67 protein-coding genes and 2 pseudogenes (1 of these 69 only partly in view) are annotated in these 56040 nt (G+C 45.2%); 6 read left to right on the forward strand and 63 right to left on the reverse strand.

Going from position 1 to position 56040, the window contains the following annotated elements; translation table 11 throughout:
- From PGQ33_RS14360 to pcrA, 50 genes and pseudogenes are all read right to left on the reverse strand, one after another.
- On the reverse strand, positions 1-209 hold a 209-nt coding region (locus PGQ33_RS14360), incomplete at its 3' end, for a hypothetical protein (protein ID WP_270205955.1).
- 100 nt (positions 210-309) lie between these two features.
- Positions 310-1794 carry a hypothetical protein gene (locus PGQ33_RS14365; protein WP_270205956.1) on the reverse strand — a complete coding sequence of 495 codons (1485 nt, stop codon included), beginning with the start codon at positions 1792-1794 and terminating at the stop codon, positions 310-312.
- A 29-nt stretch (positions 1795-1823) separates the two neighbouring features.
- Positions 1824-2393 carry a hypothetical protein gene (locus PGQ33_RS14370; protein WP_015521355.1) on the reverse strand — a complete coding sequence of 190 codons (570 nt, stop codon included), beginning with the start codon at positions 2391-2393 and terminating at the stop codon, positions 1824-1826.
- On the reverse strand, positions 2359-3426 hold the full coding sequence (locus tag PGQ33_RS14375) for a hypothetical protein (RefSeq protein WP_015521354.1): 1068 nt from the start codon (positions 3424-3426) through the stop codon (positions 2359-2361). Before PGQ33_RS14375 ends, PGQ33_RS14370 begins: the two co-directional genes overlap by 35 nt.
- 91 nt (positions 3427-3517) lie before the next feature.
- Positions 3518-3922, reverse strand: coding sequence for a ribbon-helix-helix domain-containing protein (locus tag PGQ33_RS14380; RefSeq protein WP_208913670.1), 405 nt, complete (start codon positions 3920-3922; stop codon positions 3518-3520).
- Between the two features lie 18 nt (positions 3923-3940).
- The gene (locus tag PGQ33_RS14385) at positions 3941-4576 is read right to left on the reverse strand and encodes a DNA cytosine methyltransferase (protein WP_015521353.1); all 636 of its coding nucleotides are present in this window, start codon (positions 4574-4576) and stop codon (positions 3941-3943) included.
- A 484-nt stretch (positions 4577-5060) separates the two neighbouring features.
- A complete protein-coding gene (locus PGQ33_RS14390; RefSeq protein ID WP_330424074.1) occupies positions 5061-5432 on the reverse strand; it encodes a DUF3846 domain-containing protein in 372 nt (123 codons plus the stop codon).
- 14 nt (positions 5433-5446) lie between these two features.
- Positions 5447-5701 (reverse strand): DUF6103 family protein, encoded by a 255-nt coding sequence (locus tag PGQ33_RS14395; protein ID WP_015519964.1) that lies wholly within the window; start codon positions 5699-5701, stop codon positions 5447-5449.
- A 56-nt stretch (positions 5702-5757) separates the two neighbouring features.
- Positions 5758-6132, reverse strand: coding sequence for a DUF6329 domain-containing protein (locus tag PGQ33_RS14400; protein ID WP_270205957.1), 375 nt, complete (start codon positions 6130-6132; stop codon positions 5758-5760).
- A 51-nt stretch (positions 6133-6183) separates the two neighbouring features.
- Positions 6184-6855: a DUF5688 family protein gene (locus PGQ33_RS14405; RefSeq protein ID WP_118590709.1), complete on the reverse strand. Its 672-nt coding sequence runs from the start codon at positions 6853-6855 to the stop codon at positions 6184-6186.
- Positions 6856-6864: 9 nt separating this feature from the next.
- Positions 6865-7218, reverse strand: coding sequence for a DUF6103 family protein (locus PGQ33_RS14410; RefSeq protein WP_055216309.1), 354 nt, complete (start codon positions 7216-7218; stop codon positions 6865-6867).
- A 61-nt stretch (positions 7219-7279) separates the two neighbouring features.
- Positions 7280-8365 (reverse strand): C40 family peptidase, encoded by a 1086-nt coding sequence (locus PGQ33_RS14415; protein WP_118597729.1) that lies wholly within the window; start codon positions 8363-8365, stop codon positions 7280-7282.
- Positions 8341-8850, reverse strand: a complete 510-nt coding sequence (locus PGQ33_RS14420; RefSeq protein ID WP_118590705.1) for a gamma-glutamylcyclotransferase family protein — start codon at positions 8848-8850, stop codon at positions 8341-8343. The genes PGQ33_RS14415 and PGQ33_RS14420 overlap by 25 nt, the downstream gene beginning before the upstream one ends.
- A gap of 30 nt (positions 8851-8880) precedes the next feature.
- A complete protein-coding gene (locus PGQ33_RS14425) occupies positions 8881-9900 on the reverse strand; it encodes an amidoligase family protein (RefSeq protein ID WP_270205958.1) in 1020 nt (339 codons plus the stop codon).
- Positions 9901-9932: 32 nt separating this feature from the next.
- Positions 9933-11768, reverse strand: a complete 1836-nt coding sequence (locus tag PGQ33_RS14430; protein ID WP_006857292.1) for a VirB4 family type IV secretion system protein — start codon at positions 11766-11768, stop codon at positions 9933-9935.
- Positions 11761-12333 (reverse strand): hypothetical protein, encoded by a 573-nt coding sequence (locus tag PGQ33_RS14435; RefSeq protein ID WP_015519970.1) that lies wholly within the window; start codon positions 12331-12333, stop codon positions 11761-11763. Before PGQ33_RS14435 ends, PGQ33_RS14430 begins: the two co-directional genes overlap by 8 nt.
- Positions 12317-12595: a hypothetical protein gene (locus PGQ33_RS14440; protein WP_015519971.1), complete on the reverse strand. Its 279-nt coding sequence runs from the start codon at positions 12593-12595 to the stop codon at positions 12317-12319. The genes PGQ33_RS14435 and PGQ33_RS14440 overlap by 17 nt, the downstream gene beginning before the upstream one ends.
- Positions 12576-13997 (reverse strand): DNA cytosine methyltransferase, encoded by a 1422-nt coding sequence (locus tag PGQ33_RS14445; RefSeq protein WP_118597725.1) that lies wholly within the window; start codon positions 13995-13997, stop codon positions 12576-12578. The genes PGQ33_RS14440 and PGQ33_RS14445 overlap by 20 nt, the downstream gene beginning before the upstream one ends.
- A gap of 12 nt (positions 13998-14009) precedes the next feature.
- Complete coding sequence (locus PGQ33_RS14450) at positions 14010-14870, reverse strand: conjugal transfer protein TrbL family protein (RefSeq protein ID WP_118597723.1); 861 nt, start codon at positions 14868-14870, stop codon at positions 14010-14012.
- A gap of 25 nt (positions 14871-14895) precedes the next feature.
- A complete protein-coding gene (locus PGQ33_RS14455) occupies positions 14896-15234 on the reverse strand; it encodes a DUF3852 domain-containing protein (protein WP_006857287.1) in 339 nt (112 codons plus the stop codon).
- Positions 15235-15263: 29 nt separating this feature from the next.
- The gene (locus tag PGQ33_RS14460; protein WP_007884370.1) at positions 15264-15731 is read right to left on the reverse strand and encodes a hypothetical protein; all 468 of its coding nucleotides are present in this window, start codon (positions 15729-15731) and stop codon (positions 15264-15266) included.
- 3 nt (positions 15732-15734) lie between these two features.
- Positions 15735-17504, reverse strand: coding sequence for a hypothetical protein (locus PGQ33_RS14465; RefSeq protein WP_270205959.1), 1770 nt, complete (start codon positions 17502-17504; stop codon positions 15735-15737).
- A gap of 138 nt (positions 17505-17642) precedes the next feature.
- Complete coding sequence (ltrA, locus tag PGQ33_RS14470; RefSeq protein WP_157351184.1) at positions 17643-18926, reverse strand: group II intron reverse transcriptase/maturase; 1284 nt, start codon at positions 18924-18926, stop codon at positions 17643-17645.
- A gap of 532 nt (positions 18927-19458) precedes the next feature.
- Positions 19459-20007 carry a DUF6550 family protein gene (locus PGQ33_RS14475; protein ID WP_270205960.1) on the reverse strand — a complete coding sequence of 183 codons (549 nt, stop codon included), beginning with the start codon at positions 20005-20007 and terminating at the stop codon, positions 19459-19461.
- A gap of 112 nt (positions 20008-20119) precedes the next feature.
- Entirely contained in the window at positions 20120-20668 is a 549-nt protein-coding gene (locus tag PGQ33_RS14480) for a hypothetical protein (RefSeq protein ID WP_055216312.1), read from the reverse strand.
- Complete coding sequence (locus tag PGQ33_RS14485) at positions 20665-21069, reverse strand: DUF4320 family protein (protein WP_172676015.1); 405 nt, start codon at positions 21067-21069, stop codon at positions 20665-20667. Before PGQ33_RS14485 ends, PGQ33_RS14480 begins: the two co-directional genes overlap by 4 nt.
- Before the next feature lie 23 nt (positions 21070-21092).
- Positions 21093-21959: a hypothetical protein gene (locus PGQ33_RS14490; RefSeq protein WP_055216463.1), complete on the reverse strand. Its 867-nt coding sequence runs from the start codon at positions 21957-21959 to the stop codon at positions 21093-21095.
- Positions 21960-21979: 20 nt separating this feature from the next.
- Complete coding sequence (locus PGQ33_RS14495) at positions 21980-22909, reverse strand: type II secretion system F family protein (RefSeq protein WP_006857281.1); 930 nt, start codon at positions 22907-22909, stop codon at positions 21980-21982.
- Positions 22903-24258, reverse strand: a complete 1356-nt coding sequence (locus PGQ33_RS14500) for an ATPase, T2SS/T4P/T4SS family (protein WP_007884393.1) — start codon at positions 24256-24258, stop codon at positions 22903-22905. The genes PGQ33_RS14495 and PGQ33_RS14500 overlap by 7 nt, the downstream gene beginning before the upstream one ends.
- Entirely contained in the window at positions 24255-25055 is an 801-nt protein-coding gene (locus PGQ33_RS14505) for a ParA family protein (protein ID WP_118177376.1), read from the reverse strand. The genes PGQ33_RS14500 and PGQ33_RS14505 overlap by 4 nt, the downstream gene beginning before the upstream one ends.
- A gap of 12 nt (positions 25056-25067) precedes the next feature.
- A complete protein-coding gene (gene cpaB, locus PGQ33_RS14510) occupies positions 25068-25916 on the reverse strand; it encodes a Flp pilus assembly protein CpaB (protein ID WP_270205961.1) in 849 nt (282 codons plus the stop codon).
- Positions 25917-26031: 115 nt separating this feature from the next.
- On the reverse strand, positions 26032-26451 hold the full coding sequence (locus PGQ33_RS14515; RefSeq protein ID WP_270205962.1) for a prepilin peptidase: 420 nt from the start codon (positions 26449-26451) through the stop codon (positions 26032-26034).
- A 1-nt stretch (position 26452) separates the two neighbouring features.
- Positions 26453-26857 (reverse strand): septation protein SpoVG family protein, encoded by a 405-nt coding sequence (locus PGQ33_RS14520; RefSeq protein WP_270205963.1) that lies wholly within the window; start codon positions 26855-26857, stop codon positions 26453-26455.
- Between the two features lie 59 nt (positions 26858-26916).
- Positions 26917-27147, reverse strand: coding sequence for a DUF6133 family protein (locus PGQ33_RS14525; RefSeq protein WP_007886404.1), 231 nt, complete (start codon positions 27145-27147; stop codon positions 26917-26919).
- A gap of 80 nt (positions 27148-27227) precedes the next feature.
- Entirely contained in the window at positions 27228-27641 is a 414-nt protein-coding gene (locus PGQ33_RS14530; protein ID WP_270205964.1) for a SpoVG family protein, read from the reverse strand.
- A gap of 14 nt (positions 27642-27655) precedes the next feature.
- The gene (locus PGQ33_RS14535) at positions 27656-28183 is read right to left on the reverse strand and encodes a YodL domain-containing protein (RefSeq protein WP_055216469.1); all 528 of its coding nucleotides are present in this window, start codon (positions 28181-28183) and stop codon (positions 27656-27658) included.
- A 5-nt stretch (positions 28184-28188) separates the two neighbouring features.
- The gene (locus tag PGQ33_RS14540) at positions 28189-28434 is read right to left on the reverse strand and encodes a hypothetical protein (protein WP_055216315.1); all 246 of its coding nucleotides are present in this window, start codon (positions 28432-28434) and stop codon (positions 28189-28191) included.
- Positions 28428-28715 (reverse strand): AbrB/MazE/SpoVT family DNA-binding domain-containing protein, encoded by a 288-nt coding sequence (locus tag PGQ33_RS14545; RefSeq protein WP_006857272.1) that lies wholly within the window; start codon positions 28713-28715, stop codon positions 28428-28430. The genes PGQ33_RS14540 and PGQ33_RS14545 overlap by 7 nt, the downstream gene beginning before the upstream one ends.
- Positions 28696-29145, reverse strand: a complete 450-nt coding sequence (locus PGQ33_RS14550) for a hypothetical protein (protein WP_006857271.1) — start codon at positions 29143-29145, stop codon at positions 28696-28698. The genes PGQ33_RS14545 and PGQ33_RS14550 overlap by 20 nt, the downstream gene beginning before the upstream one ends.
- A 22-nt stretch (positions 29146-29167) precedes the next feature.
- Positions 29168-30142: a DNA adenine methylase gene (locus PGQ33_RS14555; protein ID WP_270205965.1), complete on the reverse strand. Its 975-nt coding sequence runs from the start codon at positions 30140-30142 to the stop codon at positions 29168-29170.
- Positions 30143-30313: 171 nt separating this feature from the next.
- Positions 30314-30406: pseudogene (locus tag PGQ33_RS17195) on the reverse strand (DUF4314 domain-containing protein); the annotation flags it as partial.
- A 297-nt stretch (positions 30407-30703) separates the two neighbouring features.
- Positions 30704-30901 (reverse strand): annotated as a pseudogene (locus PGQ33_RS17200) (DUF4314 domain-containing protein); the annotation flags it as partial.
- Positions 30895-31197: a Fe-S metabolism protein, SufE family gene (locus tag PGQ33_RS14565; RefSeq protein WP_270205967.1), complete on the reverse strand. Its 303-nt coding sequence runs from the start codon at positions 31195-31197 to the stop codon at positions 30895-30897. The pseudogene PGQ33_RS17200 and the gene PGQ33_RS14565, both read right to left, overlap by 7 nt.
- Positions 31198-31272: 75 nt before the next feature.
- Complete coding sequence (locus tag PGQ33_RS14570) at positions 31273-32925, reverse strand: hypothetical protein (RefSeq protein WP_270205968.1); 1653 nt, start codon at positions 32923-32925, stop codon at positions 31273-31275.
- Positions 32915-33523 (reverse strand): hypothetical protein, encoded by a 609-nt coding sequence (locus tag PGQ33_RS14575; RefSeq protein WP_044999054.1) that lies wholly within the window; start codon positions 33521-33523, stop codon positions 32915-32917. The genes PGQ33_RS14570 and PGQ33_RS14575 overlap by 11 nt, the downstream gene beginning before the upstream one ends.
- A 125-nt stretch (positions 33524-33648) precedes the next feature.
- Positions 33649-34143: a hypothetical protein gene (locus PGQ33_RS14580; RefSeq protein WP_270205969.1), complete on the reverse strand. Its 495-nt coding sequence runs from the start codon at positions 34141-34143 to the stop codon at positions 33649-33651.
- 65 nt (positions 34144-34208) lie between these two features.
- Positions 34209-34943: a hypothetical protein gene (locus PGQ33_RS14585; protein WP_227970554.1), complete on the reverse strand. Its 735-nt coding sequence runs from the start codon at positions 34941-34943 to the stop codon at positions 34209-34211.
- A gap of 171 nt (positions 34944-35114) precedes the next feature.
- Positions 35115-36482, reverse strand: coding sequence for a 23S rRNA (uracil(1939)-C(5))-methyltransferase RlmD (gene rlmD / locus PGQ33_RS14590; RefSeq protein WP_270205970.1), 1368 nt, complete (start codon positions 36480-36482; stop codon positions 35115-35117).
- A gap of 70 nt (positions 36483-36552) precedes the next feature.
- Entirely contained in the window at positions 36553-36795 is a 243-nt protein-coding gene (locus PGQ33_RS14595) for a hypothetical protein (RefSeq protein WP_044998722.1), read from the reverse strand.
- A 145-nt stretch (positions 36796-36940) separates the two neighbouring features.
- Positions 36941-39178, reverse strand: a complete 2238-nt coding sequence (gene pcrA / locus PGQ33_RS14600; RefSeq protein ID WP_270205971.1) for a DNA helicase PcrA — start codon at positions 39176-39178, stop codon at positions 36941-36943.
- 257 nt (positions 39179-39435) lie between these two features.
- On the opposite strand from pcrA, the gene PGQ33_RS14605 reads away from it, so the two are divergent.
- Complete coding sequence (locus tag PGQ33_RS14605) at positions 39436-39744, forward strand: YerC/YecD family TrpR-related protein (protein ID WP_022220320.1); 309 nt, start codon at positions 39436-39438, stop codon at positions 39742-39744.
- A gap of 124 nt (positions 39745-39868) precedes the next feature.
- Here PGQ33_RS14605 and PGQ33_RS14610 read toward each other — a convergent pair whose 3' ends face one another.
- Positions 39869-40471 carry a DUF1836 domain-containing protein gene (locus PGQ33_RS14610; RefSeq protein ID WP_055157639.1) on the reverse strand — a complete coding sequence of 201 codons (603 nt, stop codon included), beginning with the start codon at positions 40469-40471 and terminating at the stop codon, positions 39869-39871.
- 98 nt (positions 40472-40569) lie between these two features.
- Entirely contained in the window at positions 40570-41319 is a 750-nt protein-coding gene (locus PGQ33_RS14615; protein WP_270205972.1) for a phosphatase, read from the reverse strand.
- 201 nt (positions 41320-41520) lie between these two features.
- Between PGQ33_RS14615 and PGQ33_RS14620 the strand changes: the two genes are divergently transcribed.
- Entirely contained in the window at positions 41521-43311 is a 1791-nt protein-coding gene (locus PGQ33_RS14620; protein WP_270205973.1) for a glycoside hydrolase family 2 protein, read from the forward strand.
- Between the two features lie 606 nt (positions 43312-43917).
- Here the strand turns inward: PGQ33_RS14620 and glgB are convergent.
- The 6 genes from glgB to PGQ33_RS14650 all read right to left on the reverse strand — a co-directional run bounded on the left by glgB (position 43918) and on the right by PGQ33_RS14650 (position 50027).
- Positions 43918-45702: a 1,4-alpha-glucan branching protein GlgB gene (gene glgB / locus PGQ33_RS14625; RefSeq protein ID WP_270205974.1), complete on the reverse strand. Its 1785-nt coding sequence runs from the start codon at positions 45700-45702 to the stop codon at positions 43918-43920.
- Between the two features lie 19 nt (positions 45703-45721).
- Entirely contained in the window at positions 45722-47317 is a 1596-nt protein-coding gene (locus PGQ33_RS14630; protein WP_022220317.1) for an ABC1 kinase family protein, read from the reverse strand.
- Positions 47310-47753, reverse strand: coding sequence for a phasin family protein (locus PGQ33_RS14635; RefSeq protein WP_117835828.1), 444 nt, complete (start codon positions 47751-47753; stop codon positions 47310-47312). Before PGQ33_RS14635 ends, PGQ33_RS14630 begins: the two co-directional genes overlap by 8 nt.
- A 33-nt stretch (positions 47754-47786) precedes the next feature.
- Positions 47787-48164 carry a diacylglycerol kinase family protein gene (locus tag PGQ33_RS14640; protein ID WP_055262271.1) on the reverse strand — a complete coding sequence of 126 codons (378 nt, stop codon included), beginning with the start codon at positions 48162-48164 and terminating at the stop codon, positions 47787-47789.
- Between the two features lie 167 nt (positions 48165-48331).
- On the reverse strand, positions 48332-48589 hold the full coding sequence (locus PGQ33_RS14645; RefSeq protein ID WP_270205975.1) for a hypothetical protein: 258 nt from the start codon (positions 48587-48589) through the stop codon (positions 48332-48334).
- Positions 48590-48686: 97 nt separating this feature from the next.
- Positions 48687-50027 (reverse strand): MATE family efflux transporter, encoded by a 1341-nt coding sequence (locus PGQ33_RS14650; RefSeq protein WP_270205976.1) that lies wholly within the window; start codon positions 50025-50027, stop codon positions 48687-48689.
- Between the two features lie 302 nt (positions 50028-50329).
- On the opposite strand from PGQ33_RS14650, the gene PGQ33_RS14655 reads away from it, so the two are divergent.
- Positions 50330-50539 carry a hypothetical protein gene (locus PGQ33_RS14655; RefSeq protein WP_270205977.1) on the forward strand — a complete coding sequence of 70 codons (210 nt, stop codon included), beginning with the start codon at positions 50330-50332 and terminating at the stop codon, positions 50537-50539.
- 369 nt (positions 50540-50908) lie between these two features.
- On the opposite strand, the gene PGQ33_RS14660 is transcribed toward PGQ33_RS14655, so the two are convergent.
- The 5 genes from PGQ33_RS14660 to PGQ33_RS14680 form a co-directional block, all read right to left on the reverse strand.
- Positions 50909-51169 (reverse strand): hypothetical protein, encoded by a 261-nt coding sequence (locus tag PGQ33_RS14660; RefSeq protein ID WP_008369481.1) that lies wholly within the window; start codon positions 51167-51169, stop codon positions 50909-50911.
- Between the two features lie 128 nt (positions 51170-51297).
- Positions 51298-52254, reverse strand: a complete 957-nt coding sequence (locus PGQ33_RS14665; RefSeq protein ID WP_270205978.1) for a ketopantoate reductase family protein — start codon at positions 52252-52254, stop codon at positions 51298-51300.
- A 175-nt stretch (positions 52255-52429) separates the two neighbouring features.
- Positions 52430-52798 carry a VOC family protein gene (locus PGQ33_RS14670; protein ID WP_270205979.1) on the reverse strand — a complete coding sequence of 123 codons (369 nt, stop codon included), beginning with the start codon at positions 52796-52798 and terminating at the stop codon, positions 52430-52432.
- Positions 52799-53001: 203 nt separating this feature from the next.
- On the reverse strand, positions 53002-53550 hold the full coding sequence (locus PGQ33_RS14675; RefSeq protein ID WP_270205980.1) for an alpha/beta family hydrolase: 549 nt from the start codon (positions 53548-53550) through the stop codon (positions 53002-53004).
- A gap of 14 nt (positions 53551-53564) precedes the next feature.
- Positions 53565-53942: an SdpI family protein gene (locus PGQ33_RS14680; RefSeq protein WP_117558887.1), complete on the reverse strand. Its 378-nt coding sequence runs from the start codon at positions 53940-53942 to the stop codon at positions 53565-53567.
- A 141-nt stretch (positions 53943-54083) separates the two neighbouring features.
- Here PGQ33_RS14680 and PGQ33_RS14685 point away from each other — a divergent pair, with 141 nt between their 5' ends.
- From PGQ33_RS14685 to PGQ33_RS14695, 3 genes are all read left to right on the forward strand, one after another.
- Complete coding sequence (locus PGQ33_RS14685) at positions 54084-55385, forward strand: transposase (RefSeq protein ID WP_270205981.1); 1302 nt, start codon at positions 54084-54086, stop codon at positions 55383-55385.
- 251 nt (positions 55386-55636) lie between these two features.
- On the forward strand, positions 55637-56011 hold the full coding sequence (locus PGQ33_RS14690; RefSeq protein ID WP_270205982.1) for a hypothetical protein: 375 nt from the start codon (positions 55637-55639) through the stop codon (positions 56009-56011).
- A 26-nt stretch (positions 56012-56037) separates the two neighbouring features.
- Positions 56038-56040, forward strand: the beginning of a protein-coding gene (locus PGQ33_RS14695) for an ABC transporter substrate-binding protein (protein WP_270205983.1). The gene runs 1059 nt beyond the window's last position; only the first 3 of its 1062 coding nucleotides appear in the window; its start codon is at positions 56038-56040; the stop codon falls past the right edge of the window.

Here is a 56040-nt window from a genome sequence, read left to right on the forward strand (position 1 = left end):
ATTATCAACACAACAATAACAGAACTAATCAATACTAAACAGGTTACCAAAACCACTACAAATGTATTCTTAACTACTTTAGATATCGCACTTTCTACAAATGTTGTAATCATACCAGAAGGAATTAATAGAAAAAAAATAAATTTTAAAATATCATAGATGCTATTTCCAATAAAATTATCAATGTATTCCATTACTTTCTTTTTCATTAGTCACTCCTCCATTCTGCACGATTTATAGCTCAAATAAGCATGTACATTAATGTCATCACAATTCTTTTACCTCTTATGCTTGACATAATAAACTCCCTTATATATCTAACTCACATTCCATCTTTTTTGCTATTTTCATAAAATAGTCTCTGTCTCCAATAAAGTGCATGTCTCCAACAGCATCACAATCATTCAGGACATGTAAAACACTTGTAACCTGAGTATTGCTGTTCTGATTAGCTACTAATGTTTTTACTACCCTTACAAATTTTTCTTTATCATTTTTATATGTAGCCAGCATCATCTCCAAGTCTTCTATGGTCATGATATAACATCTGCTGTCATCAACAAATATCTCTGGTATCGAAGACATTACAATTTGCGTATTCGTCATACTCTCATACAGCAAAAAAATTTTAATAACCGGCTTTTGTCCATGGTATTCCTTTTCAGACATTTTAAGTTGTTCATGTGCTTCTAAAATATTTCTTTTGTAAAATGTATCAATCTGTTGAACATCTGGTGCCTGCTGCTTTGCCTTTATTCCAAGCAGTCCTGATTTTAGTTCAAACAAGAATACCGCATCCTCAAATTCTACAAAGAAATCCGCACTCTTTTTATCTTGTTCTGGAATTTTGTGCCACATACCCTCTGACAGATAAATCTCAGCCAGTTCCATAAAATATTCTTCGAACATTGTTCCAAAAGCAATAATGAACCCAGTTCCCTTACCATTCTTATAATAGTAATCCCGAATTAACCAATATAAACCATCTGCAAAGAGCATCTGTACCAAATACATACTGACCATAATTGGCTCTTTGTTCTTTTGAGTAATCACAAAAGGTTTGCTATAAAACAATTGTTTCTGTATTGGAGACTTCCTTACATCATCATATGTAACAGAATAATAATTAATAATTTTCTCCAAATTCTCTTTGGTGAGTATGCTGTATGCCCCATGCTTATATAAATCATCTTCTGCCCCTAACGGATCGGGACGTTCACTGGATAACCACAACAAATAAAGTACATTGGTCAGAAACTCGTCTGCACTCAGACCAAACAATTCTTCTGTAATTTCATTTATATCTACAATCTCATCCCTGCTAATTTTACTTGAGCCAAGCAAAATATGATAATTTCGGCTAAAGCTCTGGTATGTCCATGCTAAATTCTGATACTTAAACTGTTCATATGTCATGCCCATCATAAACTTAAATATATCCGGCAATTTTGCATCTTTGATATATTCGCTATTGGAATGTTCATTCTCATATCCTCTATACAAATTTACCACTGTACCAGCTTTTTCTCTTGTCATGATTTCTTTTCTGTAATCATTTGCATTAACAATTGAAACATACGCCATGTCTTGAATATCCCATGCCGACAACATCACCTGCACCTGCCGATGTATAAATCCATGCAAGATAGCATTCAATGGAAATGTGATACTACACCTTAATTCATCTTCTGACTTATTTTGCTGTTTCTTATATAGTTCGATTGATATTTCTGAGAAAAAATAGATAAAATCTCTTGTCGAATAATTCTTAATAAAACTCACGAAATCTTTCAACCAGCATCCACCTTTCCTTTGCTCATAAGCTATTGAATCTTTCCCCAAACTCTCTCATTAAGATATATTTTTTCTTCTTCCATACAGATGACATTCCACTTTAACAAGTTTCCAATATTTTTCTCTAATCTCTCCATGACAAATTCTTCTAATTGATCATCGTCCTTCATTTTATTAATTTCTGCTTTCACTTGTTCAACAGTAAATCCTATCTCATAAGCATTTCGTCTATGAAGCACCGATACTATTACTGCACAATTAAAATCTAATTCCTTTTTTGTAATAGCTCCTACGCAAAAAATAGATATGATTACTAATTGTACATATTGAAAAAAGGTTTCCGGTTTATTCAAAGATGCCACAAAATCTGCAAGTGCAATTAATACGCTTCTTAAATCCAACCTAATATTTCCCATTTTGTATGAAGATGACTCTTTTCCAAGAAAAATCATCTCTCTCTTTGAATCATCTGGAATAATTTCTAAGTAATTATCCATTATCAATTCTCCAAATTTAGGATTTAAACCTTGCTCTATTGAAAAGTTCTCTAAACATTCTCTTATTTCACAATCCAATTGTCTGGCTTCCGTTCTGTTCATCTCTTCTCTGCCTCCGTTCTCTTTCTTCTGTTCGAATAATCTTAGCCAATTTCCCTCTCTCTTTTTTCAGAATTAACTGTGTACGATATTCGTCATATGCATCCAAAAATCCACTGTACAAATGATTTCCATCCACTGTGTCAAAATCATACTTATCATCATTGGCAATAGCAAACAAATGACTTATCCTATCTTTGGGAAGAGGATGTGTATCCGTTGTTATCCTTTTATTATACAGCACCCTGTCTGTGTAATAAAACAAATCAAAAAACTGCATGTACATAACTGGTGCAAGATAAGTATAGTCTTCTATAATTCTTTTCTGCTCTTCCAACTTACTTTGGTCAATAATAATCTTTAAAACGATATCATATGCTACTGCATCTGCTTCAAATTCTTCCTTCCGTCTGTTTGAGAATTTTCTTCCTATACTAGCAAAATATGAATGTGCAACTTCATGTGCCAAACTAAATATGACCACTGTCCAATAACATGATGATGCCAGATTCATAATCTGTGCATCCCCCTGCATAATCTGTAACAATGCTTCATTTGATTTCTCATTCGGAATATCACCCAATATACTCACATCATTCATTATAAATAAAAGATACAAAAAACAATTTCCATATATCTCTAGGTCATCAAATTCTTTCGACCATTTTAAAACCACTAAGAAAAAGGACATCACGGATGATTCAAATAATTCATCAATATGTACAAACTGTTCTCTTCCCTCATCGAAGAAAATATAGCTGTTCACAGAGTGCTGATAGCGGTTGCTTAGTTCTATTCCCTTACCATGATAACCATATTCCTTTTCAAAATAATCTTTTACAATCTGAAACATCTGATTAAGGTTATACTTCTGACTATTCTCTCGCAATTGCTCTTCTGTTAATCCGAATTCCTGATAATATCTCATCATCCTCTCAATTCCTTTTTCTTCATCCTTAACAGACTCGCCCCCAAAGCGTAGAATTTCATAATCATCTGGCGGTAAAAAGTATTTTGCTCTAATATCTTCTGACATATGCCTTACCCTCCGTTATAAATATCGGCCTCTTTCAAGTATATATTTATCATAGCACAGCCCTTTTATTTCGCCAATTATCTAGCATAATTTATTCATTCTGAAAACGGTATGCATCCTCAAAAGTTACAGCACCATTAATTCTTTTCACTTCATCCGTACACTTTGCTTGTAGCTTCTTTAATGCCTCTTCATCCACTCCATGACTATACGCAATCACATGAGACAGCTTAGAGGTTTCCACCGCCAGCTTATACATCACACGAGCCATTCGGTTCTCGCTATCCTTCACTGTGGAATGCATCACTGAGGAGATAGTGGAAAGCATATAGTTTTCGATTTTCTCTGATGTCAGATAGCCGATATAAAATTTCAATGCCTGATTCAAAAATTCATTCCTTGATTTCACATCTGCCTGCTCCAATAATCCGTCTATCTGCTCCAGCAAGTCTTCCTCAATATAAAATCCCTTCCTTACTTTTCCTTCGCCTGCCACTCTCTTCCTCCTTCTCTACTACTCCTCGCAGATGTCTACGATATGGTCACATAATTTCTGCGGTATCACACTTCTTTCTCTGGCTCCTTTTAATCCCTGCGTCCCAGTCTTGCTTCCTCTTGGAGCTGCCACGTGACACGAATCTCCGTTATGACACATCGGCAAGAACTTCGGATCGGGATGATTCGTCCAAATGTCAGTCGGCTTCATCCGGTTGTCACCGTACTGACAATATGTCACGGTGTATCTTGACAGACCTTTCATCCATTCCATCTTCCGCATACCACCTCTGGGATTTTCAATAAAATAATACTTTGGCTGTAACTCTTCAATAAGTTTCAGCACATGCTGATCTACCATGTCACAAAATTTTGCATATGCACTGACCGGTTCCAGACTTCCGGTTTCAGGATTTTTTCTTCTGTGATGACTGATTGCAGCAATACTGAATGTGGAACAGTCCGGACTCGCCCAGATGACATCCGGCTTTCCAAAAAGCCTTAAGATATCTTCTGCGGTTACCTTACTGATGTCTTCATACAAATCAATGTTCTCAAAGTCCTTAGACCACTCCACACTGAATACTTCATGCCCTCTACTTTCAAAGGCTTTCCCGATACTCCGTGTTCCTGCAAATAATTCTAAAACTTTCATAGTCCCATACCGGTAGTGGTGCGCACCTTACCCCACGGGACTACTCATTTCCTTTCCATTTTTCTTCTGCCTGCAAGCATTATTGCGAAAGGCATAAACTTAAGTTCCCTCAATGCCTTTCAATCCTTAAAAACAATAAAAACAGGCATAACTTCTTCCAAATCTTCAAAAAAGTTATGCCATACCACAAATCCCCCAACGGCTCTGCCGGTGGGTGTTTCACGGGTTAGGCCGCCCAAAAGCGGCATAACCCCTTTAACCTGCACTATTTTCGACCCTGTTTTACAGCCCCCATTTCATCCCCATTTTCGGAGTCTTATATGCCTCCGCACTCCGGGTTTTCTGTTAATTTCTCCAAATCGGCTCACACAGGGCAGAATACTGCCTAGTCGGTCACTTTATCCAGTTTTGCAGAATAACGGCACACGTTGCCACACGCAGGCTCACACGGCGGTGTCTGTGCCGTTTCCTTTCCATTGTCCTGTCACTTTCTTAAAAAGCGAGGATGGTCATATGTGGCTCCAGTTCCGGTATCCTGCCCTGTAAACTGCTCAATCTCTCCAAATCGTCTGGTATATTCCTCGATCTGCTGCTCTGTCAGGGAAATGAAATCACCGTCCGGGGTATCCCCACAGATAAAAAATGGACCGCAGATGATGTCATCACCATTCCTGCGGTTCGGCTGCATTCCATTTATTTTTCCTTCAGCGTTGATTATTGCCACACATCCATCTCCAAAACCAACGCACTCAATGTCTCCCTCCACCTCTGCCTGACTTGCCTTAAAGTCATTCGCAATCTCCTTCACACAGGGAGGTTTCCCTGGCTCTACTTTCAGAATCTTTATCTCGTCCATGCTTCCTCCGTTCCCTATTCATTCTCCGCAGCACTGCCGGATGCCGCACTGTTTTTGCCCTGCTGGCGGTTTGCCTTTTTGATTGCAGGCGGCACATCCCCTCTGCTTTCAATGTACTCACGGACTGCCTGCGGCACATATTTCTCATACATTTTTCCAAGGACTTCCTTCAGCTCCGCATCAAAATCCGCATCCTTTTTTCCCATGTACTGTTTCACAGCATTTAACTTTTCCTCATCATATTTGATCGTAACGACTGCCTGTTTCATCTCTTTACCTCCAAATTTAAACTCTCAGTTGAAATCATTTTCAGAAAAACACACCCTTAAGAAAGCACCATTCCTGTCTGCTCTTCCTGTCCGCTTTCCTTTATCATGGACAGCGTCTGTGTTTCCTTCACTGCCTGCTCCTGTTCCAAAATGCCGCTTACCGATGGCACAAAGGCAAAGTATCTGGCGTAAGATGCCCCTTCGCTCTCCACCAGCACACCTTCCTCCATGCCCTCTCCGGTTACTAAAAGGCAGTGCCGCACCCCATCTTTTTCATACATGAAATCCACATTTTCCCTGATAAAATCATGCTTGTGCATCAGATGATTGGTGAAAGATTCATACTCCCCAGCCGGAAGCGTGATGACCTTTTCCACACAGAACTCTTTCGTCTCTATCTTCGGCTCTTTTCTGGAAAATACTGCTCTCATAGCTCCTCCTTCCTATAAACTCTCAGTTGAAATCATTTTCAGAAAAACACACTATTGATACAGCACCATTCCTGCCTGCTCTTCCTGCACGCTCCCCGGTATGACAGACAGCCTGTGCGTATCCCTGTCATATCGGTAAATCTCATCGGACAGATAGTCTGCATCCGGGAACGCCCTGTTTGCTCCATATACCCCATTCCTCAGCCGTTCCATGTCCAGGCCTTCCCGCTCCACCATGAGATACACATCGTGGATGGATGCCGGAAGGACGATCAGATTTCCATCCAGCTTTTCTGCTGATTTTTGCAGCGTTGCCTCGTCCATCATGTACACCGCCCCATGATCCATGTTGTTGGTAAGGACATAAAAGTCGGCATCCGTCCTCCAGATTCTCTCCGGTTTTTTCTCCATCGAAAGGATATTCTGGTCATAGTGATGCCCGTAGGCATCCTCAAAATCCATAAGGAGCGGCGGACGTTTTGCAAACATATTTGCCCATGCATCCTGAAAAAGCACCTCTTCTTCTATCCCCCAATGCTCCATCTGCTCTCTGGTGACAAGTCCGCAGTCCCTCTGAAACTTTTCGTCATACCCGCTGAGACGGCATACCAGCATGAGGTTTTCCTTCTGCTGATGCGCCAGTCCGTCCCATTCCTCTCTGCCTGCCGCATTGCACACTTCCAGAAACAGACGGTCTTTTATTTTCTCTTCATATCCGTTCACTGATCCGCCTCACATTCCCATGCTCATCGTATTTTCTGCTGTCTCTTCCACAGTTTCCGGCACCGGCTCTCTCGGCTGCTCTTCCTGATTCTGTGTCTCCCTGCTCCGTCTGCCGGATGCTCTCTGCTGTCTTGTGCCTCCCGTTCTCTGGGATTCCTCCTCCTGATTTGCTGTCTCCTGTGGAGTTTCCATTCTGCTCTCCACAAATTTTCTGACCTGTGCAGGAACATTTTTCTCATAAGATTTATCGAGATGGCTCTTCAACAGCTCCTCCACGGTTTTTCCTCCCTGCTCTGCCAGAAAGAAACTTAATGCCTCCAGTTTCTCCCCGGCAAATGTGATTTTTATTTCTTTTTCTGCCATATCGCTCCTCCTTCATTTCCATTTTTCTGGCGGAAAACAGATGCCTGCGGCATCAGAAAAATTACTGCGGCCTGCCATACAGTACCTGCTTATCGTTATCAAACAGGGGACGGTACACCACCTTCCCTTTGGAATAGGATGCATCCACGACCATGCCGTCTCCGGCATAGATTCCCACATGCGTGATGTTCATGTATCTTCCGTTTGGTTTGTGGCTCCAGAACACAAGGTCCCCCGGCTGCAGTGACTCTCTTGCAACCGTCAGGTTATGCTCCACCATATATCTTCCCTGCTCTGCCGCCGTTCCCGGCAGGGAGATTCCTATCTGCCTGTAACACCACAGCGTCAGGTAACTGCAGTCCACATAGTTCCCGGTTCCGCGGAGTGCCTGCGAGTACGGATGCCCCAGTCTCGATAATGCAAGCTGTACGACATCACTTCCATTCCCGTTGGCTGGCAGATCATACACAGGGATATCCCCTGCCCCGTTCCAGCCGCTCCAGTCGGAAAATTCATCCCCCTCTGTCGGGGCCGCCGTGTCATACTTTGCCACATACCAGACATTGACTGCATTGGACTGTTGTTCATAAGTTGCGGTGACTCCATAGTCGGATGCAAGTTTTTGGAAGATTTTTGTCTTGTCCCCAATGGCAACTGCCACGGTATACTTCTCCAGTGTGACTGTCCCGTCCTCCCGCTCTGCGTTTTGTGTTCGCTCCTCATAATCCACAAAACAGTCTGCAAATTTTTTATAATCATCCGTCTCAAGCCGTACCCGGTCTGCGCCGAAATACAGAGAATAAAAAACGGATTTAACCAGATACCTGTCGCACAGTTCCCCTTCTGTCATGCCATCGATGTCATCTAATACGGCATCCAGCTCCGCAAAACTTTCCTGCATCTGGCGGACATAAGCCTGATAATCTGCAGGCATCCCGCCCGGCGCTTCCCCTCCATCAAATGCCAGATGCACTGCCGCCCGGTTATGTTCTGTTCCGCCGGAGGCAATGCTGATGTAGCACATGACGGCAAGGATGACCGGAAGGCACAGGGCTGCCAGTACGGAGGCAATCCCTGTCCACACTTTTTTATTGGTTCCGGCTGCTATGGCTGCCCTTGCGATCAGAGTGGCAGTTGCTGGCTCCATGGTGCTTCCTCCATTCTCTCTGCTTCCATCTCCTGTTTCATGCGCTCCCTGCTCTTTTCCACACCTGCCATCAGAACATCCTCATCAAATCCTGCCTCCTGATATCCGGTGCGGATGGTCGCAAGGTAATGTTCCGAAGGGACTCCCATGGCATGCCCCTCCGTCATGGTATATGCCATCATTTTCTCTCGTTTTCCATCCATCTCTACTTCCAGCATTTCTTTTCCATACAGTCTCGGATATCCCTCATAACGGTCCAGGTTAAACTCATCTCTCGGACTGATCTCCCAGATCAACACCGGCACACTTTCTCCTTTTTTCGGCTCCACCGTAGCTACCGCCCCGTTCCTGTTTCCACGGAACAACAGCTCATAGTCCTTGATTTCCCCGGTTCCTACCACCTTTGCATCGGGGCAGCGCAGTGCCATCTGCGCCCGGTTTAAGTTCGAGCCGTATGCAATATATCTTCTTCCTGTCATGTTCATATTCTTTTTTCCTTTCTCTGCGTTTTGTTTTTACATGGTCATGTTCATTCCCTGTGCATCCTCCGGCACCTCTTCTTCCATGCTGTCTGCCTGCTGTGCATGTCCGGTTTCCATTTCTTTCTTTTCTTTCATCGCCCGCAGTCTTTCCTTCTGCCGCACAGCCTGTTCCGGGTCCTTCCATGCAATGCCGCCCTCCAGATTTTCCAGAAGGAACTTCCGCGCCGTCTTAAATTCATCCCCGATCATTCCCAGCCTTAACAGCCAGGTACGGAATGTATATTTTTCGTTGGTGCTGGCAGTCTTGATCCGGCTGGCACATTTCTGGTTCAATGCCTGCGCAGAAATGGCAAGGCAGAGCTGGATATATGCCTTTATTTTTCCTGCATGGGTGGTGGAGTTAAACAGCCGGAACTCAATCGTTCCATTCTGGAACACGCTGTGCAGATTCAGACAGTGGTAACGGCTTTCATGGTAATGCCTGTGCCTTCCATCACCCCCCTTGTACCAGATCCTGCTCACTTCCTCCAGACTCTTTGGTTTCTTCCGGTTCAGTTCCTGCAAAAAGTCCTCTTCCACCTTCTGGCAGTAGCGGTGCTCCCTCTCTACATCTACCTGAAGTGCCTTATAGATCAAATCTTCCTTGCTGTACATGATGTTGGTGATGTTCCGCAGTGTCCTTGCATCATGGGGTGCCGCATTGATATGCACATGGATGCCTGTATTCTTTCCTGCCACTGCACCTGCATGCCGGAGCTGCCGGATGAGTTCCTGTATGACAGGGATATCCGCATATTCACAGATAGGGGAAACAAATTCTACCTTGTACTCACTCCCCGCATAACCGCCGCCCTTTTTCTGCGCCTCAATGCTGGAGTCATACATGACTTTCCATCTGCGGCCTGCCGCATCCCTGACACTGTACACTTCATAGCTTCCGCCGTCATAGCTGGCCACAGAGGAAAAATAGGCTGCCATGACCTCCGCAGCACGCTGTCTGGTAATGCCTGTCATCTCGATCTCAATGCCGAATTTCTGCTCCCTCATATCCATAGTCTGGCATCCCTCCTTCCTTTTTCCCTGCCTTATCGTCCTCCGGCACTTCCGAACAGTTTCTCCTTGTACTCCGGTGCATGTACCATGAGGTTGTAACGTTCATTGCCGCATTTATAGAGGCACACGCCTCTCTGCGGATAACGGATCAGGTTGTATTCGCTCTGCTCAAGCTGCAGGGTATCGATATAAAATCTGGAATCGATGTTTCCCGCATTGAACAGAAATACATGGGTTGGGATGGAAAACAGCGGTTTTGTGTACTCCCGGATTCCATCAATATTGAAGTCCTCCAGATTCTGGCTGGCAAGGATGACGGCACTGTCCTTTTTACGCACACGTTTCATAAAGTTGCGGATATATTCCACGGCGGTCAGGTTGGTAAGGAACAGATAAAACTCATCGATGCAGGCTGCCGTATGCCCGTTGGTCAGAAGTTCATTTGACATGTAGGAAAGCACATTAAACAGCATGGCATCCTTCACATTTTTGCTCGCCTGAAGCAGTCCCTTGACACCGAACGTCAGGAAGCTGCTGTCCGTGATGTTTGTATGTCCGTTAAAAAATTTGGACTCCGCTCCCTTGCACATGGAGTGAAGTCCAAGACAGATTTCCTGCAGAAGCTCTGCGGTATACAGTTGTTTCTTCTTCGCATCGTAATGCTTATATTCCTCCTCCATCAGATCGTAAAGGTCAGACAGGATCGGGTAATCCTTTGGCGTAAGCCTGCCAAAGTCCGTATCATCCCCTATGTTCCACTTCTCATAAAGTTTCGCTAACATGATCTCTATCGTATCAAGCTGGCTGTCCGTAAAATTCTTATAGCTTCGGAAAAAGTCTTTTAAGAAAGAGATATGCTGGCTTAATTTTGAGGAACAGCGGAACGCATAGGGTGCCTCCGTATCCTCCGGGCTGCCGTTTTCATCCCATGTTTTGGGTTCTAACACATTGATGATATACTCCCCGCTCATCAGATCCACAAAACAGCCTCCCAGATTTCCGGTCAGGTCAACATATTCATGCTCCGGGTCCAGGCAGATAACTTTCATCCCGGACTCCCGCAGGATGGTCTGTATCAGTTTTAACAGGTAGGATTTTCCCTGCCCGGAGTTTCCAAGGATGAGGATATTGGCATTGGTCTTGTCATCCGCTCTCTGGTTGAAATCTACAATGACATTGCTTCCAAACTTATCCCTCCCGATATAAAATCCGTTCTTATCGGTCTTGCCGGAGTAGTTGAACGGGAACAGGTTCGCCACACTCGAAGCCGGAAGCGCACGTTCAAACTGTTCCAGAAAGACATTCCTGCCAGCCGGATGCACACATAGGAACCCCTGCTTCTGGCGCAGCAGCAGCTTATCCACGTTCAGTTTGGAACGGATGAGTTCTGTCAACACTTCGGTCTGCAACAGCTTCAACTTATCCATGTCCGCTGCGGATAACTCCAGATACACAGCCGTATGCAGCAACGGCTCCCTGTTGCGGTGCATGGTCGCAATGATGTTGGTCACATCCTGCAGGTTGCTCGCTGCCGTGACTGTCTCCTGTAAATTTTCTGTATTTCCCTGTTTCATGCGGTTCTTGTTTGCCGCATTGCTGATGATTTTTTTCTCCTCTGCCGGTGTGACCTGTCTGGTATAGATACGCAGTGTCACGCCATCCTTTTCCCCAAGATGGCGCAGGATTGCCTGCTCATCCGTTGCAGTCGGATATTCCCTGAGTGCCCAGACACTGCGGAACGTATTCCCGCAGATATAATGATCCGTGTAAAACTGGATGACGGACGGTGCGATCATATCAAGGAAACTCTTAAGCCTCTCTTCCCCCGGTGTCTGTGTCTGTGTTTTTTTCTTTCTGTTGTTATTCATTTAAAATGATCCACCTCTCTCCATCAAATTCTTCAAATTTTTCCGTTGTGACATTCTGTTCAAAGTAAACAGCCAGTATCCTCTTCATGTCCTCCTCATCCGCTCTTTTGGATGTAAATCCCTGTTCCACCAGCATTTTTTCGATACGGTTTAAGTAAGCGAACACCTCATTCTCCTTCTGGTTTCTCAGCCGGATAATCAGTAAAAACTCCCTCGCCGTTGCCATCTGCACCTGCATCCGGTCAAGGTGTCCTGCATCCAGTTCCAGCAGTTTCCGCACAGTCGGGTTGGTTTCTTCCTCCGCGCGGTTCTTTAAATATCTTTTGTTGTCCTCAAAATTTTCACGGGAATTTAAGCACATCATCTCGATTTCTGTGATGCCTTTTAATACCGTCATGAGTCCATAGATTCTTGCGGAAAGGCTCTCCTCCGACAACACGGACAGGTTGCTCGGCTGGATCAGAAAATAGACCAGCTCGTCCTTCCGGTAGGTGCGGATGCTGTAATCCGACAGTTCTTTTGTCCCCATCAGCTCCCTTGTGGACTGTTCATTCTTCCGTTTCATTTGCGGTATACCTCCATTCATAATGCTGCTGTTCCACCAAAAAATACGCACATGCATAGCGGATAAATTTTAAGATGGTGGTATCCTCCACCTGTATCGTTAAAAATGCGTATACACCTGCTATCACCATCGGGAACCACAGTTTTGCATAGGCAAATGCAAACACGGATATCAGTACGATGATTCCTGTCACTGCAAGGTCTTTTAGCTCCCACAGCCACATGCTCGCTTTCGATTTCAGATTATCCGGGTATATGTACATCCCGTTCTCCCTCCTGTCTTTCTAAAAAATAAGCAATGCCGCAGAGGATATATTCCACACACGGCACTGCCACGCTGTTTCCCAATGCCCGGTACCGGACACTGTCACTTGCTCCCGGAATGTCCGTCCAGTGGTCCGGGAACCCCATAAGTCTTTCACACTCAAGCGGTATGAGTTTTCTCACACGTTTTTTTCTCTGCAGGTCATCCGTGTATGCCACACAGTGCCTGTCCTCTGTTGTCAGCGTATAACTGACTCCCTGCTGATAGCCGCAGCCGTTTCCCCCGTTTTTATCCTGACGGTTGATGACATTGCCGGCGATGCAGTAGGGTTCTCCATGAACAGCAAGCGGCGTATTGTTGCCTCCCGTCCCCAGTGCAGAAGTAATGGTCTGCGCCACCTTCACCGGTCCGCTGTAGCGGGTGTCCGGCCCGTGATTGTCAAACAGGATCGGCTGGTTATTGCCTGCCATCCCTGCCGCTGCTGTAATGGTCGGACAGTATCCGATCCCGATTTCTGCATTTGCCTGACTGCTCGCCATGATAATGGGCGGTGTGCTTGAACTGTGTGCCAGAAGTGTACCGATAAGGTTCCGGTACACATCCATCCGCTGTCCTCCCTGATCCATCAGACACACGATGTCGGCTCCTGTGCCTGAAGTAAGAGTGCCGCCTCCAAGATTGGCGGCAGCTTTTTGCCTCTGTTCCCTGCTCTCCTGATAATGCCTCCACACGCTTTCGGACTCAAATAATATCTCTCCGGCACTGTGGCCTCCAAAATCTGCGACAAGGAAGATTCTTCGGCGTCTCTGGGGGACTCCCCAAAATTGAGCGTCCAGTACCCTCCAAGCAACAGAGAATTCCTGTCCCAGAATAATCCCGGCAGGAGTCCATGCCCCATCCGGCGGTCCAGGTAAAGATACGGACTCCTCCGATATACCACAGACTTCTTCGAGGACTCTCTTAAAATCTGCTCCTTTTGGTTCTCCGCTTGAGAAGGCTCCCGGCACATTTTCCCAGACCATATACCGAGGTCGAACAGGGACATCTGCTCTCCTTCCACTGCTGTTTTTCCTCCTTTCCTCCTGCCTGCGCATTTCTTTTATGATGCGTACCTGCTCTAAAAAGAGACCGGAACGCATCCCCGCAAGTCCTGCACGTCTCCCGGCAATGGATAAGTCCTGACATGGCGAACCCCCGGCTATCACATCCACAACCGGGAGGTTTTCCCCATGCAGTTTTGTAATGTCTCCCATGTGTTTCATCTCCGGGAACCGGTACATGGTAACTGCCATGGGAAACTTTTCTATCTCACTCGCCCACACAGGCCGTATGCCATTTCTTTTTGCCGCCAATGGAAATCCCCCGATTCCATCGAACAGACTCCCCAGCTTTTTCTCCATGTTTCCACCGCCTTATGCTGCCACTGCTTTGACAACCGTTTTTGAAATGTTGATGGCTGTCTGCGCTGCATAGACTCCGCTCATCAGGTTCGCCTTTGTGCTGGTGTCCAGTCCGAACTGTCCGGCAATCCTCGGCACCTCCGTGGAGGAAAGTATGACACCCAGACCAAGCAGAGGGTGGTCCTTGAAGATCATGAGTCCTGCCGTGAGCATGGTGGACTGCAGGAAAGCGGTGAGACAGATTCCAATGACCTGCTTGCACCACTGGGTAAAACCGTCAATATATCCTCTTGGAACAGAAAACATATAAAGGCTTCCAACTGCGATCTGTATGAGCAGGATTCCTCCTCTTTTCAGGTTTCCGAAAAACACTTTTATCACGGCATACCCCATCATCACGGCACAGAATATCTGCAGGATCGGATTCCCCACTCCCGGCATGGCGGCTGACATAAGCACCTGCTGTGCAGTCATCCCGATGCTTTCCGCATCTGTAATGCCGGATAATGCCGATCCGAAGGAACTCTGCAGCGACACACTTAAGGAGTATAAGTTGACCGGAAGAATGGAAAACAGGCTGACCGCCATAAATCCCTTGACATAGTTTAAGGCAGTATCCTTGATACTGCCCCTTCCTCCCTGATACTCTATGGCACATTCAAAAGCTCCGACCACCAGCCCTACCACAAACAATGCCCAGCCAAGCCAGCTAAAAAAAGTGGTAATTGCATTCACCCACGGCAGGTCAAACAATTCCACTCCCATATTGTTCATCATTGCAAAAAAATCATTGAGAAATCCAACGATCTTCCCATACAGCCAGTCGATGATCTGGTCTAGTACGGTTTCCGCAACAAAATCAAATATAAACATCTGACACCTTCTTTCTCACCATCCCCTATATGCCAAGGATTTTCCAGATATAGGTCGGTGCCGTCAGCGTAAACACCAGACACGCAAACAGGATTGCGGGTGCCGCCCATTCAAACTGCCCGTGTTTTCGGTAATCAAAGTATGCAGTACCCAGCTTTGCAAAGAAGAATACGGCAAGTATCAGGTCGATTGCCGGGAACACCACCTTATTGACTACTGTCTTGATCTGTGCGGAGGCATCCTGCCATGTACCCTCGATTGCTCCTGCCACGTCCCCTTTTCCTGACGCATATACTGTAGTTCCAAACATCATCGTAAGTGCAAGCACCATCACTGCCATCATCATCCATTTCTTTTTCTTCATCTGATCTTCCTTTCCTTTTTTCTGTTTTTTTACTGCATTTTCATTTCACTGGTCTGCTCCGGTTCTTCCAAAAGGTCTGTCATCTCATAAATGACAGGATTCTCCCAGAACTTTAAATCTCCACGGTATCCGAGTTTTAAGTGGCTGAACTCCTCCGCAAGCTCCCTTACGGACTCCGGCGCATTAGGTGGAAGTTCCTGATTCCAGATCACCCATTCCCCGCTCTGGTAGCGCGGGGTAAGTTCTAAAACTACATAATCCTCCGGCACAAATGCCGGGTAACGCTGCAGCCTGCCCCTCGCATCATAATAAGCTGCTCCCTCCTGCATCACCGTGAGTGACATAAGCCGCAGCGTATCTGCAAGGGATTTTGTGAACCATGTTTCCCTGTCACAAAATTTCCGTATCCTTCCATCCCTTAAGATGGATTCCAGATTTTCTTTTCGAGTGTAATGGTAGAGCAGTCCTTCCGGCTTTTGGATTCTCTCATATCCCATTTCCTACCTCACATTCTGTGGTGCGATATGCCAGTCATCCCACAGGCTTCCCGATATCTGCACAGCGTCTGACAGGTTCATGGAAAGCATTCCATCCGGTGTCCAGCAGTCAAGCAGATAAGTATATACCCGGTACTCCCCGTCCGGCATCCAGACCGGTGTGAAATGTGTCCTCCGGTAATAAGTGGAATACTCATTATTCTTAAATTCAAAGACCGCACTGTATCCATTTCGGGTTCTCTCTAAAAGCCGCCAGTAGGTTTCGTAATAAAATTCCGGGAAGTAACTGACTGCTGTCTGCGGTGCTGTTGTTGCAGATGTCTGGCTGCTCGATGCCCTTGCACTCAGGGAAACATTCACGCCATACCCGCTTTTTGTAACCATGCCGTCCGCAGTCGGTGCCTTCTCGTCCGTGACCAGATGCATATCCGCAGTCAGGGATGCCGAATAATGTTTCTCTTCAAATTCCCACCAGCCTTCATCCACATACTCGCCATCATCCTCCCAGTGTCCATGGCTCTGTGTGCATCCTGCCTCACAGCTTGCCGAATGGTCCTCTGACTCCCAGTTCCAGTCACTGTGCCATACCCATTTTTCCTTCCACTTGGCTTTCCAGACACTCCATGCTGCCTGTGTCTTTTCTGGATTTACAGGCATCACTGCATTTTCTTTCCGGTAGCTGTCATTTCTGTCATCTGCAACAGGATTTGGCGGTGGATTGTCATCCAGATCCACAATGTTCGCCGTGATGGTTCCCCGGCTTACGGATGCACTGCCTCCGCTGGCGGTCACGCTAATCGTGATATGCTGTTCTGTGGACGGGGTATGCCATTTTACCCACACAAGCTGCTGTCCATCCTCCGGGTAATACACATTTTCAACCTTGTAGCTTCTTCCCAAAATAGAAAATGTCACGGTGACGGAGTTGTCTGGATCGCTCTGTCCTCCACTGACCGTGACCGCCGTTATCACATCCGTATCCACACGGTATTCATAGTCCGCTTCGATGACTTCCGGTGTAATCACCTCATTAAACCGCACGATGCCAAGTCCTAATGTGCGGATGATATCCTCATCATTTGCTTTCTCTGTCTTAGAACCGCTCCATGCCGGATACCCTAAATCCGATGTTTCTAGGAACATGGCAAGCGGCAGGTTTTTATGGGAAAGAGACGGCATTTTCTTTCGTAACATGCCACCCCTTAACTGGTTGTATTTTGCCGCTTCCGTGGCGGTAAACGCAGTCCGGACTCCCTCAAAAGTTACATATGCGATTGGCTCTAATAACAGTTTGTACTCTCCGTTTGTCAGCGTCTGGAAATCCATGCCGACATATCCTGCAATGGCTCTGATCACTTGCTCGTCCGTAAAGTACTGTTTGATGGCTGTAAGGTTTGCCCCGCCTCTTGAGGTGCTGATGATCTGTGGCAGGGACTGTGCAGGATTGATGTATTCATACGCACTGGTTTTTACCATCAAAGCCGCTCCGTTTTTATACGCTGTCTTAGATACTTTTCCAAACTGCACCACGATGTTATTGGGCTGCTTGTTTGTGAGGTCTATAGATTTGGATGCAACACTTCCGTCACTGGCTCTGACTACCGTCACACGCACACCCTCATCGTGGCTGCTCCAAAAATTAGTTCCCGTTCCTGCTCCCATACCTCCACCGCCATTGTCGATGTTCCCTTCCCCGGCTGCATAGACCGATACCGGCATCGCCATGGCAAACAACAGTACAAACAGCAGGATTTTCTGTTTGATATATTTCATCTTTTCTCCTTTAAACACAGACAGGCAGATATGGCACACTTCCCGTATCTGCCCGATCGAGTAGGAGGGAAATCTGAGTGATTTCCCGACCTCTCACACCACCGTGCGTACCGTTCGGTACACGGCGGTTCAATCAACTTAACAAGTAACACACCTTTCGGTGTAGTAATCTAACATTGAGACTAATCCAAATGAAGTTAGTCTCTTTGTGCTTATAGCCTTTTGTATCCATCCATTGTGACACATGTGTGCATACCGATTGCCAGTATTTGCCACTTTATGTGCCGCCCATCTTGGAACGCCGAGTTTAACCAAATTCTTCTCTTTGTTTTGTGGTGTTTTCCAATGTTTCCAAATACACATGCGTATTCTATATCTAATGTTTCCATCAAGTTCTCTACAGAGAGTTTTCATACTACCTATCTTAAAGTAGTTAATCCATCCTCTGATAAGCTGATTAAGTCTCTCTACTTTATAGCTGTTGCTAACGCCCCAGCTACGACAAGTGAGTTCCCTCATCCTCTTCTTATACTTCATTACTGATTTTGCATGTGGTTTCGCCTTGAATTGCTGTGCACTTGTATCGTAGTAGAATCCAAACCCAAGGTATTTAATTCCTCTTGGTCTATCTACTTTGCTCTTCGTCATATTGACTTTAAGTCCTAGTTTTTCCTCAATGAATCGTGAGATATTTCTCATAACTCTATTCGCAGACATTTCACTTCCGACCATAATGATACAGTCATCCGCATACCGTACAAAGTTAAGTCCTCTCTTTTCCATTTCCTTGTCTAGTTCGTTCAGCATAATATTTGCCAATAATGGCGAGAGATTTCCACCTTGAGGTGTTCCCACGATAGAATCCTCATACTCATCGTCAATCATGATTCCACTGACTAGGTATTTTCTGACAATAGAGATAACATCTCCATCTTTAATAGTTCTACCTATGATAGTCATAAGTTTGTCATGATTTACTGTGTCAAAGAACTTTTCCAAGTCAATGTCTACAATCCAATCATTTCCGTCATTCATCATATCGAGTGCTGTAAGGATTGCTTGCTGTGCACATCTGTTCGGTCTGAATCCATAGCTATGGTCATGGAATTGTTCCTCATAGATTGGTGTTAAAACCTGTGCAATAGCTTGTTGTATGAATCTGTCTGTTACTGTCGGTACTCCCAGGTTTCTGACACCTCCATCAGGCTTTGGTATCTCCACTCTTCGTACTGGTTGAGGTTTATATTTTCTTATCCTCAACTGTTCCTTGATAATTTCGCCGTTCTTTGCAAGATATTCCTTGAGTTCTGTGTACTTCATTCCGTCTACTCCCTCGGCACCTTTGTTTCGTACGACTTGCAGATATGCTCTGTTGAGATTATCGTTAGATAGTATCTGCTCCATTAGACTACTTGTGTCCATGCGTTCTTTCCTTTCCGTCCCGCTTGATTTGACCATCTTTTACCCGATTGGTTACGGCAGATGTTATCTCTTCTGCAATACGAGACATACTCAAACTTATTGATTGTTCGCCCCTTTGCTCTATCTCCATTACAGAGACTTCTTCACTACTATGGGCTCGGCTGACTTCTCACAGTTCGTTGTTACTAGGCTAATGAAACCCCTGTGAGACCTCCACGCTTAAGGTGCACGCTCTTTCCTCTCATCTATCCGCCACATCTACTCGTACTTCCAGCAACTTTAGGACTTCATCTCTTTTGGCAGACTTATCCGTATTTCCGAGCCTTATATGTGATTTCTGTCCGTCGGACCAAGAGTTTGCTTACAGCTTCCTTCAGATTCCACCTCACGATGGACACCCTTGCTGTTCTGCTATACACTTCCTCGTTGCCTAGGCGTGTTCGGGACTTTCACCCATTAGAGCGCGCCCATGGCGCGCAAACCAAAAAAAGCACAACATTTCTGCTGTGCCTTTTCCTTATGTTCCGTTTATTTAGTCCATGATTCCGATCTTATTGCCATTTTCATACATATCATCTGCGTAGGTTCCTTCTCCTCCACCGCCTTCGTATGGAACCCAGCCAAATCCTTCCACGTACATCATTCCGTCTTTTATATCACCTGTCTTTGGCGTCTGGTTCTCTGCCGGAGCCGGTTCCTCCTGTTTTTTCTCCTCGTAGGACGGCGGTGTATCCGGCTGGTCCGTGGCGGTTCCCTCAGACAGTGCAGGCGGCTCACTCGGCTTTTCCGCTTCCGTTTTCTCCGGGGTTTCCTGAATTTCCTGCTCCCTGTCATTTACGGAAGTTCCTGTCTCCGTCTCGATCACAAGCAGCTCTTCCGTCTCTGCTTCTGTGCTTTCTGCCGGAGCCTGTTCCGGTGTTTCTGTCTCCACAAAAAGTTCTGTCTCCTCCGATTCTCTCTCCACGACCTGTGCCTCCCTGTCCGGCTCATGGTAGAGCACCCTGCTGATTCCAAACACAAGCACCGCACATACTGCTAGAAGTCCTGCGACTGCCAACCACTTTTTTGTCTTATCTTTCATGGCATTCCCTCCTTATGCTTTTTTGATTGATTTTCGTAGTTCACACGCTACCATAGAACGTCTGGAAAGTCTATGGAAATGTAATAAGTCTTACGATATCTGTAACATGTTACTAAAATTTCTCCCGGTAGGCTGCTCTCACCTTCAGTCTGACCGACATATTCGACAAGATTTTTCCTGCGAAACGCACAGGCACTTCCATCGTGACCTCTGCATCCGCATAATAAGTTCCTCCCGGCGATGCCAGTGCCGTGTTGTGGATGTCCACAGAAAGATTTTTGAGCCTGTACTCCAGTTCACCACTGTTGTTATAGCGGACATAACTGTTCCCATCCTCTTCCAGACCAAGCAGAAAACACATCCTGCCATAGATATCCCCATGGTCCACGGATGCCGCAAATCCCGTATCGTCCGGCTCATATCCTGCAGCATATCCTTCCCTGACACCATGATAAACTTCATTGTAATTGTCGTTTACCACGGAAACTACGGCAGATTCCATGGCATCTTTGATTCCGGCTGCCGTGATGACAAGGCGCATGTATTCTGAAACACCAAGGATGATAAAAAGCATGGCTATTGTTGCAGCTACAGCAACCGGAGCCATGCTTCCCTCCTGCCCTGTCAGAAGTCTTTTTAAACTCTGATAGCATTTTCTCATTTCCAATACACCTCACTCTTTCCCGATGCCCTCGCCCTTATGGTTACCGGAAACGACCTTAACTTTCCAAAAAGTCCGAGGTCTTTCTGTAACATCAGTGTTACCGTCACCTCTTCATTCAACTGGATTTTTCCGGTTCTTGACCAGCTTACGGCTGGATGTATCCCTGTTTTTTCCTCCAAGGTTCTCTGCCTTGCGGTTGTCTCACTTCCAACCCTGCCGCTGATCTCTGCCTCCCTCACCAGCTCGTCTGCAAAATTGTCAAGCTGTATCTTCGTGATAAAAACCGGGAATATCCTGACGCCAAGGGCAATGACAAACATCACACAGAATACAACGACTGCCGCATCGATATATCCCTCCCCCTTTTTGTCCCTCATAATTTTATAGATCCGCTTCATTTTTTCTCCTTCCTGCGCTTTTATCAGAACAGTGTTCCCATGGACTTTATGATCTCATAGCCGATTATGGCAAAATAGGTTGCAAGGAAACATAAGAGCATGGCAAAAGAAAAGACACGGATTTTCGGCGGGATTTTTGCTGCCTTTGCCTTTAACCTCTGCAGTTCTGCCTGCTTGAAGTCGTGTGTGAGCATCTGGAAATACACTGCACCGTCATCGCCTCTTAACACACCAATCAGTCCACGGACCACATCGGAGAGCTGCGGGGAATTGAGCCTTGCCTCGAAACGGGTGAGTGCTGCCTCATAGCTGCTGGAACGCATGTCGGCACACACAATGTCCAGTTCCTTCTGGAACATGTCCCCGGCATTTTCCTTATAATGCTCCAGCATGGAAAGTACATCCCTGCTGTTTTTCAGCTCCTGTGTGATGGTGGAAACAAAACGGTACAGCTCTCCCTCGATCTGCTCTCTTTTTTCCCTTACCAGCTCTTCTGCTTTTCTTGTCTCCTTATAGTAGACCATGACTCCTAAAAGCACGAGCAGGATGGCAAGCAGCGGAAATACATGCAGTGCCGGAAGGATCAGGAGAAAAATGCTCCCTGCCTTCAGATAGGCATACGCCATATAGGTTTCCGGTGTCATCTTAAGTCCTGCCGCATTTAGGACATTCTGCATCCTGCTTTTTTTGTAGGCATTCATCCCGATGTATTTTCCTAAGTATGCCGCTCCGTCCATGTAGAACGCATCCAGTGTTTTCTGCAGTTTCTTTTCTTTCTTCCCTGACTGCATCATCGCCCTGCCGGTCCGCAGTGTCGGCAGCTTTAAGATGCCCGACAGCAGAAGGAACAGTCCGCATGCCGTCAGGATGAATACAACTATCAGTACGATTTTCAATTTATCCCTCCCCCTTATGTCCGGTATTCAATCGGCTTTGTCAGTTTTATGACGCATGCCGTGGAAACAAAAATAATTGCGCCGGTAACTGCCAGCATAATCTGTCCGGGGATGGTATGCATGAGCGTATCGTACCAGGACTGGTTCAGGAAATATAACAGCGGGATATTCCCCACTGCCAACACCACCATTGTGATAAATTCCTTTCTGGGTTCAAATACCAGATATTCCAGCTCTGCATTCACGATGCGCATGTCCGACAGTTTCGCCACGATCGGTGTCAGCGTTGTCTTTAGTGACCTGTCATACAGGCAGGACTTTAAGGCATCCACCCACTCCATGAACACATCATTTTCAATCTTTCCCTTAAGCTCCTCCAAGGCTGCTTCAAGGTCTGGATCTATGAGGCGGATTCTTGACACAAAATCTGCAAACACGGTCTTGACCGGCGGATTTAAATATTCGAGGTTTTCCTCCACCGAAGTAAGGATGTCCTCACTTCGCAGGTATGCCGTTGTAATAATGGACAGTGCGGTTTCCAGTTCCGATGACACATCCTTTTTGAAATGGGATGCGGTCAGCCTGATGTACCAGAACGGCAGAAATAAAAATCCGCACGCCAGCACCGGAATTAAAAAAACATTTCCGATCATGACGGCAATGGCTGCTCCTGCGGCAAACAGCAGGAGGGATGCCGTGCATAAAAGCGGGAACAGCTCCTCCCTGTCCGTTGTTTTCAAAATTGCCTGTACTTCCTCGATTTCCCTTCGGAAATAGGATTTTTTCCTGCGCTTGGTTTCCTCCAGTATCTCCTCACGGATTCCTTTCGGTGCGTCCAAAAGCCTGTGGAAAATGTTCCCCGTAAAGTCATTTAGCCGGATGTGGAACAGCAGGAATGCCCCTGTAATGATCCCGATGCAGGCAATGACCTGTAATGTCAGCATGCTTTCTCCCCTCCTTTTTCAATTCTTTCCAGCACATCTTTTGGCATGCCGTTTTCCAAAAATCTCTTTTTGAGGCTCTCGGAAATTCCGCACACCTTCTTATGCGTGCCGTTAATGATAAAGCGGTCCCCTTCCATCCGGTTTTCGGTGATCTCATAGCGGTACAGCGGGTTAAACTTCCGCTTTCCGTCTGCCGTGATCTCACACTCCATGATTTCCATGAGTTTTCTCTTGCGGTTCTCAAGCTGCTTGGTGAACACCACGATAGGGAATGCCTCCGTTACAAGGTCCATCAACACCTCATCATCCATGTCATATTTTCTCTTGCACAGTGTCCTCATTCGGCTGTAAGTGGATTCACAACTGTTGCTGTGGATCGTGGTAAGCACTGTATGACCGGTTCTTGCCGATTCCTGTGCCGTGTACGCCTCCGAACTACGCATCTCCCCGACACAGATGATCTCCGGGTTGAAACGCAGTGCCATATCGAGGAGCATGTCCTGATCAATATTCTGCTTTTCATTTTCGCTGTATCTGGTCAGCGTATGGATGACACTGTTGGTCACTTTTCCATCCTTTTCCCTTACAAGTGCCAGCTCACGGCTGCCGTTTTCGATGGTAAAGATGCGCTTTCCATCCGGTATGGTGGTAAGCAGCCAGCCTGCAAGCGTGGTCTTTCCCGAACTGGTTGCTCCTGCAACACAGATGCTGATTCCATAACGCAGGCACTCTGCCAGAAAATCCAGCATTTCCCCTGTTGCGGTGCCGCCATCCACAAAGTTTTCCTTTTTCAGGCTCTGCGGATTGACAATACGGATGGACGCTGCAATCCCCACATCTTCATCCACGAGCGGCGTCTTTAACACGGCGATTCTGATATTTTTGCTCAGATGCCCTAACACCGCAGGGGAGGCATTGTCCAACACCATGCCCGACACATGGAGCATGCGCCTTATGACATTGACCGCATGCTCCGGGGACTCGAAGTGTTCCTCCAGCTTTTCACACCTGCCGTCATTGTACTGTATCTCGATATCCCGCCAGGAATTGATATCGATTTCCTCTATCCCGGTTCCAAAAATGTACTTGGTGAGGAAGGAAAACTCTGCCATTTCCGTGTAAAGGTCATCGATCAACTGTTCCTGTGTTTTTCCCTTTACCGTGATGCGGTAGTCGCAGATATACTTTGTGATGTACCGCTTGACCTGCTGTTTTACTTCCTCGCTCCCGCCTTCTACCATGAGCGTGGAATATTTGCTGGAGATATACTCCTGCACCTCTTTTAAGACATCCGAAAACGCCCTTCCCTTTTCCTCCGGGGAAAAGAACAGATTCTGGTTGTTTTTCATACCCCGAATACCTCCCTGCTGATTTTCTCTATCTCCCTGCGGAATGTCCGGCTCTCTTTCAAGCCGAGTTCCCCAAGCAGTTCCCCTTCTAAAAACTGTGCTTCCACCTCACTGCTGTGCGGAATCTGGAACGACACACTGCCAAGGATCTGTTCCATGTGGCTGCTCGCCTCCTGCTGTCTGATATTGGACACGGCCTTTAGCTGCTTGTCGGCATCCCATTTGTGGTCTGAGAGCAGTGGAAGCTGGGAGGATAAGTAACTGATGGATTTTAAGTCACACCCTGCCAGCCTTAATACCGTATCTGCCTCCATCAATGCGACTGCCGACAGGATATCCGATGCGATATTGCTGGTGCAGTCCACGATGACATACGGTGCGATCTGTGCTGCAAGCTGGAGCAGTTCTGCCGCCTGCTCTTTTTCATAGGGCGGATAGGTGAACACATTCTCCCCCTTTAACATCCCGACCATGGAAAGATAATCATTCTTCCGGTAGAACATGCAGTTCTTCTTGATGAGGTTTTCCGTCACATGGGATGCGGCAAGAATGCTCCCCAACGACCTTTCCTGTTCAATGTCTGACGGTGCGCATAAGTAGGGCAGCGGCGGCGTGACCATATCCGCAAGGATTAAGATGACATTTCTTTTTTTCTTTGCCAGATGCTCTGCCAGTTTCACAGACACCACCGTCTTGCCGGAGGAAGGGCTGCCCCACACGGCAAGCACGCCTCCCTCTTCCGGCATCTCTTCTTCCCTTTCCTGCTCCAAATTTCTCTGGAACAAAGAATTTTTCATGAAATTCAAACACTATTCCTCCATATCCGTATCATTTTTCTCGTCTGCCGAGGTTTCTTCTGCCGTCACTGCATCCGCTTCCCCTCCTGTCCTCGGCACCTCATTTTTTACAACAGATACCTCTTCTTCCTCTGTGGTTTCTTCCAGAAGCTCCTCCAGCACCAGATTCTGTGCTTCAATGAACTGTGCGGCTTTCTGGCTGTCTCCCCTGTATACCAGTGACAGGTGGATTTCTCCCTCTGCTTCCAGCCTTGCCAGCAGTCTGCTCTGCTCCGGTCTGACTAACACCGTGACGGTGGACGGAAGCTCCTTCTCCTCTTCCTGCTCCTGTGTATTGGCATCATAGCCGGACTTTGCCGTCACTGCGATGACCTCCACATATTTTAATTCTGCCGGGATGACTGTCTCGCCGCTGCCCAGGTAATCCGGTGCGATGACCGACACGATATCCCCGCTCTTTAATTTGCCGGAGAGTCCTTCCGCAAAAGAACTGATAGTGATGGAGATTGCCTGTTTTTCCCCGTTTAAGTTGTACAGGTATTTATTTTCTGCAGCCGGCTCGTCCGCTACTTTTTCTGCTACGATATAATCCCCTGCATAAACATCTGCGGTCAGATATTTTCCTTCCGCCTCCGTGATGCTCCTTAACACATTTTCGGGCAGGTTGTAACCTCCCACCTCGACTTCCAGCAGCATTCCTTTTTTGATCTCTTCGCCTGCCTTAACGTCCTTTACAAAACGCACGATTGTGGTCTTTTGGGACAGTCCGGCATTGACAAGCGGTGTCACTGCAAAACAGATGAGCAGGGACACTGCAATGCAGAGTACCCCAAGAACAGTACGGTTTTTTAACAGTTTCATGATTCTCTTCTCCTCCTATCTCGATGTCTCCGTATATTTTTTCTTTCTTGCTGCCACGACAGTTCCTGCAAGCAGTGCCACAATCCCTGCCAGTAATAATTTCTTTTTCAATTCTTTAACCTCCTATCCAGATACCAATCAGCATTCCTGCAAAAAGAAACGGAACAAGCGGGTATGCCGGTTCCTTCTCCTCTTTTTGTTTCTTTCTGTTCTTTTTTCTGCCCATGTTCCCTGCCGCATGCCACAGCACCAGCAGGCACAATGCAAGAAACAGTCCCATAAGCGCATGACCCGCTCCAAGAACCAGACCGCATGCACCCATGAGTTTCACATCCCCTCCGCCGATTCCTCCTATGGTAATCCCTGCGAGGAGCAGCGGAAGCCCTGCAAGAACTCCCAAAAGATTTGGCTGTCCCGGTGGCAGCATGCTGGTAAGTGCCACCAGAACGACCAGCCAGTCCGGGATGGTCCTTGTCCTCATATCCATGACCGCCGCCAAAAACAGAGCAGAAAAAAAGAAAGCCAGCCTGATCATGCTACATTCCCATGTTCATGCCACTTTCTTCCTGTTCCAGCTCCTCAGCCTCGTCCAGATTCGTCTGCTGGTGCATAAAAGTTTCATACGCTTTCTGTACTGTCTGGTCAAATCTTTCCTTGATTCCCCTGTCAGCAAAGAACACCGCGTCTTTGTACTGTTCATTTGCTCCTGCCTTTGTTTTCGGCATGGCAACCGTCAGCCCATAGTCATCTTCCTTGATTCTGACATTTCGAATCGTCATGAAATCCCCGATCTTTACATCGGCAAGGGCAAGGACACCCTTTTCCGGCTGTGTTTTTGTGATGGCAGCCTCCATCTGCATGTCTGCCCCTGCATTTGCCTGCACTGCGGCATTTTCCTGTACGGTTTCCTGCTGTGTCTGTGTGTTTGCTCTTCTAGGCATCTGTTTTCCTCCATATCATTGTATTATTTTTCTGTTTCCCTGTCTTGGACCGGTGTTCCTTATCCTGCATAGTTGAACATGTCCTGAATCCTCTGGGTAAGGGTAGGCATCACCACATCCCCGAAGAGTGCATAAAGACCTGCCAGGAGCAGTGCGCCGAGAACGACTGCGATCAGGATTTTGACCGCCGTATCCACATAGTTCTCGCCCTTGGTATCCTTCATTAACATCCCTGCTCTCACGGCAACTGCCTTTACATTCTGTGCTGCTTTTTTCATCATATTTCTCATATCTTTTTCCTCCAATTTTTTCTCATGGTCTGCCGGACCGTTCCTGTGCGGTCTGCTCTATGTTCTCTGGTTTTATCCTGTTACATTCCTGCCATCTCCATCGGCTGTCCTTCCGGTGCCTGCATCCCATGATGCTTTGCCACCGTGTCCTGCCCCTGCGAGATTGCCTGCTCATAAGCTCCGATGACTGCTTCATGGAGCTGTTTTCTGCATTCCTGCGTGATAGGGAAACAGATGTCCTTGTACTCATTCCCAACCTTATAGCTTGGCATGGAAACAAACAGTCCATTGCTTCCCTCAATAATCTTGACACCCCGGATTGCAAATGCCCCGTTGATGTTTACGGATGCCGTTCCCTTGATGCTTTCCCCCGGCCGGATGGACTGGATGCGCACATCAAACTGGAGCGGGGAGTTTTCTTTGTTCCCTGCTCCGGATGGTGCCTGCTGTTCTGTGGTTTCTGCCCGGCTCTGGGCAGTTTTTGCCTTTGGCATAATGCTCCTCCTTGTTAAAATCTGATTTCCTCATACCCGGATGGCTCGACATAGAAAAAGCGGCTGACTTCCCCATCCGCAAACTCGACCACATCCGAAATGGACAATGCATGTCCCTGAAACCCTTCCGGTACTCTCCGTCCGTATTTCTCCCAGACTTCCTCCAGACTATAGTTTTCTATCTCCCCCTCATAGACTCTGACATATTCCTCCCTGCGCGGTCTGTCATACCCTCTCTTTTTTCTCTCTGCCAGACTGATAAACCGCATCATGATTGGACTGTCCTGTCCCAGTTGATAGATTCTAAGCCTCCTCCCTTCCCCGATACTGACCTCCGCTGTCTCTTTGACACCACCTCCCTCCGACAGCCGGTCATACACACCCTCCCGGAATACGGGTTCCACCAAAAACTGTTCCTTCACAAACGAAACCAGCTCCTCTTTCTGGAACATGCAGTCGATGACTGCTTTCCCATCTCCCAGATAGCCAGCCGGATTCCCATAATAAAATACAATCCCGTTCTGAACATAAATCCTTTTCATACGCATTACCCACCCATGCTGCGCAGGTAAGGGATTAACTGCCTGTCTAAGAATGCCTTGTCCCCGCAGAATACAAACATCTTGGAGAGTCCGATCAAAAACGGTTCGCCCTCCATGGTGTGCAGGGTGATGATGCTTCCCTCACTGCAGTGCCGGATAAATTCTGCAATGGAGCAGAGATTCCCGTCCACCAGCGTCTGGCTGACCTGATTGTCTTTGATTTCAAATGCCCTGTACTTATTCCTTAACAATCCGTACCTCCCTCCTGCTGTGCGAATTTCAGAATCCTTGCCGCAAGCGCCACCTGTTTTGCAGGACTCATATGTTTTACCGCTGCATTTACATAGGCTTCCACTGCCTGCGGGTCCTGACTCCCCATCTCCACGATATCTACTTTGGATACCACAATCTTTCCACTGCTCATGGACAGCTTTACGATATCCCCGCTCTCAAGCTCTGCCATCTGGCGGAATTCTTTCGGAATCAGGATACGTCCTTTTTCGTCTAACAGCTTATACACCGGTTTTTTCATCCGTCCCCTCCTCTGTGGTCCGCAAGATGATGTTTACCTTATCCTCCGTGATGCCAAGCTCCCTGCAGATGGCAAGCAGTTCCTCCGGCACTTCCGTCCCCTGCACAAGTTCTGACGGCAGGATGATAATGCGTCCTTCCTGACACACAATGTCAAGGTCTGCGTCCATCGGGATTCCGGCATCCCTTAATAATTCTTCCGGTATCTGGAACGCAATGTTTTCCTCCTTTGCCAGTTCCTCTGCCACATCCTGTCCTGCCCTTGCAAGCAGGAACTCCTTTGCCGTGTTCTTAAGTTCCCCGTCCTCTGCCATATACACAAGTTTCACGGTGTCACCGGTACAGATACCAGCCTGCTCTAACACCACTGCGGGAATCTCAATACACCCGTTTTCCGTCATCTTTCCTTCCATTTCTACTAACTGAAGCATGTTTTCCTCCTTTTTTCCTTTTTTATGTGTCCTGTGGCTCTTCCTCTGTCTCCTTTCCCCTCCACCGGACCGTTTTCTGTTCCCCATACAGTTCAAACAGATTCATCTGCATCGGCATGCTTTTTTTTCTTTCCTCCATGTCATAGTTTGCGATCAGCACTTCCGGGAACTCACTTCCGTTGTCATACCTCTGTGCAAGGTTATTGATCCTTGTCACCGCTTCAATCTGAAAGTCCTGATACAGCTCACGGATATAGGCACAGTCGTTATAGGAAACCATGAACTTTCCCTGTATGCCTTTTAAGGTATCCCTGAGCCTCACATGATCTTCCTTACGGAACACCACCTCATAGTGTCCCTCGGTTTCAAAATACGGCGGATCGCAATAAAAAAAGGCATTCGGTCTGTCATATTGACGGATGAGTGCCTCAAAATCCTTATTCTCGATTACGGTATCCTTCAGCCTGCGGTTTGCCTCCCAGATGATGGTAAAGGTTTTGCGTATGTCAAAAGGCTGGCATCCATAAGAGGTGCATCCGCTCCCATAGCTGTAGCGGATAATCTTATAGAATGCCGCCGCCCTTTTCACATCACCCACTGCGGCACGCTCCATGAGGATGTCACGGATTTCTGCCGCCTCCGGTTCTTTTAAGAAGTGCGTTGCAATCTCTAATTCTTCTGCAAGATGTTCACTCTTAAATTCTTCCATGGTCAGAAATTTCCGCAGTGTTGTAAATTCATCTCTGGAGTTGAGCGGCAGGAAGGACAGTTCCCGAAGCAGTGCCATTGGTCTTTCCTTGACACAATAAAAGAGGTTTGCAAGATTTGAATTAAAATCATTGTAAACCTCCATGCATTTATCCGGCGGTTTCCCGAATAAAACCCAGCCGCCTCCGCCAAATACTTCTATGTAGCGGTCATAGTTTTTCGGCATGCGCAGATAGATCAGATCGCGCAGTGCCTTCTTGCCGCCAACCCAGCTTATGATGCTGTTCAAAATTTTTTCCTCCTATTTTGGTTCATTCATATGGAAAGCCTCCCCTTCCACCAGCAGTTCGTCGACCATCCTGCGGATGTCTGCCACTTCTTCCGGCATCTGTGTAAAATCCACATGGTGGTCCCTTTCCACAAGCGGCGTGTACCAGTAGTCGTATGGGATATAATACTCTGCCAGTGCCTGTTTCTGTTTTTCACTCAAAGAGCTGCTCCCCTGCTCCAGCAAGCCGCCCGGCGTCATGAAAATCGTTCCGAAGTGTTCCCCGGAAGACTCCAGATCAAGCGTGACAAGTGCCAGCGTGCGTATGCCGGAATCCCTTCCGCAGACCACTGCTGGCATCATCACCATCCCATACTCTTCATCCACATATCCTTCCCCGTACACGGTTTCAAATGCCTGATGCATGGCAAGCAGCTTTTGGGCAGCATAGGCGGTGTCCCCTCCATTGCATGACACATTCAGCAGATAGAAATCTGTTTCTTTTAATATCTCATTTACTTTCCCTAAAAACTCCCTGCATTTCTTTTCGGACAGGGTTTCCTTCTGCGGTACGACAGTAAAGTCATCCTCTTCCACATTCAGGGCCAGCGTGCTTCCATTTTCCCATTCCACATGAATTTGTCCGATATCATCCACACCAATTACTTTTCCCTCCATGCCGGACGGCATCTGGTGTTCCCCTTCCATCTGCCCCAGCCTGACCACGGTACCCGCAGGATATCTTTCCTTCAGCCGTTCTATCTGTTCCCTTCTTAACATTCCTCACCTTCCTCGATTTCTTTTACCAGTTTTCGGATTCGTATTCCATCCTTTATTCCCTGTATATAAAGCTGTTCCTGTTTGATCTGGCTGATGTCTAACATGCATCCAAAAAGTTCTGTCACCATCCTATACGCTTGTGGGTTTGACAACTCCAGTTCTTTTCTTAAGTCTGCCAGGAACTTTTTTTCCTTCTTTGAAAGTTCCCTTGCCTCTTCCTGAACCATGATCTGCTGGCGGTATGATTCGATAAGCTCCCCAAAAAACTGCACCATGACTGTATCATCCAATTTCATCTGTTTGCCTCCTTGGTTTCTTTGGGACACACAATACTACATACACCAGCACATATCCAGCAGAATATTATTTTTTTACAGGGTCTGCGTCATGCCATGGTTCCAGATTCTGTCCAGTTCTTCCTCTGTCATGACGCCCCAGTGTCTTTCCTGTGTCCAGAAACTGACATACAGTTCTCCCTCCTGCGTATAGATTGGTCTTTGTTCAAAGCCTTCTCCCCAGCCGTCACTCATCTGTCCGTCCCAGTAATTTTTCAGTTCATAGATTTCACTCTGCGTCAGCGGCTGGCAGATACTGCATTCCAGAACTCCGAACAGTTCTCCCCGGATGTTCTGCACTTTGGGGAATGCACTGATCACTTTTGCAGCCACCTGTCTGTTCCCGTCAAAATAATGCATGAGTCCCCTCGGCTCTTCTTCCACATGCCTTTCTTTGAGGATGGCTTTCTGGATTTGTTCCTCATAATCTGCCAGTTCACTCCGGTACAGCGTTTCCTGCTCCTCTCCATCCTGATACATCATCCCTATAAGCGAATTGTAAAGGCAGAACGTTTCACAGGGTATCCCGTTTTTTTCAAGCAGATCGGCAAACTCTCCCTGATATTCCTGATACTCATGGATTGCTCTCTGCGTGCCAACAAAGCCCTCTGGAATAAATCCGCTGTCTGCCATCGCTGCCTGTCTTTTATCACGGGCAATCCCGGCATAATCAATATACGGCAGGAGAAGTTCATCGACTTCAAACATCCCCGCTTCTTTAACCAGAAATTCCCCATACTCTTTATCCGTATGTATCTGCGGATGTATTTCAAATTCATCCAGATGCTTTGCAATGTAAGTGATGTCGGTAAATTCACTTGTCCCCACGAATCCGGCCGCCATTGCAAGCCGGTTCATTTTTGCTTCATCATAACGGCTGACGGTCTGGCACATCTCATTAAAAAGAGTCAGTTTCCGGATGTCCCCCTGCAGAGACATACACATATCTTCCGGGGAAGGAAGGATGCTCTCCGGCAGCCGGATATTTTCTATCCCGTTCACAATGCCTTCAGCAAATGCTGCGATGTTTAATCTTTTCTTTACCTTATCCAAGGCACTGATGTCCGTTGGCAGATAAAGGTACTCCTCATCCCCTGCCTCATTTCCAAGAGATAAAACTGCCACGGTTTCATCCGGTCTGTCGATGTATTCTGGAAAGGTTTTTCCGTTATAGACCTCCTCCATGTGGAATCCCTGATCTACCAGTATCCCATGTGGCAGGAACTTACATTTTCCTTCTGAAAAAATCTTCTGTGCATATGCGTTAAAATCTATCCTGCTCTTTTCTTCTTCTGAGATTGCAATGTGCCGGTCCAGATAAAGTCTCAGCCCGACACGGTTTCCGTCCGTCAAGTCTGTGAGCAGTGACAGTCCCTGCAGGCTGTAAGTCAGGTTGATCAGTTGTTTCATCTCCCGGATGCCTGTCTCACTGCTGTAGACACCCACCACTCTTTTTTCATATTCCGTCATTCCATCCATCCTTCTGGCAAAGAAATTAAGTTCGTCCATGTTGACGGTCTGCCCTTTCAAAAATCCAAAATAGGGCGGTTCATCCCGTACCTCACTGATACAACATACCGGCATAACATTTTCTATCCCGATACGTTTCATGTAATACTGCATGTCCATGTCCGTTACCGGCAGAGTCATATCTACCGTCTGTTCCCTATTTTTTGCTCTAATCTTCATTCCACACCTCCTGTTCTACGATGTCCACTCCATACCTTTCCATCACGAACGCATTGACGATGAGCCTTAGGATTTCATCCGGTATCAGTTCCCTGTCGGTCAGCTCCGACAGCCGGATATGCTTTGTCCCCAGATACACATCCCTAGCCGCATGGAACAGGATATATTGTTCCAGCGTAACGCTGCCAAGCCGGATGCGGTCAAAATAAATCCCCGTATCCAGCACCTGCTTGGAAACTTTCTCCCACAGGTTTTCATCTGCAGACAGAAGAAATACTGCGGCGGCATAATTCGGAAGTCCGCACAGGTTCTTTTTCCGTCTGCCAAGCAGCAGGGAAGAAAAATCCGTTCTGTGCCTGCTGTCATAAAAAATCAGTTCCTTGTCTGCATTTCCAAATACCTCCTGTATTCTTTTCTTTAAGTGTTCCATCTGCATCCGGCTGATGACACAGTCCACAATCTCTGAATAATTTCCCCTGCTTTTCCACTCTTCCATGTCAAACATCCACCCATGCCCTCTGGGACGGTATCCCGGCGGCTGGCGCATCTGCCGTTCTAATAACTGCAGTCTTGGACTGTTGCAAAAAAATCCCGACATCCGATCTGTCTCCTTCCTTTTTCCATAAAAAAAAGACAGCACCCATTCCATTTCTAAAATAAGTACTGCCTTACATGTTCATCTGCATCCCTTTTTCCTGTTCCAGCCTTTCTGACTTGACCTCCTCATAAATTTTTGCGACAGGTTATTTCATACTGCGGCTTGTTCATCTGCCTGATCGGTAGAAACAGTGCTTCTTCCATTCTCATGCCATATTTGAGCCGCTCCCAGACCAGCGAATAATCTTTTCCATAAAAGTTTGCTATCTGTGCCAGTCCATGAAATTCCTTTCCGCAGAAAGAAAGTGTTTCCTTCTGTATGATTTCTGCGATAGCTTCCTCGGCTGTCTTTCCGTCCTGCAGTCTTTTTGAAATGACGGCGGCACTGGTCCCGTACTCCTTTGCAATATCCGTCAGGCTTTTATATTCCCTGCCCCAGACGGTGTAGGTCTGTGCATCTTTTACCTTTTTTGCCCTCTCTACCGACTGTTCAATATCTTTCGTCCTGTAATATTTATGTGCCAGCGGAGAGTAAGGCAGGTCCAGGTCATCGCACAGTTCATGCAGTGAAACATATTTTTTCCCTGCATAGTCTATCTCATGTCCTTTTCTGCGCTTCACTTCATCCCCTTCCTTTCGGATAAAAAAATAGCGGTACCCATTTCATTTCTAAAATAAGTACCGCCTTACATGTCCATGTGCATTCCCGCTTCCATCTCCCCTGCCTCTTCCCCGCCCTCCTGTACTTCCAGTTCCGGTATCATGTTTCTGTTTAAACTGATTTCCTCCTGCTTCATCTGTTCTGAAATTGCTGCAAGTGCAATGCTGTTCATCTTGTTCTGCAGGTAAGTTTCAAACTCCCCTTTCGCCTCTGTCACGGTTTTATCCATCTGTTCAGCAAACAGTTTCTGCAGATAGGGGATATTACTTTTTAACTCCTGCCGTACATTTTTCAATGTCGAGACGATATTTCTCCGGTCCTCCCTGCTCAGGACACGTTTCTCATCCAGAAGTTTTTCAATCTCCTCTGACCTCTTTTCCAGTTGCCGCACCAAGTCACGGGTTGCTTCATCCACTTCCCGGCGCATTACTTTCTGCCTGTCACTGTATGGGCATGGTTCAACGAATGTCCCATTCACTTTTGTAATGGTAACCGGTATCCCCTCTCCAATGTTAAGTGATGTGATTGCTTCGGCAAACTGTGTATAGGACATCTCCACCTCAACGATCATGTCATTGATGTCTGTCCCTGCCAAAAACCAGTCCTCGTTGCCCTCCCTTTCCATCATGCCTTTTGAAATGGACAGGCGTATGACATTATTATGCATGATGGAACTTCCAAACAATGCCGTTCCTGAACCACCGATTGAGGACCTTGCAAACCGAATCATTCCGTAACTTGGGTGCTGCTTTTTCTCCATCCCTGTTTCTTTTCCTTTCTCTGAATTTTGTCCCAAAATACTTAAAAATCTCTTTTTTGCCTCTATGCATCTATAAAAATATGGAAAAAAATAGGGCAAAAACTGGTCATTTTTTGCTCCAATTTTTGCCCTCAAACCACAACATCTTGTGGTCTAATATGCCTATTTTTCTTATTTTCCACAATACTGCATCAGAACTACCGACTCAACATGCACCGTGCTCGGAAAAAGATCCACACACCCAATCCGTTCTACCTGATATCCTCTTCCCTGCAACATCTCCAGATCTCTTGCCAGGCTGGTCGGCTTGCAGGCAATATAAACCATTCTTTCCACACCAAAATCAATGATCTTTTCCAGTGCTTTCGGATGCACACCGTCTCTTGGTGGATCCAATACGATCAGATCCGGTACTTCACCCAGATCATCGATTACTTTCAACACATCTCCAGCCCAGAAGGTACAGTTATCGAGTCCATTTAAAGCAGCATTTTCTTTTGCAGCCTCTACTGCCTCTTCAACGATTTCCACACCTACTACTTTTTTTGCCACTGGTGCAAGGATCTGTGCAATCGTTCCGGTTCCACTGTAGAGATCAAAGATTACCTTATCTTTCGTCTCACCGATATAAGATCTTGCTGCTTCATAAAGCACTTCCGCGCCAAGGGAATTAGTCTGGAAGAAAGAAAATGGTGTGATCTTGAACTTCAGTCCCAGAAGTTCCTCATAGAAATAATCCTGTCCATATAAAATTTTGGTTCCTTCATCTTTTACCACATCCGCAAGGCTGTTGTTGGTTGTATGAAGAATTCCGGCAAGCTTCCCATCATAAGAAAGACCGGTAAGCTTTTCCACCAGTCTGGCTTCATCTAGCTGTGCCTCCGATGTTGTTACCAGATCAATCAGAATTTCTCCGGTGCGAACTGCCTTTCTCACAAGAAGATGACGGAAAAATCCAGTATGGCGCATTCTGTGATAATACGGAAGACCTGTATCTGTCGCAAACTCCAGAACAGCCTTTATAATTCGTCTGAAATCCTCATCCACAATCTTGCATTCTGTAACATTTACAATATCGTGAAAGCTGCCTCTTTTATGCATGCCAAGTGCAAGAGGTCCGTCCTTATATTCGTCTCCAAAAGAAAATTCCATTTTATTGCGATATGCCTCTCTGACCGGACTTTCTTTAACACCCTCCCAGATATAATCACCATCAACCGCCGCATCCATCATTGCATGGATCTGCGCTTCCTTCATCTCCACCTGCTTTTCATACGGCAGATTCTGATAAGTGCATCCGCCACAGACTCCAAAATGCGGACATGCCGGCTGACATTCTTCCGGTGAATGCTCCAGAATTTCCAGAAGTCGTCCCTCTGCCTGACCTTTTCGTATCTTATTCACCGCGAAACGCACTTTTTGTTCCGGAACGGTATTCTTCACGATCACTTTTTTTTCTTCGCCCTCTACCACGGCAAATCCTTTATTCGGGAAATCTACCCTTTCTATATATCCTTCTAATATCTGTCCTTTTTTCATCTATCTATATACCCTCACATAGAAAAGGCAGGAATCTTTGACAATTCCTGCCTTCGCTGCTTTCTTAATATTACTGTACTTCATCTTCATCACTGAAGAAATCATTGTCGAAATCATCGTCAAAATCTTCTTCAAAGTCTTCCAGATAATCCGGAGTAAAGAAACAATATACTGCATATGCAATTGCTGCAACTGCTGCTACCGCACCGATAATTGCAAGAATCCAGAGAACAGTTGTCTTCTGATCATCATCTTTCTTATGCATCATATCGTTGAGTTTCGTTGTTGCAAGTAATTCTTCGATTCTGTTCATCTCCATACACGCCCTTTCTGCCGTCACTCTCTGCTTCGGCTCACTCATTGTTTATAACTAGTATACCACAAATCCATGCATAATTTCCACCATATTGCACAGATTTTACGAAAAAGAATGTGTTTCTTAGGCACATAGTGCAATTTTAGTCAATTTTCTGCAGTTTTGCAAATATGGCAAACATCTTCTTCGTGCCCGCCGTATCAAAGTCCACAGTCACTTCATAGTCTCGTCCGCCTTCTGTGATCTGTGTCACCAGACCTTCCCCAAACTTAATATGACGCACTCTGTCCCCCACATCATATCCCGGACCTTTTCCCTTGGTCACAGTAAACTGCTGTGCAGGCTTTGTCGCTGCGAACGCTTTTGTCGCAAATGCCTGCTTTGCCTGACGGTAAGCGGATACCTTTGGTTCCTCCTCTGTCTGCTCCTTTTTGAACAGGGCACCGGTAGAAAGCAGACTCAGCGGAATCTCTTTTAAGAATCTGGACATCTTATTATACTGTGTCTCACCGTGTACCATCCGTCGTCTTGCACAGGTCAGCGTCAGATTCTCCTTTGCACGGGTAATTCCCACATAGCAGAGTCTTCTCTCTTCTTCCAGCTCTGCCGGATCATCTGCCGTGATCGTCATATAGCTTGGGAAAATCCCATCTTCCAGGCCGGCGAGATAGACGTGTGGAAATTCCAGGCCTTTCGCACTATGTAAAGTCATCAGCACCACATAGTCCGTCTCCTCATCAAGACTGTCGATATCTGCAACCAATGCCACTTGCTCTAAAAAACCGGAAAGTGTCGATTTTTCATCTTCTGCTTCACAGGACTCCTCGTATGCAACAATTTTATTCCGGAGCTCTTCAATATTTTCCAGACGGCTTTCTGCTTCTTCATCAGAATCTGCCTGCAGTTCTTCTACATATCCAGTTGCATCGATAATCTCATCCATCAATTCCGCTACACTCATGCGTTCGCCTTCGGCTTTAAAATGCTCAATCAGGGCTGCAAAGGATTCGATTTTACCAAGCGCACGTCCGATTCCCGGAACCGATCCTGCAGCCAGGATTGCTTCATAGAAACTGATCTCCCGTTCCGTTGCATAATCCTGCACCCTTCCGATAGTTGTCAGTCCGATCCCCCTCTTCGGTACATTGATGATCCTCCGTACTGCCAGATCATCTTTTCCATTATCTACTGTTTTTAAATATGCCAGCAGATCCTTTATTTCGCGTCTTGCATAGAAGTTTACTCCACCAACGATCTTATACGGAACATTGGATACCACCATCTTTTCCTCGAATATACGTGACTGCGCATTGGTTCTGTATAAAATAGCGAAATCCTTATATTCTCTTTTTCCACTGTTCACCTTGTCTTTGATGTCACTGACAATATAATCCGCCTCATCGTAAGCAGAATCAAACTGACGGAACTGAATCTTCTCCCCCTCACCATTCTCGGTCCAGAGCGACTTCTCTTTTCGTCCTGTATTGTGACGGATCACTTCATTTGCGGCGTTCAGGATTGTGGATGTGGAACGGTAATTCTGTTCTAGCTTGATCACTTTCGCATTCGGATATTCTTTTTCAAAATTCAAGATATTCATGATGTTCGCACCCCTGAATTTGTAGATCGACTGGTCGTCATCACCAACTACACACAGATTCTGATACTTACCGGCAAGAAGGCTTACCAGCTTAAACTGTACCGTATTCGTATCCTGATACTCATCCACCATGATATAACGGAATCTTTCCTGATAATACTCCAGCACGTCCGGCTGTGTCTGAAGAAGCTGTACCGTCTTTAAAAGCAGATCGTCAAAATCGAGTGCATTGTTAGCTTTCAGCTGCTTTTCATACTCGGTATAAACCTGTGCAATCTTCTTTTTCGCCCAATCCCCTTCCGCACGAAGTGTCATCTCTTCCGGTGTGACAAGCTCATCTTTTGCAGAAGAAATCGCACTAAGAAGCGACCGTTCCTTAAACATTTTCGTATCAATCTGCAAATATTTACACACATCCTTGATCAGTGTCTTCTGATCATCTGCATCATAAATCGTAAAATTTGTATCATACCCAAGCCGGTCAATATATCTGCGCAGGATCCGCACACACATTGAATGGAAGGTGCTCACCCAGATACTCTCCGAACCGAATCCAACAATCTGATCCACTCTCTCACGCATCTCCCCGGCTGCCTTGTTCGTAAATGTGATCGCCAAGATATTCCATGGGTTCACACCTATCTGATCGATCAGCCAGGCAATCCTGTGTGTAAGGACACGTGTCTTACCGGATCCTGCTCCGGCAAGGATCAGAAGCGGGCCCTCTGTATAGAAAACGGCCTCCTGCTGTCTGTTATTTAATGTATCATAAATACTCATATTTTTATTCCTCTTTCTTCTCCTCTCTCGAGGCTCTATTGCATCATTATATTATAAAAAAAGTGGGGTGTCAAAGAATCTCTCGTCCCTATTTTTCGTCGTAAAAATAGAAAAATCCAGCTCCTTTTTTCTTATCTGTAAAATTTTGCAAAATATCTGGACTTTAAAATTTTAATGTGCTAATATGTCATTGTATGAATGAATGGGGCAGTTTATGTCACACTCTTATTGATTATTTGTCATGGAGGGATAATATAATGAGTAGAAAAATCAGAACAGAAGCGGTCGATTCTTTATTTGATGCCGTTCTCAGTCTGAAAAGCAGAGAAGAATGCTACACATTCTTTGAAGATGTCTGCACGATCAATGAGCTTTTATCGCTTTCACAGCGTTTTGAAGTAGCTAAGATGCTACGTGATCAGAAAACATACCTGGAGATTGCAGAAAAGACTGGTGCTTCCACAGCAACAATCAGCCGCGTAAACCGCTCTCTTAATTATGGTAATGATGGATACGATATGGTATTTGAGAGACTTCAGGCAGGGGCTGAAGAATCCGAATCTTAATTTTACAGACACCGGCAGGAGTTGATAGTAACAGCTATTGCCAAACACATAATAGCAAAAAGGAACGAATTTCAAAATCTGAAATCCGTTCCTTTTTTTATTCTTCTTAAAAAAGCTAACGCTTTTATTTTTTCTTATCCGGCTTTGGAAGTTCGTCCACCATTTTTTCAATCAGTTGCTTTTTCACATACACATCAAAACTGAGATTACAGATAAAGGCAAACTTCTGAAGCTGTTCTCTTTCTTCATCATCCACACATACAAAAGAATGCTCAGCAGTCTCATACGCCTTACGAATACTATCCTGCAACTCTCCGATCCTGCTTTTTTCCATCTTACAGACTTCTTCATAGATACTTTCCATGTCAAATTCCGAATCCACAGCAAAATATTTGTCTGTCAGTGGCTTTAACAAAATCTCAATATCTTTGATTGAGAGCAAGTTCTTAAAATAATAGACAAAAATTAAAACCAGAAGGTGCTCTTTGGAATACTTTTTCTTGTTCGGAGGTGGAAGCAGATTGTTTTTCGCATAATTATTGATCATCGTTTTCGTCAGGATCTTATCATCCTCATAACGCTTCGTCGAACTGAGCTGTTCCTCCATAAAAGTTGTTACCTGATCCATATATAAATCTATATTCGGAATATCTACCGGATGAATATAATCAATTCTGCCGACACTTTCCAGGATACTGTTTAATAAATCTTCCGTATTTATCGTCATTCTTTTTCACCTCAATATAGATATTATATAGTATTAAAAACTAGATATCAAGTCTTTTCTCTATCTTTCATCCAGGCTTTTTTAACGTAAATGACGTATTAACAATTCACTTTTTTCTGTTTCCACATATTCCGTTTATACTGAATACATGATTTCAGAAACTCTGCAGAAGTATTAACGATCAGTTCTTCCGGAAAATGACTCTCCTCGATCACCGGAAGCGCATAACTGTAATCTGCAAGATCTACATCCATATGTGCGTCGCTTCCCATCGTAACCGGAACTTCGTATTTCTTACAGTATTCCAGCATTTTTAAATCATTTTTCCTGGTATCCACGCGGAATCCGCCAGGTCTTAACGAACCGTTATTTACCTCCAGAACGGTTCCTGTCTCTTTTGCTTTTTTGGCCAGCTGTTCATAATCCACCGGATATCTTCCGTCATCCGGATGTCCAATAATGTGAATCAGCGGATTCTCCATTGCCGCAAGGTATGCCGCCGTGATTGCCTCTTCCGTCCGCTCGCCTTTATAACAAGGTCCATGAATACTTGCAATTGCAATATCCATCTGACAAAGTGTGCTCTCCGGAAGGTCAACCTCTCCCTTTTCATTCATAATATTCAGTTCCACACCCATGAACAGTCTCACGCCGTACATTTCACGCGGTACGATATGCAGATTCTGGAAATAGAACTCATGACAGGTTCCCGGCATCTGCGGTGCATGTTCAGTCAGTGCAAATGCCTCCAGTCCTTTCTCTTTCGCCATCTGTGCCATCTCACGTATCGTATTGTATGCATGTCCGCTGACGATGGTATGTGCATGTGTATCTAAAACTATTTTCATCGGTCTTTCCTCCTGCCTGCTCTTTGTCTGTGTTCTCACAGCTCATCTTTTCTTATATTCTTATGATAAACTGATTCTTTCTTTTTTACAATCCGTTTTTCCCCACTGTTTTCATTTCTAAAATTTCTATAAAATGTGCGGTGTTTTTGTTGTCACATGGTACAATAGACTATAAGAATATTTAACGAAAGAGGTTTTTTTATGAATCTTTTAGCAGCACTTGCAAGTGTACGGATCTTTCCCAGAAAAGCTTCCCATCAGACACTGACTACCCGTTGGGGAAAAGCTCTTGATCCGCAGCACATACTGGAAGAATATCCACGTCCGCAAATGATCCGCGATCAATATATCAACCTGAATGGAGAATGGAATTACACAGTTCTTTCAAAAAAAAATACCATAACCAAAGAAGGAACTCTTCTCGTTCCTTTTTCTCCGGAAGCCCCTCTTTCCGGTGCCGGTTTCCAGTTAAAGCCGCACGAAAAAATGCTCTGTGAGCGCCTGCTGTCGGTCAAGTGCCTTCCTTCCGACGGATCCCGGTGCATCTTGCATTTTGGTGCAGTCGATCAGTATGCGAAAGTTCTGGTAAATGGAAAAGTAGTTGTCTCACATATCGGCGGATATCTTCCATTTTCTGCTGATATCACAGATGCTCTGCAGGTGGGTTGCAACACTCTGACTGTACACATTGAAGACCGTTCCGACACTTCTTATCACAGTGTTGGAAAACAGAAATTAAAGCGTGGCGGAATGTTCTACACCGCCCAGAGTGGAATCTGGCAGACAGTATGGATGGAATGGGTTCCGGCTGTCTATGTCAAAAAACTGGAACTCACCCCTTTATATGAAAAAGAGACGGTACACGTATCCCTTCTTTTAAATCATCCGATTTCCGGATGCAGCGATGCCGAAGCGGTTGTCTGTCACGTCAGAGACATGGACGGTCGCCTGATTTCCAAAGGGATCTGCACCAATCAGTCTGACTCTCTTTGCTGTTACTCCTGCTACTGTGACGTCAACAATATGCATCCCTGGAATCCTGATGATCCTTATCTTTATACAATTGAGATACAGGCAGGCGAAGATAAAGTCACCGGCTATTTTGCAATGCGTACCTTTACCATCGAACCGGATAAAAAAGGACTTCCCCGCTTCTGCCTGAACCATGAACCACTTTTTCTGAATGGAGTCCTGGATCAGGGATACTGGCCGGACGGGCTTTACACTGCACCATCTGATGAAGCGCTGATCTATGATATCCAAACCATGAAAAATCTCGGCTTCAACATGATCCGTAAACATGTAAAAGTCGAGACTGCAAGATGGTATTATCATTGCGACCGCCTTGGAATGATCGTCTGGCAGGACATGGTAAACGGTGGCACCTACAATGCTCCGTTCATGACCTGGCTGCCTGCACTCTTTCCAAAATTCAAGCTTCACACCAGTGACCGGATTCATCCTCTCTTCGGCAGGAAAAATGTACATGGCAGAGAAGAATTCATCCGTGAATGCAAAGAAACTGTCACTGCCCTAAAAGCATTCCCATGCATCAGCACCTGGGTAATCTTCAATGAAGGCTGGGGACAGTTTGATTCAAAAAAGCTCACTGCCTTATTCCGCGAACTGGATGACACCCGGCTCATCGATTCCGCCAGCGGATGGTTTGACAGACGGCAGGGAGATTTCAAAAGTGAACATAACTACTTTGCAAAGCAGTTCGTAACTCCATCTGACCGCGCTTTCGTCATTTCCGAATACGGAGGCTACACCTGCCATGTCAAAGGACATACCTGCTCCGGCAAGACATACGGATATAAAATCTGCTCTTCACAGGAAGAATTCCAGGCAGCCTATCATAAACTTATATCTGAAGAAATCGACCCACTCAAAGAACAGGGATTGTGCGGAGCAGTATATACACAACTCTCCGACATCGAAGATGAAATAAACGGGCTGATGACTTACGACAGGGAGGTTTGTAAGTTGTAGGTGGTTGACAAAGTTACGCATCCATGGATTCGGATTCACCCCCGCTCGCGCTTAGTCCGCAAACGTAGCGGATACTAAGTTCGATGATGTCTGACGACATCCTCTCACTAAGTACCGACGTTTCCGATGGGGTTCATTCCGAATGCATGGGTGCTTGCGTTTGTCGCTCCAGTACAAGTTGTGCGGAGGCGCTTCGCTGCCGCACTGGGAAAATACTATTTTAATTTCAGTGGGATAGGTTGCTCAGGAACGTAAACTTTATACCTTATCAATATACCTTCAGTACTTCTGCAAATCCATTGCCACCACTTCCCGTCAGACACCACATCCAGGCGATGCGCAGCGGATGCCGTGCCCCCTGGTATTAGTTTTTTGTGCGCTTAGTATGGTGCCGTCTTCCCCCCTTCGCCGATGCGGTTCTGGTATCATAGCACAGCCCGGGGCAGAACGATAATTCTGCTGGCGGGTCCTCAAAAAACGCCGGCACTTAGTGAGGGGATAACGCTTGCGGTATCACCGAACTTAGTACCGCGGCGTTTTTTGCGGAGCGAAAGCGCGCCCGAAAGCAGAAATATCGTTCTGCCCCGGGCGTCCCTTTCCCATCACCTAACTCATCAGCAAAATCCCCGAAAACGGCGGCAGGTCCAGCGTCACATGCGTCCCTTTTTTTGCTTTTGCCGGCAATGTCTTTTTCTTTTTTGTATTTCCTCCATATTCATCCCAGTCCGTATCCAGTATCACACTGAGTTTTCCTTCTTCTTCGGTATCCAGTTCGTAATCTTCCTGTTCTTCGTCTGAGAAGTTAAATATCGCGATAAAGTTCTTATTTTTTCCTTTTCTTTTGATCGCATAGATACAGCGCTCTTCCTGATGGCAGTCCAGCCATTTGAAATTCTCCGGATCATAATCATGCCAGAATGCATCATTTTCCTGACCGATACGGTTCAGTTCGATCATATAACGGTGAAATGCATCATGGAGCGGATATTTTAGGATATCCCAGTCCTGCTCGCGGCTTTCATCCCACTCGCGAAGCTGACCGAATTCATTTCCCATGAAATTCAGCTTCTTACCAGGATGCGCCATCATATACAGATACATAGCTCTTGCCTGCGGGAACTTATCCTCATATTCTCCGTTCATCTTCTGGAGAATCGTTGCCTTTCCATGTACCACTTCGTCATGACAGTATTCCAGCAAAAAATGCTCATTATAATAATACATCATCGAGAATGTCAGCTTATGATAATCTCTGCTTCTGTATTCTGGTGCACTCTGGAAATATTCCAGTGTATCGTGCATGAAGCCAAGATCCCACTTGTAATCAAAACCAAGTCCTCCCTGGTCAACCGGTTTGGTAACACCTGGAAAATTGGTGGAATCTTCTGCGATCAGCATGGCTGTCGGATGAAGGGACTTTAGTCCCTGGTTCATCACCTTCAGAAAATCCAGTGTCGTTCCGTTAACACCCCTGGCCTCGTCACCCTGCCAGTAGATCAGACGGCTGACTGCATCCATACGGATTCCGTCAAAATGAAACTCACTCAGCCAGTAATTTGCTGCCGACTGTAAGAAACATCGTACTTCCCCTCTGGAATGCATGAAATTACAGCTTCCCCATTCGCTTTCACCTACTGCCGCATTTGGATATTCATACAGACAGGTTCCGTCAAATTCTTTCAAGCCATAATAATCGACTGCAAAATGTACCGGAACAAAATCCATGATCACACCAATTCCTGCCTGGTGACACTCATCCACAAATTTTTTCAGCTCATCCGGTGTTCCATAACGTGCGGTCGGCGCAAAAAATCCGGTATTCTGATATCCCCAGGATCCGTCAAAAGGATGCTCGGAAAGTGGCATCATCTCAATATGAGTATAATGATTCTTTTTTACATAAGGAATCAGAAGCTTTGCAAGCTCAATATAAGTATACCAGTCTGTCTTCCCTTCTCCTTTTTTTCTCCAGGATCCTGCATGGATCTCGTAGATATTGACCGGACTGTCAAATCCGACTGTCCGGTTCTTCATCCATTTTTCATCCTTAAATTTATAACTATAAAGATCCGTTAAGATTGAGCAATCTCCTGGTCTTAATTCCATCTGGAAGCCATATGGATCACAGTGCTCTACCCTTCCGCCATTTGCTGTGTAAATGCAGTACTTATACAGCTGACCAGTCTTCGCCGGAATCGGCTCTGACACATATACACCGCTCTGTCCCTCCTGATACATCGGGATCTCTGTCCAGTTACTGAACTCTCCAAATACGCACACTCCTTTTGCCGATGGTGCAAACACACGGAAAATAAAATTTTCACCCTCTTTATGCGCTCCAAAATAACGATATACATCAAAAAGATGCCCTGTATAAAACTCCTTCCGCATCTCTTTTCCCCCTGTTTATTTATTTTTTTGAAAAGATATGTTTGATAAAAACATACATTACAATGGCAAATGCCATCAGATATCCAAACGCACCGATTGCCGGAATCCCCCACAACCTTGGCTGCATATTGGTTGTACAGATAATGCTGGAACTGATCAGAAGTGCCATCACCCACAGTCCCATTACAATATTCCGCACCAACCTCCTTAGCAACCCGGAAAGCTCATCCGAAGTATGAAGATCCAGATTGACTCTGGTCTGTCCTTTCATGTGACCCTGCAGGATGTCTGCTGCAAGGGAAGGAATATCCATTGCCTTGTGAAGAGAACGATACAGTCTTTTTGCATCATTCTTTATCTCTTTTTTCCACTGTTCCTTCGTCAGAAAGCTCTCCTTCATCCGTGCCGCCGCAATCTCAACCATGTTGATCTGCGGACTGATCTCGGCAAGCACACCTTCCATATTGGCGAGTCCTCTTGCAAGCATAGTAAGTCCATGAGGCATGGAAATTTTATTTTCCTTCATAACTTCCATCAGATCCTGCATAACTTCCGCAATATCGATATCACCCATATCAATCGTTCCATATTTTGCCATCAGATTATTGATATCTTCATACAGCTTGCTCTGATCCGGCTTTCCGCGGAACTCGCCAAGTGCCATCACCGCTTCCTGGATCAGACCGATGTCATTCTCTGCCACACCTTTGACTGCATTACTGATCTGTTCCCGGTCACGCTCGGTAAGTCTTCCCATCATTCCCATATCGATCCAGACAATCTTTCCATCACGGATACGCACATTGCCCGGATGCGGATCAGCATGAAAAAAACCATCCTCCATAACCTGGCGAATGTAATTATCTACAAGCTTTGTTCCAATCTCATTCAAATCATAGCCATTTGCCAGCAGATTTTCTTTATCGTTGATTGCAAATCCATCAATATATTCCATCACTAGCACATGGTTGGTCGTATATTCGCGATAGAGCCGAGGCGTTGTAACAAAAGCCACATCCTGATTGCGTTGGGCAAATTCTTCCATACTGGCTGCCTCCAGAAGGAAATTCATCTCCTGCTGGGTGACAGTCCAGAGCTCGTCCAGAACCATGTTAATATCCACCATGTCCTTGATCGTACCTGGCGGGACCAGCTTTGCCGCTTTGTGGAGCAGACTGATATCTCTGGACATTACCTTATAGATGCCCTGCCTCTGAACTTTGACGACAACATCTTCCCCAGTCTTCAGAACCGCCCGGTGGACCTGTGCGATCGATGCCGATCCCAGTGGATGCACATCAATGCTCTGGAACACTTCGTTCCACTCATAACCGTAGGACTTGCGGATCACTTCTGCTACCTGTTCAAATGGCATCGGTGTCACCTCGGAATGAAGCCGCATCAGTTCTTCACAATAGCTTTTCGGAAGAATGTCGGAATGCAGTGACATGATCTGACCAAGCTTAATATAAGTCGGCCCCAGATCCTCCAGGATCAGCCGGAGCTTTTCCGGGGTAAGTCCACCGGTAATCCCATGTTTTCTGAGGACTGCTGTCATCTCCCGCAGTCTGGAACCGTATTTATTTGACTCTTTTGGCTGGTTTTTGTTACTCATTCATGTCCTCGTTGCCAGATTCAATTGCTTCGACTTCTTTTGCTGCTTCCTCTGCCGTCTCTGTTTCAACAGTTTCAGCCGTCTCTCCTGTCTGTTCTACAACTTCTTCTACTTCTTTTGTTTCTTCTTCTGAAACTGCTGCTTCACGTTCATAAATTCTTTCTTTGAGCTGTTCAATCTGCTCCTGTGTCATCTTGTCAAGCAGCTCATCCAGTTCTTCCGGTGAAGATGTCTTAACAGAAACATTGACATTTTCTTTTACGGTCTTCTTGATATTGTGGCGAAGTTCCTGATTCAGAACTTTTCCCTGTTCTACAGCTGCTTCTCCACGTTCTGCCATCTTATCCAGAACTTCTTTTGACTTTTCTGCAGTTACTGCTACTGTACCAATCCCTGCAAGTAATACTTTCTTAACTCCATCTCCTAAGCTTCCCATAACGTCTATCTCCTTTCACAATTTCAATCTGCTTTAAAGTCCAAGGAATGTAAGCCCCTTTGGTAGAAAAATAATAATCCCGGCGATTGCTGCCATAATTGCTGCAATCAGAACCGCACCTGCTGCTGTATCTTTTGCAATCTTTGCAAGTGGCTTCCGCTCTTCCGTCACCAGATCGACCACCGCTTCTACTGCGGTATTGACCAGCTCCAGCGCCATGATAAGCCCAAAAAGTGTCAGGCAGATGCACCATTCCAGCGATGAGATCTTCAATATCACTCCGGCAATCACTACCAGAATCGCTGCCGCACAGTGAATCTTCATATTCCGCTCTTTTTTGATACAGGTACCAATCCCTTCAAATGCGTATCCAAAACTTTTATAGAGCGGATCTTTCTTCTGACTGTCCATATTTCATCACCTGCTTCTTATTATTGTCTTTATTTTACCAAATCAGCTCTATAATAACCAGTCTTTTCCGTATTTTCTTTCTATACAATCTGTAAAAATTGTAAATTTGTATTTTGTATCGAAAAAAGCGGAAATACCATTTCTGATATTTCCGCTTCTCTGTCTATTTATTTTATCTCTAATTCATCCATCGTTGTTTCCGCATTCATTGCAAAAAGTACACCTCCGAGGAATCCCGGGAAAACAATCGCATAGCCTGCAAATATGATCAGCCAGGATATTTCTTTTAACGCCACCAGACTGACAACTCCCCAAAGTGCTGCACCTATAACCCCACACAATAATGCATTCGTCAGCAGAAACCATCCTGTCATACTCTTTTTTCCATATTTTTTATTCTTCCAGAAATCCCACAGCTTTCTCATTTTACATCTTCCTTTCCAAATTCCTTATCTTTAACAGAATCTTAACAAAGGTATGTAAAATCCAAAGGATCTGCCATGTAAAATCTATGTAAGAATTTTAAATCACCTGATGCTTCAGCCACTTTCTGCTATGAAATCTCCACGAAAAAATAATCCCACGGAGTGTCCAGTCTGAAAACATTCCGATCCACACGCCCATCGCTCCGACACCAACTACCCGGATCATAAATACGCTGAGGCAAAAACGGCACAGCCACATCGTCGTGCAAGATGTGAGCATTGAAAATTTCACATCCCCGGCTGCGCGCATACCATAGCCCGGGATAAATGCCATAATCCATACCAATGGCTTTACAATCGTGATCCACATCGTCATATGGATACACATATCCGCACTTTCTTTTTCCATACCACCAAGGATCGTGATCGGTTTTGTCAGTACAAATACACTCAGACAGCTGATGATCAGAATCACTTCCGCAATCATACAAAGCTTTTTGATATAGTAAACCGCTTCATCTTTTCTGCCAGCCCCAATACACTGTCCAACAATCGTCATCAACCCAACGCCAACTCCGATTGCTGCAATTCCATTCAGATTTTCCAGAATACTCGTCATTGCCTGTGCCGCGATTGCCACTGTGCCGAGCGTTGATACGGAGGACTGAATCGCAAGCTTTCCAAGCTGGAACATACTGTTCTCTACCCCTGACGGGATACCGATACTTAGAATTCTCCGGATCATCCGGAAGTCTGGACGGATTTTCAGATAATCACGCACCACGATCGGCTGCCTGTCCTGACGCAGCTGGGCCAGAACTACAACTGCACAGAAAACACGTGAAATCAGAGTTGCAAGTGCTGCCCCTGCAACACCCATATGAAATCCCCAGATCAGCATTGCATTTCCTGCAATGTTCATCACATTGGATATCATGGAAATGAGCATCGGACCTTTCGTATTATCCTGTGCCCTGAAAATCGATGCTGCCGAATCATAAGCTGCGATAAACGGAAAGGACAGTGCCGTGTAAAAGAAATAAATTTCCGACGCACGCATGACCTCCGCCTCCACTGATCCAAAGATCAGACGCAGCATCGGCTTTTGGAAAACAAGACAAATCAGGCTGATCACAACCGAAATTTCCGTAATAATAAACAGCACCTGCCTTGCGGATTCATTTGCCCGCTTCACATTCTTCTGTCCGATATACTGTGCACAGACGATCGCACCTCCTGCCGCCAGCGCAGAAAACGCCTGGATCACCAGCACATTGATCGAATCCACCAGCGATACTGCTGAAATCGCCGCAGATCCCACATTGCTTACCATCATTGTGTCCGCTGTTCCCATGATGGAGTTCAGAAGCTGTTCCAGAACGACCGGTATCAGAAGATCTGCAATCATTTTATTTGTGAACATATGCTTTTGTTCCATTTTCTTTTAACTCCCTTTTTCCTCTGCTTCTCTCTTACTTCATTCCTGATTTCAAATAATTTCAAAAAAATCCCTTTGCTATTATGGTCTTCTTAAACTCAGAATGCAAGTATTTTTTTGCCCTGATGCGTTTAACAGACGGCTTTCTTTCTATCTCACATAGTTTTCAAATCCAAATGAGGCAGAAACCGTTTTTTTCATACATACTTTCTACCTATCAGCACATACTTATCTTATCCTGCCGGCAGTTTTTAAGATTTTCACTTTTTTCTGCCTGTGTCATATCAGATAAGGAGGTCCCCATGAAAAAAGAAAAACATTCTGATCTTTCATCCCGCAAAAAATCCAATCAGAAGATCATCGATTCCTACGATTATCTGTCTAATGCAGCATCTGCGCAGGACTGCACCGGTCTGATCCCTGTCGGTCCCACAAGCAGAGCTGAGCTGGAATCCTACGAAGAAGTCTATCATTATCGGCCGCCGAAAATTGATCCGGAGAAATGTGAGTGACTTCTATCAACCAAATAAGGAACGGTTTCGCTCTTTTTGTCCGAAACCGTTCCTTATATTTACACTGGTAACTACTACTATAACATGAAAAAGCATAGAACATCCTTTGTCTCATTTTCTCCAAAAATCATCCCGGTAAATTTCTGGTATCCTGCCTTTTTCGCCATCTCCAAAGAAACCCGCAGGCGCTCAATTTCCCGGCTGCGCAGCTTTTCAAAATGTTCGATTGTATCTTTTCCTTCATAGCAATAGCCCTTTGTTCCAACCAGGGCATATTCGCCATAAGAATAAAAATTATTCTAGAGAAATTCCAGACGTTCGGAAAACATTTCCTTCATTTGCACCAAGATAAACGGTAATCTTCATCTTCTATTCCTCATCAAAATCTACTTCAAATACGCCTTCCGGTGTCTTCATAGTCAGGATTCCAAGATTAAAATCATCATCCTGAATCGTGATATGATATTCAAACACGACATCATCATCAAATTTGGAAAGTAAAATATATTCTCCATTTTCCTTTCCTTCAATCTGATCACAAATATCATCGTATACATCCTCTCCGGAAATCAGTCTCGGATATCCGGATGATTTGATTTTCTTTTCAATTGCTTCATATAATTCGTTCATGCTTTCTCTCTCTTTCTTTTTTTCATTTTATGTTGTTCTTTTTACAAGAATCTGATCTTACATCTCGTCCCGAAATCGCACATTTTAATTTATGCTGATTTCAGCATAACATACCCGCTCTATATTTTCTACTTTGACCAGGTCAGTTCTTCCTTCCCGGTATAATCAAATTTACCATCGTTTTTCTCTTCCAGCGCCTTGATCATATGATAGGTGTATTCATTATACGGCATCGGGATTCCAAGCTCTTTTCCCATCCGAACAAGCGCGCCGGAGAACATATCGATTTCCGTGTGACATCCGGCATCCAGATCCTGCAAGGTGGAATATCTGGCTGACGGTGGGACCGCACTTCCACGTCCGGACGAGCTTTCGGTCTTGCTCATATCGATTCCTTTTGCCTGTGCGACTGCTTCCAGCTCTCTTTTTAATCCGTCACTGATTGCTTTCATGTGCACGCTGTCACGGTAACATCCAACGCCTGCTCCCAGAATCGCCTGCGGCAGATTGCTGCACACATTCAGGCAGAACTTGCACCAGATCTCTTCCTGAATATACTCTGTGGAGCGGAAATGAATCCCGGTATCTGCAAATAACTCTTCCACTGCTTTCACCCGCTCGCTGTCGAACGGCGCGGACGGTTCTCCGAAAATGATTCCAAGTGTGGTCGGTGGATCAAAATGATAACCGTCTTCCTCTTTATGTGAAGCCACTTTGATCAGTGCCGGTAACACATGCTCCATTCCCACTGTTCTGCCAATGATCTCTTCGCTGTCAACACCGTTCATCAGACTCATGATCACCGTATGCTCGCCTGTTACTTTTTGTATACTCTCCAAAGCACCTTCCAGTGAACCGTATTTCAAAGCAACCACCATCAGATCCACATCATGTGCCTCATCCGGAGTCCACACCTCCGGATGGTAAGTCTCGCCATTGATCGCACATCCGTTCTTTTTCAAACGTTCTGCTCTTTCTCCTTCAGCGATTACTCCAAGCCGGATATCTGATTTTTCAGAAAGACCCCAGATCACATAAGAGCCTACTGCTCCCGCACCTAAAACTGCAACTGATTTTATCTTCATCTTCTCTCACCTCGTAAATTTTCTATTTTTCAACCTTTCGGAGTACCCTTGCCGGATTGCCGACGATTCCCGTCTTTTTCAATAAAATTCCAAGAACCATGACAAACGCCAGAGATGCTGCACGTAAAAGTACCGCTGCCATTTTGTTGTCCTCCTGATGTATGTTATTTTCTCTTTATCCCCGCATCGGTGTCCTAACTTCAATCAGATTGCCGTCCAGATCATAAAAACGGATCACTTTCTGTCCCCAGCTGTACGTCATCAGCCTGGTGACATATTTGGTTTCCGGATACAGTTTTTCTATTTTTTCAGTAAACGCTTCAATATTCCGCTCTTCAAAATAAAGTTCACAGGAATTATTCTCCGGGACAACTTCTTTTCCCGTAACATCCTTCCAGACTTTTTCGTCCTGTAAAACAAGTCCTTCTGTCAGAATAACGTTTCCATCATTGTCCAGAATAATATCCAGACCAAACAGATCATGATAGAATTTCTTTGATTTTTCAATGTCTTTTACGACAATCAGGATATTCCTTAATCTCATCTTCTCCTCCACAACCTGATTTTTTTACTCTATCAGTTTTTTCTGATCTTCCTGGTAAAAAATAGGCTTTTCCTATTCAACTCCCCTTCCCAGTGGCACACCGCCATGGAGGATATCTTCCATCCTATGCACACGACGTTATCCGGATTGCACGGGATTTATTCGACACCTCCAGTGCAAATGGGTTCGCTTTCCTGGAATAGCTACCGCAAATACTTCTGTGTCTTTTCCATTACGTTTTTCAGGATATCAATGTTTTGTAAAATATTTTCTTTTTCCAATGAATGATTGGCATCCTCATACACATAAATCGGAACTGCCTGATTCTTTGAACATGCAATTACTTTTTTTACATCGCTCCACGGATCCGCAGTTCCAATAAATGCAATTGCATCATCATGTTCAAACATAAAAGTCTGTTCAAGCGGGGTATACAAAATCTGGCAGCATTTTATCTTATATTTCTCAGCATAAGCGGATGCAATAATGGTTCCTACGCTTTTGGAAATAAATAAAACTTCACTGTACTCGTCAAATGCGATTTCTTCAAGCTCCTTTTCTGCCTGCGCATACAAGCACTCAAATGCCTCTTGCATTTTCTTTTTATCGCCGCATATATTTTTGCCATTATAGGAATACTCCTGCATGACTGTCTTTTCATATCCATATTCCTGAACCAGTTTTCTTGCATAGTACAAAAGTGGCTTATCACAATGATAACCAATGCCTGGGAAAAATACTGCTATTTTCATGGCATCCTCCTGATTTATCTTTTATTTCCATATTTATCAAAATTTTTCCTGAGTGCAATCTCCGTCGGTATGATCGAACCCACCAGTGGAATCATCTGAAATACACACAGAATTCCCCCGACATTTCCTATGGCATCATTAGACTTTCCCATAACCAGAAGTAACACAATTAAAGATACCACCAAAAGAATAAGTCCACAGATATACCAGATCTTTCCGCAATAATGATGTGCAAATACCCAGGTGTCCTGATTCTTCATTGACATTGATGTTCTGTAACCAAACACATAATTGATCTGATCCGGTGCTTTTTTCAAAAACATTTTTCCGAAGCCGATCATTGTAAACGGAATCAGTAAATCCATTATAAGCATAAAAATCCAGAATCCCATAACCGCACCTCCATTATTTTATCTTTTTAGCCATGAGCAAAACTCCACACATTCAGTATTTATGCGGGTTTGCGAGGCATGGCAACCTCATTAATCACTTCAAATTTATAGTAACAATCAGCTCCAAATGGTATAATTAAGTTGTCAAAATCAATTCACCGAAAGGAGCTGATTGTTATCTATCGTCAAGAAATTTTGAAAGACATTCGTCTTTTCACTTCACAACCAGTTGCAAAGTTTTATGATTCTCTTTTTCTGAATCTTGATTTATCCTTTGTTCCGGAATTCCCCAAGACAGGAAGGAAAGGCTTTTCAAATCACGCTATGATTTGTTCCTTTATTGTCATGAAATGCGAAGGTTTCTCCATGATTTCCGATCTTGTCGATTATCTTCACAATAATCTTCTGATTGCGCATTTTTGTGGCTTTGATATTTCTCGTCCACTTCCTTCTTATTGGACTTTTGATCGCTTCCTGAAAAATTTCGATAACAAAGTTCTCTCTGAAATCATGAAAACTCAGGTGTTATTCCTTTCTAAAGAAGGTATTGTAGACACTTCTTTTATTGGCTTAGATTCAACCCCTGTCTCTGCAAATACTTCACAGAATAATCCGAAATCTTTTCTCTCAAATAAGTTTAACCCCGGAAATCAACCAAGGGCGGATTCGGATTGTAGACTCGGCGTCCACACTGCATCCAATCAAACGAACGAGAAAAAATATGAATTCTATTGGGGCTATAAAAATCATGTCCTTGTAGACTGTATTTCAGGTCTTCCTATTTATGAAATGACCACAACCGCGGAAGTTCATGATGCTATCGTCGCTTTAGATATCCTTGCTGCTACCCATTCCTTTCAACCAATAACGGACTGCACATTCCTTGCCGACAAAGGTTACGATGTCAAAAATATCTACAATCAGGTTAAGGATCTTTACAATGGAGAATGTATCATTCCATTAAACAAACGTAATTCCAAAAATCCGAAACTTCTTCCTCAAGGGAATCCCATTTGCGAAGCAGGGCTTGCCATGTGGAAGGATGGTAAGTTTTCCGATTGTGGTCGTACCCGTCAAAAGTTTTGTTGTCCTCTAAAATCAAGTAAAGATACCGTTTGCCCATGCCACCACAAAAATTTCTATAATGGTAAAAAGCATCGTGGCTGTACGAAATATCTCACCATTCCTGATGATTTAAGACTTTCCATTGATAGGGACAGCAAATATTTTGAAAGTAATTATTCACTCCGCACAGAATGTGAACGCTATAATTCGCGTTTTAAAAATACTGGTCAGGAGCGGATGTGGGTGAGAAATAAAGCGTCTGTTACAAACTTAAACACACTTGCCCATATCAGTTTACTGGCAGTTGCCGTTGCCGCAATCACTAGACATTCCGGTCAGTCTTATCGCAAACTAAAAACAATAAAACGAATTGCTTGATTAAAAAATTCTCATAGTCTTATGATTTCGTAAGTTTTGGACTTACGTTAGCTTTGCTATGCCATAAAATCGTAACCTCAAACTTTATGGAAACTAACTGCCACGTCCTACTTTTGAATTAATGTGTTTTGCTCATCTCTATTATCTTTTTTCAGTTTTTCTCAGATACACACACCCCAAATGTCTTATGTTTCAGTTTACTCTCTTAGGACAAATTAATCAACAAACCGTTTTCTGTTCTTGTGCATTTTGTGGTAAAAAAGAAACTGGAAATTTGTGCAAATGCTGGTGAATTCGGTTCTCTATACAAATCAATTTTTAAGGCAGGACTTGCTCTGACTCCTAATATTTCACTGATGATCATCAACCTGATATTGCAGGGCGTAGGTGATGGAAGTCAGCCACTTATGAGCAAATATTATGGTGAAAAAAGGACAAATGACTTAACCGAAGCGAAACATATGGCTTATACTTTTGCTATTATTTATCTGCCATATTACTCGGATAAATTATATGATAAAATACTTTTAGTTGCAGGTTGTTTTGAAGTTTCAAAATCTTCAGCGGAGAACGATTGGCTATCAGATAAAAACACCAATTTCACATTTTTTGCATATCTTAAATGAGAATGTTATACCACCCAGGAGGACTTATG

The sequence above is a fragment of the Coprococcus sp. AM100_B19A genome (assembly GCF_027662015.1).
Lineage (GTDB): Bacteria > Bacillota > Clostridia > Lachnospirales > Lachnospiraceae > Allocoprococcus > Allocoprococcus comes.

What these genes read in the sequence shown, in the direction of transcription:
- PGQ33_RS14370 (WP_015521355.1), bottom strand. Translation starts at nt 2,393, where the DNA reads ATGAACAGAACGGAAGCCAGACAATTGGATTGTGAAATAAGAGAATGT.
- PGQ33_RS14375 (WP_015521354.1), bottom strand. Translation starts at nt 3,426, where the DNA reads ATGTCAGAAGATATTAGAGCAAAATACTTTTTACCGCCAGATGATTAT.
- PGQ33_RS14385 (WP_015521353.1), bottom strand. Translation starts at nt 4,576, where the DNA reads ATGAAAGTTTTAGAATTATTTGCAGGAACACGGAGTATCGGGAAAGCC.
- PGQ33_RS14390 (WP_330424074.1), bottom strand. Translation starts at nt 5,432, where the DNA reads ATGGACGAGATAAAGATTCTGAAAGTAGAGCCAGGGAAACCTCCCTGT.
- PGQ33_RS14395 (WP_015519964.1), bottom strand. Translation starts at nt 5,701, where the DNA reads ATGAAACAGGCAGTCGTTACGATCAAATATGATGAGGAAAAGTTAAAT.
- PGQ33_RS14400 (WP_270205957.1), bottom strand. Translation starts at nt 6,132, where the DNA reads ATGAGAGCAGTATTTTCCAGAAAAGAGCCGAAGATAGAGACGAAAGAG.
- PGQ33_RS14410 (WP_055216309.1), bottom strand. Translation starts at nt 7,218, where the DNA reads ATGGCAGAAAAAGAAATAAAAATCACATTTGCCGGGGAGAAACTGGAG.
- PGQ33_RS14415 (WP_118597729.1), bottom strand. Translation starts at nt 8,365, where the DNA reads ATGGAGCCAGCAACTGCCACTCTGATCGCAAGGGCAGCCATAGCAGCC.
- PGQ33_RS14420 (WP_118590705.1), bottom strand. Translation starts at nt 8,850, where the DNA reads ATGAACATGACAGGAAGAAGATATATTGCATACGGCTCGAACTTAAAC.
- PGQ33_RS14425 (WP_270205958.1), bottom strand. Translation starts at nt 9,900, where the DNA reads ATGGATATGAGGGAGCAGAAATTCGGCATTGAGATCGAGATGACAGGC.
- PGQ33_RS14430 (WP_006857292.1), bottom strand. Translation starts at nt 11,768, where the DNA reads ATGAATAACAACAGAAAGAAAAAAACACAGACACAGACACCGGGGGAA.
- PGQ33_RS14435 (WP_015519970.1), bottom strand. Translation starts at nt 12,333, where the DNA reads ATGAAACGGAAGAATGAACAGTCCACAAGGGAGCTGATGGGGACAAAA.
- PGQ33_RS14440 (WP_015519971.1), bottom strand. Translation starts at nt 12,595, where the DNA reads ATGTACATATACCCGGATAATCTGAAATCGAAAGCGAGCATGTGGCTG.
- PGQ33_RS14445 (WP_118597725.1), bottom strand. Translation starts at nt 13,997, where the DNA reads ATGGAGAAAAAGCTGGGGAGTCTGTTCGATGGAATCGGGGGATTTCCA.
- PGQ33_RS14450 (WP_118597723.1), bottom strand. Translation starts at nt 14,870, where the DNA reads ATGTTTATATTTGATTTTGTTGCGGAAACCGTACTAGACCAGATCATC.
- PGQ33_RS14455 (WP_006857287.1), bottom strand. Translation starts at nt 15,234, where the DNA reads ATGAAGAAAAAGAAATGGATGATGATGGCAGTGATGGTGCTTGCACTT.
- PGQ33_RS14460 (WP_007884370.1), bottom strand. Translation starts at nt 15,731, where the DNA reads ATGGGATATGAGAGAATCCAAAAGCCGGAAGGACTGCTCTACCATTAC.
- PGQ33_RS14465 (WP_270205959.1), bottom strand. Translation starts at nt 17,504, where the DNA reads ATGAAATATATCAAACAGAAAATCCTGCTGTTTGTACTGTTGTTTGCC.
- ltrA (WP_157351184.1), bottom strand. Translation starts at nt 18,926, where the DNA reads ATGGACACAAGTAGTCTAATGGAGCAGATACTATCTAACGATAATCTC.
- PGQ33_RS14475 (WP_270205960.1), bottom strand. Translation starts at nt 20,007, where the DNA reads ATGAAAGATAAGACAAAAAAGTGGTTGGCAGTCGCAGGACTTCTAGCA.
- PGQ33_RS14480 (WP_055216312.1), bottom strand. Translation starts at nt 20,668, where the DNA reads ATGAGAAAATGCTATCAGAGTTTAAAAAGACTTCTGACAGGGCAGGAG.
- PGQ33_RS14485 (WP_172676015.1), bottom strand. Translation starts at nt 21,069, where the DNA reads ATGAAGCGGATCTATAAAATTATGAGGGACAAAAAGGGGGAGGGATAT.
- PGQ33_RS14495 (WP_006857281.1), bottom strand. Translation starts at nt 22,909, where the DNA reads ATGCTGACATTACAGGTCATTGCCTGCATCGGGATCATTACAGGGGCA.
- PGQ33_RS14500 (WP_007884393.1), bottom strand. Translation starts at nt 24,258, where the DNA reads ATGAAAAACAACCAGAATCTGTTCTTTTCCCCGGAGGAAAAGGGAAGG.
- PGQ33_RS14505 (WP_118177376.1), bottom strand. Translation starts at nt 25,055, where the DNA reads ATGAAAAATTCTTTGTTCCAGAGAAATTTGGAGCAGGAAAGGGAAGAA.
- cpaB (WP_270205961.1), bottom strand. Translation starts at nt 25,916, where the DNA reads ATGAAACTGTTAAAAAACCGTACTGTTCTTGGGGTACTCTGCATTGCA.
- PGQ33_RS14515 (WP_270205962.1), bottom strand. Translation starts at nt 26,451, where the DNA reads ATGATCAGGCTGGCTTTCTTTTTTTCTGCTCTGTTTTTGGCGGCGGTC.
- PGQ33_RS14520 (WP_270205963.1), bottom strand. Translation starts at nt 26,857, where the DNA reads ATGCCTAGAAGAGCAAACACACAGACACAGCAGGAAACCGTACAGGAA.
- PGQ33_RS14525 (WP_007886404.1), bottom strand. Translation starts at nt 27,147, where the DNA reads ATGAGAAATATGATGAAAAAAGCAGCACAGAATGTAAAGGCAGTTGCC.
- PGQ33_RS14530 (WP_270205964.1), bottom strand. Translation starts at nt 27,641, where the DNA reads ATGCCAAAGGCAAAAACTGCCCAGAGCCGGGCAGAAACCACAGAACAG.
- PGQ33_RS14535 (WP_055216469.1), bottom strand. Translation starts at nt 28,183, where the DNA reads ATGAAAAGGATTTATGTTCAGAACGGGATTGTATTTTATTATGGGAAT.
- PGQ33_RS14545 (WP_006857272.1), bottom strand. Translation starts at nt 28,715, where the DNA reads ATGAAAAAACCGGTGTATAAGCTGTTAGACGAAAAAGGACGTATCCTG.
- PGQ33_RS14550 (WP_006857271.1), bottom strand. Translation starts at nt 29,145, where the DNA reads ATGCTTCAGTTAGTAGAAATGGAAGGAAAGATGACGGAAAACGGGTGT.
- PGQ33_RS14565 (WP_270205967.1), bottom strand. Translation starts at nt 31,197, where the DNA reads ATGAAATTGGATGATACAGTCATGGTGCAGTTTTTTGGGGAGCTTATC.
- PGQ33_RS14570 (WP_270205968.1), bottom strand. Translation starts at nt 32,925, where the DNA reads ATGAAGATTAGAGCAAAAAATAGGGAACAGACGGTAGATATGACTCTG.
- PGQ33_RS14575 (WP_044999054.1), bottom strand. Translation starts at nt 33,523, where the DNA reads ATGTCGGGATTTTTTTGCAACAGTCCAAGACTGCAGTTATTAGAACGG.
- PGQ33_RS14585 (WP_227970554.1), bottom strand. Translation starts at nt 34,943, where the DNA reads ATGGAGAAAAAGCAGCACCCAAGTTACGGAATGATTCGGTTTGCAAGG.
- rlmD (WP_270205970.1), bottom strand. Translation starts at nt 36,482, where the DNA reads ATGAAAAAAGGACAGATATTAGAAGGATATATAGAAAGGGTAGATTTC.
- PGQ33_RS14595 (WP_044998722.1), bottom strand. Translation starts at nt 36,795, where the DNA reads ATGAACAGAATCGAAGAATTACTTGCAACAACGAAACTCAACGATATG.
- pcrA (WP_270205971.1), bottom strand. Translation starts at nt 39,178, where the DNA reads ATGAGTATTTATGATACATTAAATAACAGACAGCAGGAGGCCGTTTTC.
- PGQ33_RS14605 (WP_022220320.1), top strand. Translation starts at nt 39,436, where the DNA reads ATGAGTAGAAAAATCAGAACAGAAGCGGTCGATTCTTTATTTGATGCC.
- PGQ33_RS14610 (WP_055157639.1), bottom strand. Translation starts at nt 40,471, where the DNA reads ATGACGATAAATACGGAAGATTTATTAAACAGTATCCTGGAAAGTGTC.
- PGQ33_RS14615 (WP_270205972.1), bottom strand. Translation starts at nt 41,319, where the DNA reads ATGAAAATAGTTTTAGATACACATGCACATACCATCGTCAGCGGACAT.
- PGQ33_RS14620 (WP_270205973.1), top strand. Translation starts at nt 41,521, where the DNA reads ATGAATCTTTTAGCAGCACTTGCAAGTGTACGGATCTTTCCCAGAAAA.
- glgB (WP_270205974.1), bottom strand. Translation starts at nt 45,702, where the DNA reads ATGCGGAAGGAGTTTTATACAGGGCATCTTTTTGATGTATATCGTTAT.
- PGQ33_RS14630 (WP_022220317.1), bottom strand. Translation starts at nt 47,317, where the DNA reads ATGAGTAACAAAAACCAGCCAAAAGAGTCAAATAAATACGGTTCCAGA.
- PGQ33_RS14635 (WP_117835828.1), bottom strand. Translation starts at nt 47,753, where the DNA reads ATGGGAAGCTTAGGAGATGGAGTTAAGAAAGTATTACTTGCAGGGATT.
- PGQ33_RS14640 (WP_055262271.1), bottom strand. Translation starts at nt 48,164, where the DNA reads ATGGACAGTCAGAAGAAAGATCCGCTCTATAAAAGTTTTGGATACGCA.
- PGQ33_RS14645 (WP_270205975.1), bottom strand. Translation starts at nt 48,589, where the DNA reads ATGAGAAAGCTGTGGGATTTCTGGAAGAATAAAAAATATGGAAAAAAG.
- PGQ33_RS14650 (WP_270205976.1), bottom strand. Translation starts at nt 50,027, where the DNA reads ATGGAACAAAAGCATATGTTCACAAATAAAATGATTGCAGATCTTCTG.
- PGQ33_RS14655 (WP_270205977.1), top strand. Translation starts at nt 50,330, where the DNA reads ATGAAAAAAGAAAAACATTCTGATCTTTCATCCCGCAAAAAATCCAAT.
- PGQ33_RS14660 (WP_008369481.1), bottom strand. Translation starts at nt 51,169, where the DNA reads ATGAACGAATTATATGAAGCAATTGAAAAGAAAATCAAATCATCCGGA.
- PGQ33_RS14665 (WP_270205978.1), bottom strand. Translation starts at nt 52,254, where the DNA reads ATGAAGATAAAATCAGTTGCAGTTTTAGGTGCGGGAGCAGTAGGCTCT.
- PGQ33_RS14670 (WP_270205979.1), bottom strand. Translation starts at nt 52,798, where the DNA reads ATGAGATTAAGGAATATCCTGATTGTCGTAAAAGACATTGAAAAATCA.
- PGQ33_RS14675 (WP_270205980.1), bottom strand. Translation starts at nt 53,550, where the DNA reads ATGAAAATAGCAGTATTTTTCCCAGGCATTGGTTATCATTGTGATAAG.
- PGQ33_RS14680 (WP_117558887.1), bottom strand. Translation starts at nt 53,942, where the DNA reads ATGGGATTCTGGATTTTTATGCTTATAATGGATTTACTGATTCCGTTT.